Here is a 56795-nt window from a genome sequence, read left to right on the forward strand (position 1 = left end):
GCTCGGAAGGCGGTGCGATCGAGCGGGCTTCGCCGCGTGCCGGGGAGGCGGCGCGGGTCGGGCGGGGACCGCGTGCGGCGCGCAGCGGTGAAACCGTGTTTTTGCCTTAACGGAAGCGCGGAGGCTGCGTTGTTGCGCAAGCGACGTGGTAGGATTTCCCCCGAACTATGATCGAATTACCGCATGCGAGGAGCAACCAGTGCCGGAAAACCAGAACAACGTGCCGAACCCGACTAAAACCGTGATCGACGACGAGCAGTTGAAGCGGATGCTCAATCAAAGCGAGCCGTCCTTTTTCGAGCGAAATCGGTTTCGCATGGTCACGCTTATCCTGATCGCTCTTAACGTGATCGTGTTCGCGGTGGAAACGGTGCTTTCGGGATTCCGCGTGAACGTGTCGACATCGGTGCTCGTGCAGATGGGCGCCATGTACGCGCCGTGGATGCAGTCGGCGGCCGACTTGTACCGGTTCGTGACGCCGATGTTTTTGCACATGGACCTCATGCACCTGGGATTCAACATGGTTGCACTCTATAGCGTGGGCGAAGTGCTCGAACGCGTGCTGGGCAAGGGGAACTTCCTGGCGCTGTACTTCATTGCCGGCATCACGGGCAACGCGGTGTCCTACGCTGCCGACGTGTTCCTAGGCGGCGGCTCGACGGTGAGCGCCGGCGCTTCCACCAGCGTGTTTGGTTTGTTTGTGGCCGTAGCCTTGCTGGGTTTGCTGCACAAGGGGAATCGTTCTATGTTCGCGCAGTACAGCAAGGGCATGCTGGGCATCATCGCCGTGAACGTTGCGTACACGTTCTTGGTGCCGGGCATCTCCGTGAGCGGGCACTTGGGCGGCGCGCTGGGCGGTCTGGTGGCTATGTTCATGGTGCCGTCGAAAAGCCTGCGCGTATCCAACGTCGCGCGGGTGGCCGTGGGGGTTCTGTGGGTAGCTTCGCTGGTTTGGCTGCTGGCATCGCAGGGGCTGCTTTCCCTGTAGGGCGCGCACTGGCTTTCAGGAGGTTTTCTCGACGTTTGCCAGTGCCCGGTTTTCAGCTTGCTGTCACGCTATGCCAGGAACAGCTTGCGAACCTCGTCCATCAGCTGTTTTCGCATGAACACGAGCAGCCCCAGCAAAAACACGCTTGCTGCGAGCGCGCTCGAAAGCGCGGGGATCTCCCAGGTGGTAAGCCCCAGCGCGATGAGCGCAAGGGGGACCAGCCCCAGCACCACGTCGAAGAGCAGGTACTTCGCGTACCTGGCCACGAACGTGTCTTTGAACACGCCCACGAGTACCGTGTCGAACACCAGTGCCACCAGGCATATCCCCGGTATGACGAACGTGGTGACCAGGGTGTTTCCCGTGACCAGAAACCATGCTGCCGCAATGCCCAGCAAAATGAGGAAGTAGCGCACGACCACGCGCAAAAAGTCCGGCGAATGCGCAAGGATGTTGCGTACGAACAGGTAGTTCACCACCAGCGCTAAGCACACCGAAACCACGATGTCGCCCGGAAGCGACAGCATTCGCCCCAAAAACACCATCACCAAAAGGCATGCTCCGCTCACAAAAGCCAAGACGCCGAGGGCCATGGCTCCCGACTTGCGCACTTCGTTTCGCGGAAATGCCGACGGCGTTGCCGTTCCGGCAAGCTCGGCTTGGCACAAAGGACAGCGATCGAGGTCGCCGGTGAATTCGACGCGGCACTTCTCGCAACGTTTCACGCTTGTTCCCTTTCTCCTTCAGATGCACCGTCGTCGGCGCCCTCTTCGTGCGCGGGAACCTGGCCGCCCCATCGTTTGACCGAGGTTTCCAGCTTGGTTTCCAGACGATCCTCGGCCACTTCTTCGCTTGTTTTGTTGATGTTGACGTATCCTTCGATGCCTTGGTCCGAGAAGTACCGGCAAAAGTTCTTGATCACGTCGGGGTTCGAGTACGTGGTGGATATGCCGATGCTCAGATCGTCTCCGAACGAGCACACCATGAAGTTGAGCCCGACGGTGGAGGTCAGTACGTTGACGTTGCGGATGAACGGAGCCAGGCGCTCGTCGACGCCGATAGCTCCCAAGCTTGATACGGTTGTCGTGGTTTCGCGTTCGACCATGCGGTCTGCCAGTTCGAGCGCGATATCCTTCACGAACAGCGGGGCGAAGCGCAGGGCCGGATGCTTTTCGAGCGCGATCATGCGATTCATGCGCGGCTTGAGGCTTTCCGCTTCGGTCGCCACCTTGAGCTGGTCCTGCACGCGGGCGGCTACGGCTTCTACGGGTTCGTCCTGGTCGCCGGGCGTGTAGGATACGAAGGCCAGGCCGAAGAAGTTCTTGGTGGTGGCCGATTCGAAGATCCTCCGAAGGTCCACGGGCACGTCGATGCGAATGGCGCGATGGCGGTCGCGGCGCGGCATCTCCGCGCGGATGGCGCACATTACCGCTGCGATCGCAAGCGACGTCAGGCTCACCCCGTGCGAGCGCGCCAGGTCGAGCACGCGCTGCATGGGCAGATGGTATTCCATGAACGTGGGGTCGGCCTTGTCGCGCCATCCGGACAGCCGGTAGATCTTCGGCGCGCGCGTGCCTGCGGCCTTGTCCCGCTCGAAGTACTTGTCGAAGCTGTCCTCGTGCTTTTGGTGATCCGACCCGTCGTATTCGAACGGCACCCCCTCCACGCCGTAGCGTTTTTGAATGTAGACGTGCAGCAGCATCTTGAAGAAGCTCAAGGAGCCGCGCCCGTCGGAGACGATGTGGGAAACTTCCAAGTTGATGCGGTTTCGGTAATGGCTGACGCGGAACAGGACGCTTTTCGCGTCGACGTGCAGGCCGAAGCAGATAGGAAGGCTCTCGCGGCTGATTTCGGGCGGTTTCGGCGCTTGCTCCAGGTAGTGCCAGAACATGCCGCTGCGCAGGCACACGTTGAATCCAGGGAACGTGTCGACCGTTTTGTCGAGCGCGCGCTGCAGCGCCTGCGGGTCGATGTCGTCGATCAGCTCGGCTGCGTAGCGGAACACCGTTTGCGCGGAGCTGCCGGCCTGGGATGAGTAGAACTTGCCTACGTTGTCTAGTCGGTACCAAGTATTCCGAGCCACGCTGGTTTGTCCTCTCGCTTCAGGTCGATGTCGTCAAGGAAGTGCCCGATAATCCGATAGGTGTCTCTAACAGCGCCGACCACCGAGGGATACAGCAGGTATCCGTGCACGGCGTCGAGCACGCGGTAGCACTGCACGCTGTTGCCCTCCAGCTCCAAGCGCGCCGCGTACGCCTCGCCCTCGTCGCGCAGCGGGCAGTACTCAGCTGTGATCACCAGGGTTCGCGGCTGGCTCGAAAGGTCGGGATCGAGCAGCGGCGCGAAGTAGGGGTTGGCGTAATCGGTCGGCGACGAACGGTACAGCTCCATGTACCCGCGTATGTCGCGCCAGGTGAGCAGGTAGTCCTCGCCGTTTTCGCGCACCGAGTCGAACCATGAGGTTCGCGGGTCGTGGTCGTCGTAGGTGACGGGGTAGAGCAGCACCTGCGTAGGCGGGCGAAACGCGCCGCGGTCGCGCGCCATGAGCGATACGACGGCGGCCAGGTTTCCTCCCGCGCTGTCGCCGAGCAGCACGATGCGACGAGGGTCGACGTCGGACAGCAGCTCTCCCGCGAACAGCTGGCGCGTCACTTCGTAGCAGTCTTCGGGGGCCTGCGGGAATCGGTGCTCGGGCGCGCGCCGGTAGTCCACCGACACCACGCGCCGCTCAAGCTTGAGCGCCATGGTGGAGCAAGCGTCGGCGTAGAAGTCCACGTCGCCGTTGACCCAGCCGCCTCCGTGGAAGAACAGGATGGTGCCGCGCCAATCTTCGGATACCTTGAAGCCCGAAGCAAGCGAGAAGTCGATGTCGAGCGGCGTGAAGATGCGCAGGGGTACGCGGTAGCCGTCCGGCATGACGGCGAAGGCGTCGTCGATGCGGCAGCGGGGGTTGGGTATGGCCAGCTTGGCGCTGAGGTCCTCGGCGGCGCGCTGCGCCTTGTAGAACTCTTTGATGTCGGGCCTGATCCGCGTGGCTGCTCGATAGGCTGCCAGGATGGCCTTGTTCATGGGCATGGTTCGTCGTCCTTTCGCGGAGACGGTGCCGCCCGGCGCGGTTGGCGCGGATCGGGCGGCGCGGCGGCGCGCCGCGTCGGTTCGTCTGAGCATCGTAGCACAAGCTTCGCGCGCGGGGCCTTTCGGAGCAAAGCCGACACATCGCTGTGGCGCGTCGCCGCCCGAAATGCGCCCGCCAGTCTTCGTCTGTGCCCGCGCCTGCCCGGCCGAATGCGCGCGGGCGGCCGGGTACGGGCGCGGGCGACGGCGGGCGAGGGGGCGGTTGCGCGGACCGCTCGAAACCTGCGCGTTTCGGGTGACGATGCCGCACTTGCGCGCTGCGGGCGCCGATTCGCCGCGCACTTTGCTATGATGGCGAAAAACGATGATTCGCCGCGCCCGATCGAGGCGTGGCGGCTGCATGAGACGAGGAGCGTGCTATGTACGGGCTCAAAACGGAGGCGAGTTTCGATTCCGCCCATTTCCTGACCGATTACTATGGCAAGTGCGAGAACCTGCACGGCCATCGGTGGCGCACGGTGGTCTACCTGGAAACCGACGAGCTCCAAACCGAAGGGACCATGCGCGACATGGTGCTGGACTTCGGCGTGTTCAAACGCGCGGTACGCGATCTGGCGGAAGAGCTCGACCACACCTTCCTTGTGGAGGAGGGCTCGCTCGGCGAGGCTACGATGGCTGCGCTTGCCGCGGAAGGCTTCAGCTTGACCGTGCTGCCGTTTCGCACTACGGCCGAGAACCTGGCGCGCTACGTTTGCGAACGCTTGACCGAGCAGGGTCTGCCCGTCTCGCAGGTGGACATGTACGAGACTCCGAACAACTGCGCCGTGTACCGCGCACGCTGACGCGATCGCGTGCGGCGGCGCGCGCGATCTTGCCCGGAAGGCCGTTTCATCCAGATGTGAAGAAATTGTATGCCTAGGTTAACTCCCCTTGTCGGCACATATAAGTTCACCTAAGATAACTCGCATCGAACGAGGCGCTGCCTTATCGATTGCGAATCCGCTGACCCGGCGGCAGAGGCTCCTCTCGTCTGGCCGACTGCCGCATCATGCAAGCGGAGGGAAGATCCCCCCTTCTTCCCTCCGCTTTTCTTGTTTTGACTGGATTCGGGCATAGGGGGAGGGGAAGGAGGCGGGTCGTGGAGCGAATGTCCATGTCCGGCGAAGATTATCTGGAGGCTATCGTCGAGTTGAGCGGTCCCGAGCGGGCCGTCGTGCGCTCGGTTGACCTAGCCGACGCGCTATCGGTTTCCAAAGCGTCGGTGAGCAAGGCGGTGATCGTGCTCAAACGTGAAGGCTATGTCGACCAGCAGCCTTACGGCGGCATCACCCTGACCGAGAAGGGGATGGCGTACGGCACCTCCGTGCTCGACCGCCATAAGCTTCTTCTGGCGTTCTTGACAAAGGTCATCGGCATCGATGAGGACGTCGCAGACGAGGAGGCTTGCAAGATGGAGCATGCCATTAGCGACGAGTCCTTCGAGCGTTGGGTCGCCTACGCCGACAGCATTGGCCTGAAGTGCTCCGAAAGGCCGCATTCGTAGCAGCACGGGTCCGCTTCTCTACCGTCCGCAGATTGATAGTGTTACGAAATGCTATTCCGTGTTACGATGCGCGGCGAAACGGTTGCGCATCGTACGGAAGGAGCATGCCATGCTGGACGAAACGTGGTGGACGCGGGCGGCGGCGTTTCACGGGCACACGTGCCCGGGGCTCGCTATAGGATTCAAAGCGTGCGAAGGGGCCATTGCAGAGCTGGGGCTGGATGCAGCGAGGCTTCCCGCCGTTGACGAGGAGATCGTGTGCGTGACCGAGAACGATGCGTGCGGCGTGGATGCCGTGCAGGTTGTTCTGGGCTGCACGTACGGCAAGTCGAACCTGATCCCCCGATTGCGCGGCAAGATGGCGTTCTCGTTCTTCGTGCGCGGCACCGACCGTGCCGTGCGTCTTGTGTTCACGGCTCGATCCGGTGAGAGAAGCCGCGACGAATTTCAATCGTACATCCTGAGCACGCCGTACGACCAACTGTACGACGTGGGGCTGCCCTCGTACGGTCTTCCGGAACCTGCCCGGCTGTTCGCGTCGCAGGAGTGCGCGGCGTGCGGCGAATCGACGGCCGAGTACGGTTTGCGCGTGCAAGAGGGCGCTTTGGTGTGCCGCGACTGTTACGACGCGTATGCGCGGGAGGGAATCTGGTGATTCGGTTCCCGACAGCGGCCGAAGTCGATGCGGGCGTTTCGATTTCGACTTCGGCGGCTTTGGCGTGCGGCTCGGGAAGGGCGGCGCATGCTCAAGCGCGCATCGAGCGACGGAACTGGCTGGTTATCGCCGCGCTTGTCGTCGCGTGCATCGCAGCGTCCTTGTGCGCGCTGGCCAGCGGCGCTTCCGACATGAACCCGCTTGCCAGCGCGCAGGCGCTGTTGGGTATCGGCTCTGCGCAGGATGTCATGACCGTGCGCTCCATTCGCCTTCCGCGCGTGCTGTGCGCCATCGTTTCCGGCGCCGGCCTGGCGTTGGCGGGAGCCGTGCTGCAAAGCGTTCTGGAGAACCCGCTCGCATCCGCATCGACCGTGGGGATTTCCCAGGGAGCCGCCTTCGGCGCCACGCTGGCTCTTCTCGTGGTGGCTCCGGCCGTAGCGGGCGCCGCCACAGGGATCGGCATGGGCGCCGTTGCCCTGTTCGCGTTCGTCGGCGCTTTGGCGTCGAGCGCGGTGGTGCTGCTGTTCTCGCGACTGGGGTCTTCCAGCCCGGAGAGCATCGTGCTGGTGGGCGTTGCGCTTTCGGCTTTGTGGGCGGGCGCGTCGACCATCATCCAGTATTTTTCGGACGACCTTGCCCTAACGAAGGTGATCTTTTGGCAGTTCGGCGATTTGGGCCGCGCGACGTGGTCCCAAATCGGCTTCATGGCTCTGGTGGGCGTTGCGTGCGCGCTGTACTTTTTCGCGAATCGCTGGAACTACAACGCGCTGCAGAACGGCGGCCAGGTTGCGGGCGGTTTGGGCGTGAACGTAGCACGCTGCCGCGTGCTGGGCGTTGTGGCGTCTACGGTCATGGCGGCGGCGATGGTGTCGTTCGTGGGGCTTATCAACTTCATCGGGCTCATCGCCCCTCATATCGCTCGGCGTCTTGTGGGCAACGACTACCGCTTCTTGCTGCCGGCATCGCTTGTCCTGGGGTCGATCATCATGCTGGCCAGCGATCTTGCGGCGCGCATGGTCATATCGCCCGTGGTGCTTCCCATTGGCGCCATCACGTCGTTTTTGGGCGCGCCGCTGTTCCTGTACCTGCTGTACAAGGGGTACAGGCGATGAAGTGCGAGCAGTTGGAGAAGGACGATCCTGCCGTGAGCGCCGAGGAAGCGCGGGCGTTGCTTCGGGAGGTGTTCGACGCTCCCGTTGTCGGGATTGGTGCTGCCGAGCGCCCCGTGCTGTCCGCCGAGGCGGTGGCGTATGCGTACCCTGCTGCCGAAGAGCCGGTGTTTCGCGGCATCGACGTGCAGGCGACCGCGGGGTCGATGCTGGCCATCCTGGGGAACAACGGGGCGGGGAAGTCCACGCTGCTCAACGTTTTGGCGGGCATCGTCCGTCCGAGCGAGGGATCGGTGAGGGTCGATGGCCGCGACGTCGCGTCGCTGAGCCGTCGCGACGTCGCCCGCCGCATCGCCTTGGTCGCGCAGCAGCAGCGCATTCCTCACTTGAGCGTGTACGACCAGGTGCTGCTGGGGCGAAGGCCGCACGTATCGTGGTCGTTGTCCGATCGCGATCGCCGGGTGGTGTCCACCATGATCGAGCGTCTGGGACTTGAGCGATTCGCCGCGCGCTATCTTGACGAGTTGTCCGGAGGCGAGCGCCAGAAGGTGTTCATCGCCCGTGCGCTCGCGCAGGAGCCGAAGGTTTTGCTGCTCGACGAGCCCACGAGCGCGCTCGATCCGAAGAACCAGCTGGAGGTTCTGCGCATCGTGCGCGATGTGACCGTTTCAGAGGGTATCGCTTCGGTGCTGGTGATCCACGACATCAACCTGGCATTGCGGTTCTGCGATCGCTTTTTGCTGGTGCGCGATGGTTGCGTGGTGGCGTACGGCGGCCGGGAGGCGGTGACGGACGAAGCCCTGTCGGCCACGTACGATGTGGGCTTCAAAGTGGACGCCGTGGGCGACGTCCCGGTGGCCGTGCCGCTTGGCTGACGGCGCGGCGCAATGGGCGCTCGCTATCGTTCGCGGTTGCAAGGCGCGCCCGTCTTCATTGTCGATCCAAAAACACGTTTTCGGGGCTGAAAACGTGTTTTTGGATCGACAATTCCCAGAGCTGATTGCGAACGAACGAGGCGACGGGTGCGGCCGTCTTGCTGCGCACTCGCGCAGCAAGACGGCGGACGCTCGACGCCGAGCGTCGAGCGTCCGAACGCCCGGATGCAACGAGGTCGCGTGGCTGCTTCAAGGCTTTGCGGCCATGTCCGGACGCTACAGGCTCGCCAGATCGATCTGCTTGAATTCGCACCCTTCGGCGGCGAGGTCTTTCGAAAGCTTGGCTCCCAAGAAAAACTCCGTGATCTCGTCGAGCTTCTGCGTGGGATCGACGTCGGCGAACTGCGCGGGGTAGACGGTCGCCCCTACTTGGTAGCAGTTAGCCAAGGCCAGCTCGATGTTGGTGGCGTAGAAGCGATAGGCGATGAGCGTGTTCACCTTGCCGTTCCGCACCGCCTTGAGCGCGGAGAAGTAGGAAGGGTTCGCTTCGTAGTCCTCTTTCACGAGCGATAGGTTCCCGCTTTCGACGAACACGTAGTCGGGCTGCGCGCTGGAGATGGCTTCGAGGTCGATGTCGAAAGCGCCGCTCGCGCCGTTCACGTCGGCGACGTTCTTCACGTTGGTTGCCTGGAAAGGCGGGAAGTTCGCCTCCGTTCCCGCGAAGCCGTGGCCGCCGCGGAAGCTGATGCCGGCTGCGTATGCGGTTTTGACTTGGTCGGCGGGAATGCCGGCCGTGCGCTTCTCGAGGTCTGCGCGCGCGTCCTCCATGTAGCGGACGATGTCCGCTGCGCGCTCCTGCTTGCCGACGATGCTTCCGACCAGGTTGACGTTGTCGTAGAACGTCTGGTCGAACACCACGTTGCTCAAAGTCAGGCACACTACGGGGATGCCGGTCCTTTCCTGAAGGGCGTCGGCGGCGTCTTTGTCGATCGAGGCGAACACGACGTCGGGCGCCGCTTGCATGATGGCTTCCTCGTTCGGGGTGGTTCCCTTCGATCCTCCGTCGCCGATGACGGGCAGGCTCTTGAACGTTTCGTGATTGACGTGGCGATAGCTGCAGGTGACGTTGTCCTTCAGCTCGGACTGCTCCACACCGACTACCTTGTCTGCGGCTTGCAAATACGAGACCAGCCGAAGCGAGCTCGATCCGATCCCTATGAGGCGTTGTGCCTCGGCGGGGACTTCGACGCTGCGGCCGAGCATGTCGGTAACCGTGACGGTTTGCGAAGACGTTGGGGAATCTTGCTGTGCGCTCTGGGGCTGTCCGGTGCTGCATCCTCCTAGGCACAGGATGCTGATCGCGATGGTCAGCAGCGCTGCGGCGATCAGATGAAGCCGTTTCGTCGTTTGTAGTTGGGGCATGTCGATTCCTTTCGTTTGGGCCTCCCTCTTGCGCGATGGTAACACGAAGTAAAAATTCGTAACATCAAATTAATACTAAATCGGAATTCGTAACACCAAGAAGAGCGAGCGGTTGCCGTGCGTTGCATCGCGTATGCGCGCGCGACGTTTGCCATGTGCAACTTTCTGTGCCCCAAGGCGCCCGTTTCGCGGTACCATGGTTGCGAGCAAAAGACGAGAGACGGCGGCTCGGCGGGGGATTCGCCGCAGCCGCGCAAGGAGACGCATTGGGCACCCTGAACAACCTGCCCATTGGGAAGACCGCCACAGTGGTGGGGGTTGGCGGCGAAGGATCGCTTCGCCAGCACTTCCTGGACATGGGCATTATTCCGCAAGTCGACATCGCCATGGTGAAGCACGCTCCCATGGGCGATCCCGTGGAGGTTCGCGTTCACGGCTACGAGTTGACGCTGCGCTTGGACGATGCGCAGAAGATCGAGATCGACGATGTGCGTGAAGCCAGCGAGCCCCGCCGCGAGCCGCTTGTGCGGCGCCCCTTGCCCCATCCGGGTTTGGGCGAGGGCGGGAAGTTCCACGATAAGGCCGCCGAAAGCCCGCTGCCCGAGGGAACGCCGCTCACCTTCGCTCTCGTGGGAAATCAAAACTGCGGCAAAACGACCCTGTTCAATCAGCTGACCGGCGCGAACCAGCACGTGGGGAACTTCCCCGGGGTGACGGTCGACCGCAAGGACGGCGTGGTCAAGGGGCATCCCGAAGCGTTGGTAACGGATCTCCCGGGCATCTACTCGATGTCGCCCCATTCGAGCGAAGAGGTGGTCACCCGACGGTTTTTGCTGGAGGATCGTCCGCGCGGCATCATCAACATCGTGGACGCCACCAACATCGAGCGCAACCTGTACCTGACCATGCAGCTGCTCGAGCTGGACATACCCATGGTGCTGGCCCTCAACATGATGGACGAGATGGAGGGCAACGGCGGCACCGTCCTGGTGAACGAGATGGAAGAGCTGCTGGGCATTCCCGTGGTTCCCATTTCGGCGTCCAAGAACGCGGGCATCGAGGAGCTGGTGGAGCATGCGCTGCACGTGGCGCGCTTCCAGGAGCCGCCCGTTCGCCAGGACTTCTGCGCAGCCGACGAGCACGGGGGCGCCGTGCATCGCTGCCTGCACGGCATCATGGCGCTCATCGACGACCACGCCGAGCGGGCGGGCATCCCGCCGCGGTTCGCGGCCAGCAAGCTGGCGGAGGGCGACGCGCTTGTTTTGGAGAAGCTGCATCTGGATCAAAACGAGAAGGACATGCTCGACCATATCGTGGCCCAGATGGAGGCCGAACGCGGTCTCGATCGCGCGGCGGCCATCGCCGACATGCGTTTCTGCTTCATCGGACGCGTGTGCGAGGACACGGTGGTCAGGCCGCATGAGAGCCGCGAGCATGCGCGCAGCGTGCTTGTCGATCGCGTGCTGACCGGCACGTACACGGCCATTCCCGCGTTCGTGGCCATCATGACGCTTGTGTTCTGGCTCACGTTCGACGTGGTGGGCGCATGGCTTTCGGAGGTCTTGGACGCCGGCATCGGGTGGCTTACCGATGCGACCGCCGGCGCGCTGGCCGCGGCCCACGTGAACGAGGGGTTGCAATCGCTTGTCATCGACGGCGTGTTCAACGGCGTGGGGAGCGTGCTCAGCTTCCTGCCCATCATCGTCACGCTGTTCTTCTTCCTGTCGCTTTTGGAGGATTCCGGTTACATGGCGCGCGTGGCGTTCGTCATGGACAAGCTGTTGCGCAAGATCGGCTTGTCGGGTCGCAGCATCGTGCCCATGTTGATCGGCTTCGGGTGCACGGTTCCGGCTGTTATGGCGTCGCGCACGCTGCCGTCCGAGCGGGATCGCAAGATGACCATCCTGCTCACTCCGTATATGAGCTGTTCGGCGAAGCTGCCCATTTACGCGTTCTTCACGGCGGCGTTCTTCCCGACGAGCGGGGCCTTGGTGATGGTGGGCCTGTATTTCGGCGGCATCGCGGTGGGCGTGCTGGTGGCGCTGGCGTTGCGCCGCACGTTGTTCTCGGGCGAGGCGGTGCCGTTCGTCATGGAGCTGCCGAACTACCGCATGCCCAGCGCGCGCAACGTGGGACTGCTTCTGTGGGAGAAGGCGAAGGATTTCCTGGAGCGCGCCTTCACGGTCATCTTCGTGGCGACCATCGTCATCTGGTTTCTGCAGACGTTCGACTTCGGCTTGAACATGGTGGCGAACTCCGAGGACAGCATGCTGGCCGTGGTGGCCGGCTGGATCGCTCCGGCGTTCGCGCCGCTTGGGTTCGGGGACTGGCGGATTTCGACGGCGCTCGTCACCGGCTTCATGGCCAAGGAGAGCGTCGTGTCCACGTTGTCCATCCTGTTCGGCAGCACGGCGAGCCTGGTTGCCGTCATGAGCTCTGCGGCCGCATTGGCTTTGCTGGTGTTCTGCTTGCTGTACACGCCGTGCGTGGCGGCGGTGGCGGCGGTAAAGCGCGAGTTGGGCGGGAAATGGGCGCTCGGCGTGGTGTTCGGCCAGTTGGCGGTGGCATGGGTTGCCGCGTTCGCCGTGCACGGCGTGGGAGCGTTTGCGGCGGACGCCGGCGAGAGCGCGTGGACGCTGGCGGTGGGCGCGCTGGTGGCGGCGCTCGTCGTGCTGGCTTTGGCGCGCATGCGCTCGCGCCGCGCGAGGGGAAGCGGATGCGGGTCGTCGTGCGATGGCTGCGAAGGTTGCGCGCAGGTGCCGGTGCCGCGCGCGGCTGACGGGGACGGCGAATCGTCCGAGCGCGAGCCCGCGCATGGTTGGAAAGACGGGGGGATCGGCCGCTGATGGCTAAGATGGACGGCGCGGCGTCGGGCTGCATTCTTGTGGTGGAGGACGACCCCGATATCAATGCGCTGCTGGGTACCGTCATGACGCGGGCCGGCTATCGCGCGGTGCAGGCGTATTCGGGCACCGAGGCGCGGCTTCATCTGGAGCGCGGGGCGTTCGACCTGGTTTTGCTGGACATGATGCTGCCGGGCATGGACGGCCCGGAGCTGATCGCGTTCATGCGCGGCGATTTGGGGCTGAAGACGCCCGTTGTCGTGGTGTCCGCAAGGGCGGGGCTGTCCGACAAGGTGGACATGCTGGCCCAAGGGGCCGACGACTACCTGGTGAAGCCGTTTCAGCCTGAAGAGCTGGTCGCGCGCGTGCAGGCCGTGCTGCGGCGCGCGGGCGCCGCGTTGCCGGCGGAGCGCGAGGAATCGCGCTCGTTCAAGAACTTGCGCCTCGATGCGGCTACGCGTCGGGTGTTTCTCGGCAACGAGGAGGTAGTGCTGACCGCGCACGAGTTCGATATTCTGCACGTGCTTGTGCAGGCGCCCGACAAGGTGTTCTCGCGCGAGCTGCTGTACGAGCTGGTATGGAAGAGCGGCTACTACGGCGAGGACAACACGGTCAACGTGCACGTGAGCAACATCCGCAAGAAACTTGCCGCCGTCGAGCCGGACGAAGAGTACATCAAAACCGTCTGGGGCATTGGCTTCAAGCTTTCGTGAGCCTTTTCGGGGGTCCGGACGGGGCTGGCGGGATTGACGGGGGCGAACGCCTCGATTTGCCACGGAGGTTTCCAGGTTTTGTCAAAACGGACGAGTTTTGCGGGGATTTTTCGCCTCTTGCAGGCAGGTTGCCAAGGGGAGTTTTTCATCATGCCTTTTCAGAGGCTTGCGCGTTGCATTTATCCTGACTTGAGGACCAATAAAACTCGTTCGTTTTGACAGAACCTCGATGAAGAGGGTGTGGCGCAGCGACGACGGGAAAAGGATGCGGCGGGACGAGTGCGTGGCTCGGCGGGTTCGGGCAGGGGCTGCCGGGTTCGACGGGGGGGGGTGTCGGCGTGCTGCCGAAAACTCGACGCGCGATCGCATCTTTATCCTTTCTTTAACCTTTCTTGAGGACTTATTTCACGTCAGGACGGTAAGGTTCTCTTGTGCGTTGGCGAACTGGGGTCGACAAGGTTCGCCCATTGCGAAACGACGATGAGGAAAGGCAAGCGGAAACCATGGAATCGGTTATCGAGACAAGAGGGCTGACGAAGCGCTACGGCGACGTCCGCGCGCTTGAGGACGTGAGCGTCGCCGTGCGCCGCGGTGAGGTGTTCGGCCTGGTGGGAGACAACGGAGCCGGCAAGACGACCCTGTTCAAGCTGCTGTGCGGCCTTGCGTTTCCCACCGAGGGCGAACTGCGCCTGCTCGGCGCGAGCGCGCCGCGCGACCTCGAGCGGCAGCGGGCGCGCGTCGGGGTCGTCATCGAGCAGCCCGGCTTCTATCCGGCCTTGAGCGTGGGGCAGAACCTGGAATGTTGCCGCATCCGCAGAGGCGTTCCCGGCAGGGATGCGGTTTCGCGCGTGCTCGACACCGTGGGGCTGTCGTACGCGAAGGGCCGCGCGTGCCGCGACCTGTCTATGGGCATGAAGCAGCGGCTGGGCCTGGCCATGGCGTTGCTGGGAGAGCCGGAAGTGCTGATTTTGGACGAGCCGACGAACGGGCTCGATCCTAGCGGCATCGTCGAGATGCGCGTTCTTCTGCAAAGGCTCAATCGGGAAAAGGGCATCACCGTGGTAGTGTCGAGCCATCATCTGGCCGAGCTAGAGCAGATGGCCACGGTCTACGCGTTTTTGAGCAAGGGTCGGCTTTTAGAGCAGGTGGGCGCCGAGGAGCTTCGTGCGCGCTGCGCCGACTGCATCGACATCGCCGTGTCGGACGTCCCGCGCTACGCGGTTCTTTTGGAAACCGAGCTGCACCACGACCGCTACCAGGTGCTTCCTGATTCCACGGTCCGCATTCTCGATCCGCAGCACGGCATCGAGACGTTCAGCGCGCTGGCGAGCGCGCACGGCATGGGCGTTTCCAAGCTGGAACGTCGGAAGATGTCGCTTGAGCAGTACTATCTGGAAATGAAAGAGCAGGGGGCAACATGTTGCTGAACTATATGAAAAGCGAGTGGTACCGCATTGCGCGGAGCAAGGAAGGGTACCTGCTCGTGGGCGTCTTGTGCGCGCTCGTGCTGTTTGCGAACGTGCTTCTGGCCGTCATGGCTGGCACGCCCGATTTTCCGTACGCCACCGCGCGTTTTTCGCTCAGCAACGTGATCGGGTCGTTGGGGGCGTTGTTCCTTATGGCCGGGTTGCTGGTTTGGCTGCTGTTCGGCGACGATCGCAAAAACGGCACGCTCAAAAACGAGATAGCCCAAGGGCTTGCACGGCGCGACCTGTTCGCAGGCAAGTGCCTGGTGTCGATTGCATGGGGCTTGATGGGGCTGGCGGTCATCCTGATCGTGTACGTTGGCAGCGCGGCGCTGCTTCTGGAAGGCCCCGTGTTGGAGCCTGCGACGTACCTGGTCAAAGGCGTGCTCTCGGCTTTGCCGTTCACAGTGGCGTGTGCGGTGCTGGCAGTTGCCGCGTGCATCGTTTCGCCGAAGCCCGCCAATGCGTTTATGATATGGTTGACCGTCGTGTGCCTGATTCCCATGGCGCTCGACGCGGTGGGCCGCATGATCGAGCCGGTGGCCGCGCTTGCCGGCTGGATGCCGTACAACTTCTTCGCGAACGAGGTGCTCATCAACATGAGCGGCGCGGCGGAGTTTCTGTGGGATACGCCGCAAGGTTTGGCGAAGTGCCTGATCTCCGGGTTCGCGGGTATCGTGGCGTTTGCGGCGGCAGGCATGTGGCGCATTGGAAAAACGGAACTGTAGCAAAAGGGGGAGGGCATGCCGAACGGGGCGTTCGCTATCGCGCTGCTGCTCGCGTTGAGCACGGCGGCATGGTTCGGCGTGCGCTGCTTCGCGCTCAAGCGGTCGCTGCGTCGCGCCGATCGCGAGCTGCGCGACATCGTGGAGCACCTGGAGGACAACCGCATCGTGAAGATGCCGTGTCCGGACCGCGACCTGGAAGCCTTCCTGCGCACCGTGAATTGCGCGCTTGACGGCATTCGCCGCCAGTCGGTGCTTTACGCGCGTCGCGAGACCCAGCTGAAAGAGCAGATCGAGCGCATAAGCCACGACCTGCGCACGCCGCTCACTTCGATCCAGGGCTATTTGGCGCTTGTCGATGCGGGGCCTTTGAGCGAAGAGGACCGCGCGGCGCTTGCAACGGTTGAGCGCAAGGCCGAATCGCTGCAGCACCTGATCGCGCAGTTCTACGAACTGTCGCGCGTGCGCGGCGAGGGGTTTTCCCTGGAACTTGCGAAGGTGGACGCGGCAAGGCTGCTACGTGAATCGATTGCGGGGCAGTACCGGTTGCTGGAAGGACGGGGGACGAGCGTGCGCGCGTCCATTCCGGACGGCCCGCTTTTCGCGCGTGCGAACGTCGATGCCGTGGAGCGCGTGTTCGCGAACCTGGTGCACAATGCCGGCAAGTACGCGGCAACTTGCTTTGTCGTGGACGCGGCGTATGAGCGCGAAGGATCGGCTCCGTGCGGCGGCTGGGTGACGGTGTCGTTCGCCAACGATGCCGAAGGCATCGACGAGCGCCAGGTTGCGCGCTTGTTCGAGCCGTTCTACACGGTCGACTCCGCCCGATCCCGGGAAAGCTCCGGATTAGGGCTTTCGATCGCGCGTCACCTGATGGAACGTATGGGCGGTGCGCTCGACGCGCGCGTCGAGGCGCGGGGCGCGTCGACGTGGATCGTGTTCGAGGTCAAGCTGCCTGCTTGCCCGAGCGATTCTCGGTAGGCGCTCGGCGTGGTGCCGTAGATGCGGGCGAACAGCTCCGCCAGCCGTTCAGGGCGATAGCCTACGGCGGAGGCCACGCACGCGACGGACGCATCGCTTGTCGTCAGAAGGTCGGCGGCGCGGGCGCAGCGCTGCCGCTGCCGATATTCGACGATGGTGCAGCCGTATGCCCGCTTGAACACGCGCCTCAGTTTCGTCTGCCCCATGCATGCGATATGCGCCAGCTCCTCGGCGCTGACGGGATCCGTCAGCCTATCGTCCAGACGCTGGCGCGCATGCTCGATCGCGCGCGCGTCTTCGGGCGAGACGGCCCGTTCGTGCTCGGTCTGCCCTGGCGTGGCGAGCGAAGCGGCCGCAAGGTTTCGCGACCTGTCCACCACGAGCGCCACCGCTTCCTCCACTTTGCCTCGGTAGAACAGCCCCGCCGACGCCCCGCGCCCTCGGTATGCCTCGATCTGCCCCAAGAGCAGCGTCATCTCCGGAAAGCTGGCCAGTCCGTCGATGCTCGAGAACGCGTCTTCAGCCGAGAACGCTTCGTCGCGGTACACGGCGCGCAGGTACCGTTCGTAGAACGGGGGCGCAAGCATGATCTCCACGCTGTGGAGCGGTTGGCTTGCTTTGTGCGTGCAGATCCATGTGCGGGTGCGCGACACATGCCCTTCCAGATACGGGGCTTTCACCGTGAGCCCTGTATCCGGGAGGATGTACTCGCCCGATCGAAGGTGGCGCAATGCCACGAACCGAGGGTGCGGGCAGCGTTGCTGCCAGTCGCGATGGAGGGTCATCGAAGTCACCGATACGGCGAAGTCCTTCCCTGCGTGAATCCAGAAGTACCCGGATGCCTGGCTTTCCGGCATGCTGAAGCAACGTCCTTCGCGAGCGGGGATGGCGCGAAGCGCGGCTTCGCTCGGCGAAAGCTCGATCATTCCCAGGCTGTCCGCGCAGGGCAGCACGATGTCGCGCATGATGTCGAAGTCGCAAGCTTCCCGTCGATCCAACGCATTGTCCTTTCGATCCGACGAACGCGATCCTTTCTGCTTGAAATGCGAGGAAGGGATCTATAAGTTAGATAAGGATAACATTTAAGGGGCTCTGACGTTCGTCGGAGCCCCGAATCATCACATGTTTAGGAGAATGCCATGGCTGTTCAAGAGGAGAAGCGCACCGTTATGCTCACGGAATCGCCCGGAAGGCTCATGGTGTCGATGAGCCTTCCGGGCATCGTCGGCATGGTGGTCATAGGCTTGTACACGTTCGTCGACGCCGTGTACGCGGGTCAGCTCATAGGAGTGGATGCCATGGGCGCCGTTTCGGTGGCCTATCCCTTCACCTTCATCAACTCGGGGTTGGCCACGATGCTCGGGATGGGGTCGGCGTCGGTGCTTTCGCGAGCTATCGGCGCGCGCAACCAGCGCGTCATCGATCAAGTGATGGGGAACCTGACGGTCGCCGTCGTAGTCGCGTCGCTCGTTGTCGCGGTGCTCGGCATCGCCTTCGCCCGTCCTCTCTTGATGCTGACGGGAGCCGAAGGGCAGATGCTCGACATGGCGGTGGTTTATCTGCGAATCTTGTTTGCGGGCAGCCTGTTCGTGAACTTCGCGCAAAGCTCGAACATGATCATGCGTGGGGAAGGCGAGCTTGTTCGGGCCATGGGCATCATGGGCGGCGGCGCCGTGCTCAACATGATCTTGGCTCCCCTGTTCATCCTTGCTCTGCGCGATCAAGGCCTTGGAATCGAAGGCGCGGGCATCGCCACCGTTTTGTCCCAGTTCGTTCTGGCGGGCGTCATGCTGTGGTGGTTTCTCAAGCGTGAGAAAACGGCGCGCATGACGAAGTTGGCCATCGTCCCTGAAATCATGTCGGAGGTTTTGAAGGTAGGCGTTTCGGGTATGCTCATGCAGGTGCTCACGTTGGTGCAGTCGGCCATCGTGTATCGATCGGCCGCCGAGTGGGGAGGGTCGGAATGGCTCGTTCTCTTCGGGGCCGCGATGCGCGTCCAGGCGTTCGCGTTCATTCCGTTGTGGGGCATGAGCAACGGATTCCAGCCGGTTGCCGGCACGAATTTCGGTGCGGAGCGATACGATCGCGTGCGCAAGGCGACTGCTGCGTTCTGCCTGGGCGCGACGGTGCTGGCCCTGGTGTTCTACGTGCCCGTTATGCTGGCTCCCGATGCGGCTCTTTCCCTGTTCATAACCGATCCCGCCATCGTGGCTGCGGGCGCGGCGGACTTTCGCGTGTACTTTAGCACGTACGTGGTCATGGGGGTCATGGTCATGGGCATCACGCTGTTCCAGGCCGTCGGGCAGGGGGGAAAGGCGGCTATTCTGGCTTTGGCGCGCCCCGTTCTCTTGTTCGTGCCCCTTGTGCTGATCGTTCCGCGTTTGTTCGGCCTAGGGGTCCACGGCGTCTGGCTTGCCTGTGCGCTCACCGACGTCGTATTGACCGTAGCGGCCGCAATCACCATGGTTGCAGTGCTGCGCCGTATGGGAGGGCGAGCTGACGCCGCGCGTTCGGCTGAAGCTTGCGGTGCGCCGGTCGAGCGGGAAGAGCCTGCGAGAGCCTAGGATGCGCGGACGCGTCCTTGGGGTGCCGGCTTACCGCAAGGACGCGTTCACTGCGGCGATGGCGCCGTCGGAAACCGCGGTGGCTACCTGACGCACTTGCTTTGCTCGGATGTCGCCGGCGGCGTACACGCCGGGCAAAGCCGTTTCCATGCGCTCGTTCGTGGGGATGTATCCGTCTTGCAGGGCAAGCTCCCCTGCGTACAGCTGGCTGTTGGGCGTGCAGCCGGCGTACACGAACACGCCGCACCCCGGATCTTCGAGCGTGCGCACGCTTCCGTCCGCGAGGGAGAGGACGTCGAGCGCCTCCACGCGGCCGTTGCCATGTAGCGCGGTCACCGCCGAGGCGGGGAGCACTTCGATGTTCGGCGTTGCGGCGACCTTGCGCTGGAACTCGTCTATGCACGCCAATCGGCTTTCGACGCATATGATGCGCACTCGTTGCGCGAAGCGCGCCAGGAACAGCGCCTCTTTCACTGCGCCGTCCGCGCCCCCGATGACGTAGGTGCTCCTCCCTCGGTATTCGGCGCCGTCGCGCGCAACGTTGAGTCCGTATCCCTTGCCTGTCAATTCCGCCTCGCCGGGCACGCCGAGGGCGCGGGGCGTGCCCCCGTTTGCCAAAATGATGCGCGGCGCCCGATAAACGGCTCTATCGGTTGCCGCTTCTTTGACGTCTTCGGCGAGCGACGTGCGAAGCACTTGCTCGTGGACGATCTCGATTCCTGCCGCGCGCGCTTGGTCCTCGAGCCGGCGGGCGAACGACGCCCCTGTCTCGTCTTCGGAAACCCCGGCATAGTGAGTGACCGTGGACACGGTGCCGATGATGCCGCCCACGGGACCTTGCTCCAGCACGAGCGTCTTGAGACCGCGGCTGACCGCGTAGATGCCGGCGCTCGCGCCCGCCGGTCCTGCCCCTATGATGAGAACGTCGTAATCGTTCATGGTGAAACCTCCTTCACGTGACGTTGCATTCATTGTAGGCGTACGTCTTTTCGATGGTCCTGCGCCGTTTCTTATCCATCCATCACGATGCGTTATGGATGTCGGGCGAACGAGGACCGGGTCTCCGGCATCGAGCCGGGCGCTTGGCTGCGCGCCGCTTCGCGCCCGCCTAGGGGTTTTCGCTTCGCGCGGCGTCGCGCGTCCCGGTCGCGCCCTGAAAACCGGCCCGCGAGCGCGCTTCATGTGCGAAATGCGCGTCGAAGCCGCTATTATGGGCTTGTTGAGAAACCCGACTGCCGACGGCATCCGTCGCTCTATCAGGAGGAAGGTCCTTATGAACCTGGTTTGCTTGGATTTGGAAGGCGTGCTGGTCCCGGAAATCTGGATCGCGTTCGCAAGGGAGACCGGCATTCCGGAGCTCGAGCGCACCACGCGCGACGAGCCCGATTACGACAAGCTCATGGCGTACCGTCTGGATATCCTGCGCGAGCACGGCTTGGGCCTCAAGGAAATACAGGAAACCATCGCGCGCATAGATCCGCTCCCGGGCGCCAAAGAATTCCTGGACGAGCTGCGCGCCACGACGCAGGCTATCATCATCAGCGACACGTTCACGCAGTTCGCGATGCCCCTCATGGCGAAGCTGGGCTGGCCTACGTTGTTCTGCAACGAGCTCGAGGTTGCCGAAAGCGGCGAGATCACCGGTTTCCGCATGCGTTGCGAGCAGTCGAAGCTGACCACGGTGCGGGCGCTTCAATCGTGCGGGTTCGATACTATCGCAGCAGGCGACAGCTTCAACGATCTGGGCATGATCAAGGCCGGCAAGGCGGGATTCCTGTTCAAGAGCCCCGACTCCATCAAGGCCGACAACCCTGAGCTGCCGGCCTTCGACGAATACGACGACCTGCTGGCGGCTATCAAGGAAGCGTTGGGCTAGCGTCGCGATCTTCGAGCGGGCCGTGCGTCGCTTTCGATGCGCGGCCCGCTTTCCATGAGAGCAGCGTGGCCGAGTTCGCAATGACCATGATCGAGCCTGCGTTGTGCACGAGCGCGCCTACGACGGGATCGAGCACGCCCGTCATGGCCAGGGCGATAGCGATGAAGTTGAGGGCCATCGAGAAGGTCATGTTCAGCTTGATGGTGGTCATCATGCGGCGAGAGATCGCAAGCAAGTGGGGAAGGGCTGCGATGTCGTCGTGCACAAGCGCTATGTCGGCAGCGTCTACAGCGATGTCGCTGCCCGTTCCTCCCATGGCAATGCCCACGGTTGCGCGTTTGAGCGCGGGCGCGTCGTTGATGCCGTCGCCCACCATGCACACGGCATCGCCCGCTGCTTCAAGGCGCTCGATAGCGGCGGTTTTGCTTTCGGGCAGGCAGTTGGCGCTCACGTTTTCGATGCCGACCTGCGCTGCTATGCGCCTCGCCGCTCGGTCGTGGTCTCCCGTCAGAAGGATGGGCTCGATGCCGAGCGTCTTGATGCCCTCGATGGTTTTGCGCGCCGTGTCCCGTACGGTGTCGGACAGGGCGACGAATCCCGCTGCGCGCCCGTTCACGGCGGCGAGCACCAAGGTGCATCCTTGGTCGGCGTGCGGTAGGGAGGACGCCTCGATTTCTTCGATGTCAAGAACTCCCTGTTCCAGCAAAAGCCTCCGGTTGCCGGCAAGCACATCGTTTTCTTGAACGAAGGCTCGAACGCCGCGCCCGGGAATCATCTCGAAGGTTGCGGGCGACACGGGGTCGGCTGCGTTCTCTTTGGCTGTCGCGCGCTCGCGCCACCCGCGTACCACCGCCTTGCCCAGGGGATGCTCGCTCATGCTTTCCGCTGAAGCAACCAAGGAGTACAAGCGATCGCCCCCGCTTACGGCGGTTACCCGAGGACTTCCGTGAGTGAGCGTTCCCGTTTTGTCGAATGCCACTTTGCGCACCGTTGCCAGGCGTTCGAGCGCATCGCCTTCGCGCACGAGGATCCCGTGCTTGGTCACGTTGCCGATGGCCGCCATGATGGCGGTCGGCGTAGCCAGAACCAGAGCGCAAGGGCAGAATACGACTAGAATAGTGACCGCTCGGATGATTTCGCCGGTGGCCATCCAGGTGCCGCCCGCGGCCACCAACGCCACGACGACGATCCACGTAGCCCAGCGGTCGGCCAGCCGAACGATCTTCGCTTTGCCCGCGTCGGCGGATTCCACCAGGCTGATCATGCGGGCGAGCGAGCTGTTCTCGCCAACGCGTTCGGCGCGCATCTCGAACGCCCCGAACTGGTTCACCGTACCGCTTTTCACCTGGTCGCCCGGTGCTTTGTCCACAGGAAGCGGCTCGCCGGTCATCACCGATTCGTCGATGGAGGTGCAGCCGTTGATCACGGTGCCGTCGACTGCTACCGTTTCTCCTGGAAGCACGCGCACGACGTCTCCAGCCTGCACGTCTTGGGCGGGGACGGTGCGCACGTCCTCTCCGTGCACGATGTGCGCCGTTCGTGGGGATAGTTCGACCAGGCCCTCGATGCCGGCCCGTGCTTTCGCTACCGTCAGCTCTTCCAAAAGCGCGCCAAGCTGCATGATGAGGGCGACTTCCCCTGCGGCGAAGTTCTCGCCGATGGCCACCGCGGCGATGAGAGCCATGGAAACGAGGACGTCCGCTTTGACGTCGAATTCGGTGACCAGCCCTATGAGCGCGCCGATCACGATGGGTGCGCCGCATAGCACGATGGCGATCCACGCCGGATCGAAGGGGAGCAGGTCGGGGGCGAAGAAGCTGACGGCAAGGGCCAGGGCCGAGACCGCTAGCAGGACGACGTCTTTGCGGACGCCGCCGGCGTCCATTATCTCTTCGATTCTCTCCAATGCCGGTATGCGCACCGCGACCATCTCCTTATACCTTTATACCTATAGGGGTATAAGTATAATAGCGCGTCGATAAAAATTATCCAAGGAAAACTTTTATAGCATGGAGTATGTTTCGCTGTCGTATGAGAAGCGGCAGGGACCTTGCGGGGCGTGCGGCGGCCGCTTTCGGGCTGGTAAGTTCCGCCCTACGGCCGAACCCCGGTTTCAGCTGCACGGTAAGGCGAAACGCGGCGGACGGAGGCAACGGGAGTGCGTTGAAGCGACTCGCGCGGTTTTTCACGCGCATAAAACGCCGAACGTTGCGAGCAGGTCGTGTTCGCAACGTTCGGCGTTGAGGCTCGGCGGTTCTTGTGCGCCGTCACTTCATGTTCGAAAAGCGTTCCACCGCTTTCGTGAAGCTTTCTATGGTCTTGTCGGCGTCGCCGTGCTCGATGCCGTCGCGTACGCAATGCTGGATGTGCCCCTCAAGAACCACCTGCCCACACTTGTGAAGTGCCGATTTTGCGGCGTTGATCTGCGAAAGCACGTCTTCGCAAGGCACGTCTTGGTCCACCATGCGGTCGATGGCCTGCACCTGCCCGATAATTTTCTTCAGCCTGCGATGCAGGTTGTCGGCGTCCATGCACTGCTTCATGACGTTCCTTTCGATGGTGCCGCATACCCCGTGGTTTGCGGCGCATGCTCGTATTGTACTGGAAAAGCGCAGGCTGCGCGTTCGGGCGCGACGCGGTAGCTCTTCTCGAACCGCAGGAAGAACGCTACCAGCAAACCGGCCGCCATAAGCGAGAACGGCACTCCTGCAAGGCTCGGCCACGCGTATCCGGCTCCTGCGTTGAGCACGGCCTGCCCGATCATCGCCCCGAACGCGTTGCCCAGGTTGTACGCCACCTGCACGCACGCCGACCCGATCATCTCGCCGCCGCCGCGCCCGACGTTCACCATGAGCAGCTGTTGGGGGCTGGATACGAAGAACATGCCGAACGCGCACGCGAACATGAGCGCGGCGGACGACGGCTGCGTTCCCGAGAACAGGAAGATAAGCGCGAGCGTCGCGCAGCCCACGGTCTGCCCGATTGCCGACGTCTTTCCCGGCGTGGTTCGATCCGATACGCGCCCGCCCGCCAGCGACCCGATCACCATGCCCAGGCCCGCCAGCACCAAAAGCGCGGGAACCTGGAATGCGGGAAACCCTCCTACGTCGGTCAGCCAGGGCGAGACGTAGCTCCACCAGCAGAACACGCCCGTGTTTCCCAGCAGCACCGCGCCGATGACCAGCCAGGGGCCGGGTTTTTTCAGGAAGCGGAACTGGCCGGCAAGGCCCGCGTCGGGAATGGGATCCATGCGCGGGACGAAGCGCAGCACGAGCAGCAGCGACCCGACGGCCCAAACCGCGACGAAAAGAAACGCCGCGCGCCATGACAGCATGCCCGCCAAAAGCGTGCCGCCGGGCACGCCGAGCATGTTCGCCATCGTCTGACCGAGCACCATGATGGAGACGGCCTGGCCCTCGCGCCCCGGGTCGGCCAGCTTTTTGGCCGCGATGGTGGCGGTGCCGAAGAACGCGCCGTGGGGAAGTCCCGAAACGAAACGGGCCGCTGTGAGCGCTTCTGCACTGGGAGCTGCCGCCGCCGCAGCGTTGCCGACTACCATCAGCGCCACGAACAGGAGCAAAAGCCTTTTCGGGGGCACGCGCCTCCCGAACACCAGAAACAGCGTCCCTGCGCATACGCCCAAGGCGTACGAGGATATGAAGCTTCCGGCGTCCGGAACGCTGACGCCCAGGCCGACCGCAGCGATGGGGAGGATGCCCATCATGACGAACTCGGAGAATCCCAAGGCGAACGATCCGGTGGCAAGAGCTATGAGGCTTCGTTTCATAGGTCGGTGCGGTCCTTTCGAGATCGAGCCGACCCAGTATGCCACCGCTGCTGCGGGCAGCGCGGCGATTTTACCAGGATTGAACGCGGGTTCACAAAATGCGCGGACGTCGGGCGGGCGGTTGCAGCCTGTGCGGTTGCAGCAGCTTCGGCCGCGCACGAGGGCTAGGGCTGCGACCGCCGCAGCCGTCCGCCCGACGATTCGAATCCCTATTCGCCCAGCACGTTGCCCACGCGCACGCATTCGGCGCTGGCTTCGTCGTCGGGGTAGTCCTTGGCGATGACGGAATCTGCCACGATCAGACCGGCTTCCTCGGCGCGATGCTCCCAAAGCTCCATCCATTCGCCGTCGTTCCAATCGTACGAGCCGAACAGCACCACCGTGCGGCCGGCCAGCTTAGGCTCCACTTCCTCGTACATGGGAAGAAACTCGCCGTCCTCCAGCTCCTCGTCGCCCATGGCGGGGCATCCCAGGGCGAAGGCGTCGTAATCGGCCACGTGAGATGCGTGGAAGTCGGACGCTTGGAAGATGTCCGCCGTGCTTCCCTTCGCGCGTACGCCCTGCGCTATAAGGTCGGCCATGGCCTCGGTGTTTCCCGTTCCGCTCCAGAAAACGATTGCGATCTTGCTCATGTCATGCTCCTATCGGGTTGGTGTTCCTTCGCTGGTCGAGCGACGCGGGTGCGCTGCCGAAGCAAGCTGCGCGCCCGCGTCGCCCGACGTCTGCGTCAGGGTTCGGCACGTGGTTCTAGCCGGCGGCGCGAAACGCCTCTGCGGCGGGGAAGTCCTCGTCAAGCGAAGCGAGGCATTCCAGGGGAACCCCCTCGTCGAACAAGCACTCGTACACGGTGGTGCAATTTTTGTAGCAGCAGAAACATGCTTGGGCGTCGCGTTCCTGCGCGTACACCTTCCAGCAGCCGCTGCACAGGAAATTCTCGCCGTGGTTCTCGATGAACCCCACCACGTCTTCGTAGGGGTAGCCTAAAAAGAACCCGATCTCGTGCGGGAACGAGCAGCAGCCGGTCAGCTGGCTATTCAGGTCCGTTCCGCAGATGCGGCGATGCAGGCGCTCTATGCATGTGGAAAGGCAGGAAGGGTCGTAGCCTTCCTTGCGCAGGTATGCCGCTACGTTCTCCTGCTGGATGCTCAGCTTGAGGAGATGGGGTCGATACACGTACACAAGGGGGCCGGCCGGTCGTCGCGCCAGCACCTCGATGCGCACGCCGCACGGCGCCAACTTGACGCGCGCGGTGCGAAGCGCCTTCGAGAAGCTGTCCTGGTACTCGTGCGGGTCCACCGGGTTCGGTCCGTTCCCGCGAATTCCCGGCACCGATTCGTCGCGGCAGGTGAACAGGTTAGCTGGCTTGAGCGCTGCCAGCGCGGGGGTGCAATGGTGGATGAGCTTTCGCTCGAAGTCCAACCGGTAGTGCATGTCGTCCATAGTATCCGTTCTGCTCGAGAAAGTTAGGTTAGGGTAACTTATAACGAACGAAGCGATACGCGTCAAGGGATGCGCGCGAAAAAAGCTGCAAGATGCACTCGATTGCGTTGCGGCGGAGGAGCCGTGCGCCGGCGACGCGGTGCGAAAGGGATTTTTCGGCGCCAGCGTCGTTTCGCATGTCCGCTCGCGGCAGGGAAGGAACCGGTCGCAGGCGGGTATCGGGCATGCCGGTTGACCTTGTAATTGTTGCAACCCCCAGGATGGACCCACGCCCGAAAGCGATGAATGCCCGTTTCGGTTTTCATCCGCTTCGTTTCCGTTATGAATCCGTCCAGGCAAAAGCAGCGAAGAAGAAGGAGGCAGAACCATGAAGGCAACCAATAAGAAGACAGCAGCGAAGAATGCTTCGGTCCGCTCGGCGGCGTCGGCATCGTATCCTGGCGCAGACGAGCTTGTGGCTCGGATCGGTCAGCTCCATGGGCAAGAGCTCCGCTGCGCCGTGCGAGGGCTTGATGAAGCCGAGCTTCTGGCGTTCGCGGCGTCCGATCGGGTCAGTCGTGCCGTACGCATTGCTGCCATGGCCGCGCTCGACGACGTCGACCTTTTGATCTCGCTTGCATGCGCTGACGTGGCGACGTTCGTCCGGCGCGATGCGCTGCGGCGCATCGAGGAAGTGCTCGACGGCGGTCCCGTTGCGCCCGAGAAGATCGAGCGGCTGCTGCCGTGTCTCGCCGACCGGGACGTGATCGCGTTCGCCGTGGCCCTCATGGACGAGAGCGGCTTCGACTGGTGCGCCCGTTGCGATCGCAGCATCGGCTACGTGCTGTGCGCGGCCATGAGCGACTGTCGATCCATCAACGAGTCCGTTCTGCTGGAGGACGCGTTCGCCCAGCTGGCGCATTGTCGCCCCGACTTGCGCGCCGACCTGCAGGCGTGCACCCCGGAAAGCTTCATCCCCCGTACCGTGTACACCCCCATGATCGCGAGCGGCGCGCTGCTCGTCGACAACGTGGCGTAATCGACGAAAGACAAGATAGGAGCCCGCTATGAGGAAGACGAACACGCGCAACGCATTTATCAGGCAGATGCTCGAGAACGAGCGCCTTATCGAGGCGTCTCCGGAATTCAGCTACAAAGCCCTGGTCAAGAGCCGTCAGGACTATGACGAGATGTATCGCCGTTCCATTGAAGAGCCGGAGGCGTTCTGGGGCCAGATGGCGTCCGAGAACCTTGACTGGTACCGCGGCTGGGATGCGGTGGAGGAGTACGACTTTCACGCAGACGAGCCTTTCGTCCGCTACTTTCGCGGCGGTCAGATCAACGTGTCGTACAACTGCCTGGACCGCCATCTGGAGGGCCCGCGCCGCAACAAGGCCGCGCTCATCTGGCAGGGCGAGCCTTCGGAGGAAGTGGACGTCTACACCTACCAGCGCCTCCACCGCGAGGTTTGCAAGGCGGCCAACATGCTGTCCAGCTTGGGCGTGAAGCGCGGCGACCGCGTGGTGCTGTACCTGCCCATGGTGCCGCAGCTGGTCATCTCCATGCTGGCGTGCGCCCGTATCGGCGCCGTGCATTGCGTGGTGTTCAGCGGGCTTTCCGCCGAGGCGCTCAAGGATCGCATCGAGGATTCGGGCGCCACCGTGGTGGTCACTGCGAACTACGGGTACCGTTCCGGCAAGATCCTGCACCTCAAGGACATCTGCGACAAGGCTGTGGAGGCGTGCCCGCGGGTCAAGCACTGCGTGGTGGTGCGCCGCATCGAGAAGCGCACGGAGATGGTGGCCGACCGCGACGTATGGTGGGATGACATCATGGCCGGCGAGGCCCCGTCGTTCGAGCCCGAGCGCATGGAGTCGAACGACCCGCTGTTCATCTTGTACACAAGCGGCAGCACGGCGAAGCCCAAGGGCATCGTCCACGGCAGCGGCGGGTACCTTCTGTACGCGACGCTCACCACGAAGTACTCGTTCGATCTGAAGGAGAACGACATCTTCTGGTGCACCGCCGATGCGGGCTGGATCACGGGCCACTCCTACCTGGTGTACGGGCCTTTGGCCAACGGCGCCACGGCGCTCATGTTCGAGGGCGTGCCCAACTACCCCAAGCCCGACCGGTACTGGGAAGTGGTCGAGAAGTTCGGCGTGAACGTCCTGTACACGGCTCCGACCGCTATTCGCTCCATGATGAAGGACGGCGAGCGTTGGGTGAACGAGCACGACATCAGCAGCCTGCGCTTGCTGGGGTCCGTGGGCGAGCCTATCACCTCGAAGGCATGGTTGTGGTACTACTCGGCCATCGGCCAGGGCCGATGCCCCATAGCCGACACCTGGTGGCAGACCGAGACGGGCGGCGTCATGATCACCACGCTGCCCGGCGCCGTGGACATGAAGCCCGGATCCGCCGCGCTGCCGTTCTTCGGCATCGTGCCGAAGGTGGTGGGCGCCGACGGCGAGGAAACCGCGGCGGGAGAATCGGGAAGCCTTATGATCTCGCGCCCGTGGCCCGGCATGATGCTGGGCGTGCACGGAAACCGCGACACGTTCAAGAACGTGTACTTCCCGGTGCCGGGCGCGTATCTGACCGGCGACGGCGCGTATCGCGACGAGGACGGGTACTTCTGGATCACGGGCCGTATCGACGACGTCATCAACGTGTCGGGCCACCGCATCGGCTCGGCCGAGATCGAAAGCGCGCTGGTGTCATGCTTGCAGGTTGCCGAGGCGGCGGTGGTCGGCTATCCCCACCCGGTCAAAGGCGAGGGCATCTACGCTTACGTGACGCTCAAGGAGGGATCGATCATCAACGACGATCTGCGCGACGAACTGCGCAATCAGGTGCGCGAGGTCATCGGACCCATCGCCACGCCCGATGTGATCCATTTCGCGAAGGCGCTGCCCAAGACCCGCAGCGGCAAGATCATGCGCCGCATCTTGCGCAAGATCGCCGCCAAGGAGACGGACAACCTGGGCGAGATATCGACGCTTTCCGAGCCGTCCGTGGTGGCGCAGCTCATCAAGGAAACCGGACGCATGAGCGCCTAGCCGGTTGAGGGAATGGAGGAAGGGCCGCATCGAGAAGGGTGCGGCCCTTCTTGCGCGCTGCGTCCGGTTGCGGCGCGGCCTTGCGCCCAGATCTTGAGCCGCCCCTTGGTTCGAAGCTGCCCTGCGGGCGGGATCCTCGCCGATCGGGAGGGTGCCGTTCGTTTCGCTCGCATGTCGCGCATGCGCACGGCGCTACTCTTCTATCAACGTGGATATGTGCAGCAGGTAGTCTTCGGGGGAATCCGAGGTCAAATACGAGTTCACGTCCATTTCGAAGATGGGTCCCGCTTGGGTGAACCCTTCCTCTTCGATATAGGCCAGCAGGTCGGCGTAGGATTGCGCGACCGTATGCGGGCCTCCTTGATGCAGGATGACCGCATACGTCCCCTTGGGTTTGCGCAGGATGCGCCCTTCCAGATTCTCCGGGTTCTTCGGCGGATCGATCCAGGTGATCAGCTTGGTGTAGCGAAACGCTTCAGCGTGCTCGGCGTCCGGGACGTCCACGATCCTTCCCAGGGGAAACGTGGCAACGCTCGCGGCGGTTCTGCAGAACCGCGCGTGCTCGCTGATGGCTTGCGCGTACGTGCGCTCCGTGTGCGAGCACGCGATATCGGTGGTGATGAAGCAAAGCTCGTCCCAGTTGGCAAGCGAGGGCTTGCTTTTGGGGAAGCGAAGCGCGCGCTGGGTGATGTAGCGCATCTTCTCCATCATGCCGATGCGCGCGTTCAGCACGTCGCGCTGGCGCTGCAGGCAGTCGATGCGCTCTTGAATGCTTCCCAAGAACAGCTCGGTGGTGCGATGGTCCAGGTAGTCGCGGATCTCCTTCGTCGACATGCCGGCGTCCATGAAGAAACGGATGGCGTCGTAGAGGTACAGCTGCTCAAGCGAGTAGTACCGATAGCCGTTGTCGGCTATGATCTTGGGTTTTAGCAGGTCGATGCGGTCGTAGTGGATCAGCAGCTCCCTGCTGATGTTGCACATGCGAGAGAATTCTCCCGACGAGAGCAGCATGGGCTGCCTCCTTTCGCGGGCGCGGCGCGGCGCCGGACGATCCTTGGTGCGGTACGGCGCGAGCGACCCGGCTCGAATCCGACCGTTGGTAAAAGGAAATACTAGCACGCGCGCGTACGCAAGCGGTTGCGGAAACGGGCAGCGAGGAGAACGCGCCCGCAAGCGACCGTCAATCTTGCGTAAAAAGAGCCGGTACCTGTCAGAAAGTTCTTGATTTCCGACAGGTACCGGATTATTATATGCTCCTGCATTATGAAAGGTACCTGTCAAACCTTCTGGGGGAGCGCGATATGGACGAGAATTCGAAGTGCTCCAATCACGGGAGCGAAGACATCGAGACGACGGCGAATCGGATCGTCGACGAGCCTGCGCTCGACGTTAACGTGCTGATCTACGAAAAGCTCGTCGCGCTTCAACACCTGCTTATACGAAGACGGTTTGCGGTCGAAGGCGGAAGCCCTTTGGCCGATCCGACGCGCGGGCAGGGCAGGATCTTGGCGCTCCTGAAGGTGAAAGACGGTGTGAGCACCAAAGACATGTCCAACGTGCTTGACATCAGGACTTCGTCGCTCAACGAGCTTCTGGGAAAGCTCGAAGGCAAGGGCTACGTTTCCCGCGAGCAGTCGGAAGAGGACGGGCGCGTGATGGTGGTCAAGCTCACGGACAAGGGCCGGGCCGTCAAGCAGCCTTCCGCCAAAGAGGGTCCTGCGGATATGTTCGACTGCCTCGAGGAGTTCGAGAAAGAGCTGTTCGGCTCGTATCTCGATCGCGTCGTGACTGTGCTTGAAGACGAGATAGACGAATGCGAAGAAGGCGGTTTGGAAGCGGTTCGCCGTCAGCGTGAAGAGGCGTTTCGAAGGTTGTTCGGCGAGGATGACCGATTCGATGCGGAAGAGGGGCTTCCTCACTTTGCGGCGTTCGGGGCATTGGCTCATTTTGAAGGATTCGATTCGTTCGGCGGCAAACGGCGCGATGGTCGCGACGGCACCCGGCGCGGCGGTAGGCGAGGAGGCAGCATACATGAGGGAGTATAATAAGACGAGCGTCCCGGATTCGAGGAGGAGCGTTGCGGTGGGCGCGTCCTCCGTTGCTCCGGCGAACGTGATCGATCCGTTTGCCGAAGGCGTCTTCTCCGGCGGCTTTTCCGAGGAGATGCGGGCTATGGCGTTCGGGCTGGTCTTGCAGCTTGGCGAGGACGATTCGGACCTGCGCGCCGCGAACGAAGACGGTGAGATCGTTGGGTCTGCGGCTACGTTTCGCCTCGCGCACCAAGAAGATATAGCCACCATCTGCGATTTCCGCTGCGCGCAGTCGGTCGAGTACTGGGGGCTCGCCCCGTCGGGCGATGCGTGCAGGCTGTTCCATGCCGAGACCGAGGCGTTCCTGCGCCGTACGCTCAACACCAGCGTGTTCTTCGCGCTGGTGGAGCAGGGCGGCGAGGTGGTGTCGATGTCCGGCCTGGAAGCCGCCGACCGCATCCCCACCATCAGCGCCCACGGCGGCGCTCAGCGCAGCGCTACCGTGGTTGCATGCTATACGCCGCCGCAGCATCGCGGCAGGGGGTTCATGCGCCGCATGCTGTCGGCGTGGACGTCCATGGCTCCTATGCTGGGCATCGACACCATCTATATGGAAACGCACAACGATTCCATGCGGCACCTGGCGCAATCGGCTGGTTACGAGCATGTGTCCGACAAGTACCGTCTGACCCTGCCCGTGGGCGAGCCGCTTGGCGCCGACGCCGATTCTCAAGTGCGGTTGGTCGCCGCCTGCTAGCTTGGCGGGGATTGCGTTTCGCTAGCTCAGCGCTATCGTAGCGGACGTGCTGACGGGGGCTCGGGGTGACTCCGATGCCGCAGCGTACGCCGCCGTTGCCTGTGCGGGGTCCCGCCCTGCGTCGACGGCGTCCATGAGTGCTTTCCAGTTCTCGGGATCGGGCGTGACCAGCCACAGCTGCGTCTCTTCGTCGATGCCACCAGCGTACGGACCGCTGGTGGCGTGCACGGTGATCTGCGATCCGTCGACAAGCTCGTCGGCCCATAGCGACTGCGTTTCGAGCGACACGTTCGTGGCGACGAAGCCTTGCAGGGCTCCAAGCAAGGTCTTGGTTTGCGAAGGGTCGGCGAACGCCAGCTGGATGAGGTTCACCATCATCTGCCGGTCGACAACCTGGCGCATCATGTCCTGCTCCAGATTGTAGTCGCCGTAGCTTGTGCGGGTGCGCGAAAGCGCCATCGCGCGCCATGGCGTCAGGGTCTGCTCGCCTTCGGCGAACCGCTCGTTGGGATAGTCCTTCGTGTAGAAGCTGTAGTCCAGGGCGTACGGCAGGCTCACGTTCAGGCCGCCGAAGTGCTCCACGATGCCCTGCAGCCCCTCGAATCCGATCGCAACGTACTGCGTCACGTCCACGCCCGCGACGCTCGAGACCGCGGCGCACTGGGCTTCGGGGCCTTGGTCGCAGTACACCTGGTTGAGCTTCGATACGCCGCCGTCCGGCGCTACGTACTTGGTGTCGCGCGGCACGGTGACCAGCGATATCTGGTTGCGCTCGAAATCCAGGCGCATGAGCATCATGAGGTCTGCGCGCCCCGGGGTGTAGGCGCCCCAGGAGTCGTCGCCTATGACGAGCACGTACTGGGCGTCGGGATGCTCCGGTTGGGTAAACGGCGCATCGCGCACCGCTTGCGCGTCAAGCGCGTCGGTTGCGGTCTTGCTGTCGGATTGTTGCGCGGCGGAGCACGAACAGAGCAGCGTCGCCAAAAGCGTTCCCGCCAGCACGAGGATCGCCTTCCCGATAAGGCTCGTCTTTCCCGTTTTCGTCATGTCCACCATCCTTTTGATGCTGCCGCATCGTCGTGTCCGTGCGCTCCATGGTAGCGCACGGCGGGTCTTGCGGGAAAGCGCTCTCTGGTTGAGCGGGAAAAACCGTCCCAATCGAGCCGCGCCGCCATCTGAGGGAAGCCGTTGGGGCGCTTAAATCGCTCGCTCGCGGGGCGGAAACGTGCAATTTCGCAAGAAATCCTTTTCCCAGGTGGTTCTTGCGGCAAAACATGACCAGACGAAGGTTGTTTGCCGCTATAATTATGCACCTGGATCGCCGTGCTGGTAGGGAGAGACCGCAGGTGACGGCGTCCGAGTTCCCGCGAGCGAGATCGGTTGGCGGGAACCCCTGTCAATATTTGATCGACAATGGAGGAATCGAATGGCATCTACCGACGCACCCGCGCGCTCTGCGTGGTCGGGCAAATGGGCGTTCATCCTGGCTGCGGCCGCTTCGGCCGTGGGCTTGGGAAACATGTGGCGCTTCCCGTATCTGGCCGCCCAGTACGGAGGCGGCACCTTTTTGATCACGTACCTGGTTCTGGTGTTCACGTTCGGCGTATCGCTGCTGCTGCTTGAGACGGCGCTTGGCCGCAAGACCGGCCAGTCCGCCATCGGCGCGTTCAAGAGCTTCGGCAAGAAGTACGCGTTCATCGGCGTTTTGGCATCGGTGGTGCCGTTCATCATCACGCCGTATTACTGCATCATCGGCGGCTGGGTGACGAAGTACGCCGCTGCGTACCTGATCAACGGCCCCGAGGCGCTTGCCGATGGCGGCGACTTCTTCACTGGCTTCATCACCAGCAACACCGAGAGCTTCCTGTGGATGCTGCTGTTCATGGCCGTCGTGTTCATCGTGGTGTCCCTGGGCGTGAAGGGCGGTATCGAGAAGGCGAACCTGGTTATGATGCCGGCGCTTATCATCATGGCCGTGGGCATTTCTATCTACACGCTCACCATGCCCGGCGCTCTTGAAGGCGCTCTGTACTACCTGGTGCCCGACTTCAGCAAGTTCTCTCCCGAACTGGTCATCGGCGCGCTCGGTCAGATGTTCTACAGCTTGTCGCTTGCCATGGGCATCATGATCACCTACGGCTCTTATCTGGACAAGAAGTCCAGCCTGACCTCGAGCGTCACGCGCATCGGCGGCTTTGACATCGGCGTGTCGTTCCTGGCCGGTCTCATGATCGTGCCCGCCGCGTTCGTGGCCATGGGCTCGGGCGAGGCTGTTGCGGAGAACTCCGGCCCGTCGCTTATGTTCGTTATCCTGCCCACCGTGTTCGCGGATATGGGCGGCGCTGCCACCATCATGGGCTTTTTGTTCTTCCTGCTGGTGCTGTTTGCCGCGCTGACCAGCGCCATTTCACTTACCGAAACCTGCGTCTCCATCGTGCAGGACGGTGCCGGCTGGTCGCGCAAGAAGGCGCTCATCACCGTTATCAGCGTGGTGGTCGCAGCGGGAATCTTCGTCAACCTGGGATACAACGGGTTGTCGTTCATCGAGCCGATGGGTCCGGGATCGAGCCTGCTCGACTTCTTCGACTTTATCTCCAACTCGGTGATCATGCCCATCGTGGCACTGCTCACCTGCGTCTTCGTCGGTTGGATCATCAAGCCGAAGACCATTATCGACGAAGTGGAGCTGACCGGTCCGTTCAAGATCAAGAATGCTTGGACGTTCATGATCAAGTACGTCGCGCCGGTGCTGGTGGTCGTCATCCTGGTGGCGTTCGTTGCTCAAACGTTCGGGCTGATCAAGTTCTAGCGTCGCCTTGCGTTCGCTTGTCGCATGCTCTCGAAGCGCCCCGCATCGTCGGGGCGCTTCGTGCGTCGGGGCATGGCGCGCACGCCTCGCGCGACATGCCCCGCGTCGCGCCGGCGGGCATCGTCGATCCGAAAACGTGTTTTCGGATCGACGATGCGGCTCGCCTTACTGCGCGCAGCCCGAAAGGTAGCGGTCCATGAACGCGGAGCCCGCTTGGCCGAGCCAAGGGTACACCGCGCCGCGCCCCGATTCCGCGCAGGCCTTGAACAGGTCGGGGATCCAGCAGGCCACATGCGGCTCGAAATCCGAGAGCGCCTGCTTCCAGCGCCGGGCCTCCTCGCGGTCGTCCCGGCCGAGCGCGTCGGCCAGGCGGGAGTGCAGGTACGCCATGAACTCCAGTTCGATGGCCGCGTGGTCCCCCGGTTCGCGAGAGCGGTCGTCGGCTAGAGCGAGGCCCGCCGCGCGATAGCAGCTTTCCGCGTGCAGGGCGGCTTCGTTGAGGAAGGGGGTGGAGGGGGCGTCCGCATGATCGCGCAGGTCCCGGAACCTCATTTCGCTGACGGGCACGAGAGGGTGCTTGGGATGGGTGAACAGCGCGGTGTAGTCTCGCCTGAGCGCCGTTCTCGTCTCGCGGGCCGTGAGGCTCCCCTGGCGGATCCGGCCCTCGTGCTCGAAGCGCGCGCTCGAGGGGTCGATGCCCGCGTCCTCGAAGATGGAGCGCATGTCCTCGAACACGGTCCCGTCGAGGACGCCTTGCGCCAGCTCGTCGGTGGGGTTGACGAAGAACATCGACGCCAATCTGAAGAAGTCCGCGCATCCCAGAAGGCGCGTAAGATCCGGTTGCTTCGGGTTGTCGCTCGCAAGCGCGTTGTTCATGAAGAATGCTCCTTTGCTCGTACGATGAAAAAGCGGGAAGACCCGGGAAACGAGGTCTTCCCGCCAGAGGAGGGGTTCGTTCGGGTGCGGAGCCTCTATATCGGGAGGAGTCCGCACCCGATGGATGGGTTCGGGGTTACTTCCCCAGCTTGAGCTTGGAGATGCCCAACGTGAGGGCGAGCAGCCCGATGCCGATGATGCCGAGCGCCACGCCCCACTCGATCATCGCGGGGAAGTACGCGCCTGCCGGAGCCCCCGGTGCGGCGGCGGGGCCCGCGAATCCGATCAACGGGTTGTGCAGCTGCGCTTGCAGCATGTTGTACTTCACCAGAAAGATGGATGCGAAGGCCAGGGCGGCTCCTGCGACGTGCAGGGTCTGGGACTTCTGAAGCAGCAGTGCGATGCCGGCTACGGAACACGCTGCCTCGATCCAGAAGAAGGGCGCTCCCGGTCCGCTTGTCAGCCAGGCGGCAACGGCGGCCTCTTCGCCCACGGCGATGTACAGGCCGCTGAACGCCTCGGTCAGCGAGAAGGCGAGCTCGGCGACAAGGAACAGGGCGACGGCGCGCGAGAAGCCGCGGGCCACCTTCGCGCTCATGGGCAGATAGCCGCTGCGGTCGAGCATGGCGTACACGATGACGAGCACCGATCCGCCGGCAACGACGGCCGCGATGAAGAACGAGAGCATCAGGCCGGGGTTGTTCCAGGTGGGACGTGCTACCTGGAGCGCGAATGCCAGCGAGGTCACCGTTACCAGCAGGGCGGCGACGAACGCGGCGAACGCCAAGGGGCGCACGGAGCTTTCGGCCAACTTGCCTTCGGCCGCTTTGACGAGCGCGACGGTGAACGCGCAGCCCAGCGCCACGTAGGCAATCAGGATGACGGTGTCCCAGAACAAGGGGGACATGATCTGGAAGCTGGTCAGGATGGAGAACGCGCGAAGCGGGTTTCCCGTATCCACCAAGATGAACAGGCCCGCGCACAGGCACCCGCATGCCACGGCGACGAAGGAAGCCACGCGAGCATAGGGGCGGTAAGCTTCCAGGCCGGAGAACGCGAACGGCGCCGAGGCGAACAGCAGGCACCCCGCGGCAACGCCGGTGAACAGCAGGAAGCCTACGATGTAGAGGCCCCAGGTGATGTCGTTGCCCAGGTTGGCCACGTGCAGGCCCTGCGTTGCCTGAAAGATGAAGCAGGCGGTTCCCGCAAGGGCGAACGCAGCGAATATCCCCAGCAAGACGGCGGTCGAGGAGCGTTTGATCGTGGTCGATTCAGTCATTGAGGCACTCCTTTACGCCAAGTAGTACACGGAAGGCTCCGTGCCCTTGTCTTCCAGCAAGCGAACGGTGGGACGTCCCGCGATCGCGCGCGACACGTCGCTGTCGGGATCGTCCAGATCGCCCCAGTACCGCGCTCGTCCGGGGCAGTGCTCCATGCAGGCGGGCTCTTCGCCGCGCGCAAGGCGGTTGGCGCAGAAGGTGCACTTCTCCACTACGCCGGCAACGTGCTTGGGGGCGTCGAAGTCGCCCAAGGGGAAATCGACGGCGTAGGCCGGCTCTTCCCAGTTGAACGTGCGGGCGCTGTAGGGGCAGGCGCCCATGCACATGCGGCAGCCGATGCACTTGTCGACGTCCTGCACCACGATACCGGTCTTCTCGTCGCGCCACGTTGCTCCTACCGGGCAGACCTTGGCGCAGGCCGGGTTCGCGCAGTGCTGGCACCCGATGGGGTAGTGCGCCATGGTCACCTGGGGATACGTTCCTTTTGCGGTGTCGGGGTAGTCGCCTCCGTCGGTGAGCACGCGGTTCCACCACATTTTGTTGGGCAGGTTGTTGTTCGACTTGCAGGCTACCGCGCATTCCGTGCAGCCGAAGCACAGCTGCAGATCGATTGCCATTCCGTAATGCATGCAGGTTCCTCCTTTCTAGACCGTTGCCTTCTCGATTTCGATGAGCGTGTCGAAGTAATAGCTGTTCGCCACCACGGGGGTCACGTTGTATCCCAGCAGGTCGCAGTAGAATCCGTCGACGAACTGGTCGAGATCCCAGCCGTGGTCGATCACGACCATGCCGGGGCGGATGCCGTTGTTGAACCGCACGCGCAACGTGCAGGTGCCTCGATCGTTGAACATGCGGATGTAGTCGCCGTCGGCTATGCCGCGCGCTTCGCAGTCCACGGGGTTGACGGCAACGTAGGGCTCGTCTTCGAACTCGAGCAGCCAGGGCACGCGGGTGTACTGCGTATGGACCTTGTACTTGCTTCGCTCGGACGTGAACACCAGCGGGTACTTCTCTGCCAGGGGATTTTCCTTCCAGGCTTCCATGGGCGGCTCCCAGTAGGGCAGGCGCTCTTTCATGAAGTCGATCTTCTGACCGTAGTCGGTGTCGAGCGGAATGGATTCCTGGTAGAACTGCAGGCGGCCCGTCGGCGTGCCGTACGTGCCCTCCTGGCCCATGACGCGATCATCGGGCTCGAAGGTCAGAACGGAGCCCTCCTTCTTCACGCGATCCCAGGTGAGATCGATCTTCTTCGCCGTGGGGTTGTCGAATACGGCGTTCATGAGCTCGTCGATGTCCTTGAAGTCGTACTCCTGCAAATCCATCTTCTCGAACAGCATCTTGAAGATGTCGAAGTCGCTCTTCGACTCGTACAGGGGCTCTGCGGACTTCGCGTTATGGAACACGTAGCGCGTGTCGTCGCCCGAAGCGGTTTCCGTTTCGAAGTAATGGCAGGCCGGCAAGACGATGTCGGCGTAGTTCGTGGTGCTGGTGGAAACCACGTCGGCCACTACCAAAAGCTCGACGTCTTCCAGGAACTTGCGCCAGCGCACGCCTCCCACCTGGGTGCCGAACAGGTTGTGGTCCCAGATGTAGAGGGTCTTGATGTTGATGTCCTTGTCGCCGTATTTCTTGGATTCCATGCAGTTGAGCAGGGCGGGCGAGTAGAACACCTGGCTGCCGGGCGCTCCCTTGGGATTCGCGAGGCCGTAGGGCATCCAGCCGATGGAGATCTCTCCGCGGAACATGCCCTTCGCCGTGTTGCCGGGGTGACCGTATTGGCCGGCGATCATGCACATGGAGAGGATGGACGAGAACGTTGCCATGCCGTTGGTGACATGGTCGAGGCCAAGGCCTATGTTGACGGAGTTGTGGCCGTCTTGAACCATGTGGGCAAGCTCCCTGATGGTTTCGACGGGAACGTCGCAGATTTCGGAAGCCTTCTCGGGAGTCCATTCGGATACGCGCTCAAGCAGCAGGTCGTACGCCGTTTTCACCTCGATGCCTTCGATGGAGAAGGCGCCGCGGATCACCGGGTCGGCAACTTCGCCCAGCGCGCCCAAGGTTCCGTCTTCGGCGCGCACGACGCACTTGTCCTCGGGCGTGCCGACCGTGGCCTTGCCGATATCGCTCAGGCGGAGGTACTTGCCGTCGGCCTCTTTGACCAGGCAGGGCGCTACGGTGTCCGACTTCAGGAAGTCCTCTTTGGCAAGGCCTTCGTTTACCAGGACATTTGCCATAGCCAAGGCGAGGGCGCCGTCGGTGCCGGGGTGGATGGGGACGAACAGATCGGCCTTCGAGGCTGCGATGGTGAACGTCGGATCGATGACGATCATCTTGGCGCCATGCTCGACCTTTGCGCGCAGGAAGTAATGGAACGTCTGGCTGTCGCCTTCGGAGGGGTTGAAGCCCCAGATGAATATGTGCTTGGCGTTCTTGAGGTCGTTGCGACCGCCGCCGCCGACGCCCTTGAACGCGCCCACGATAGGAGGAAACGATGCGTAGAACACGCGGTCCTGGGCGGCGTCGAGCAGCGTTGCGCCCATGGCGGAGCACAGGCGCTTTCCCTGCTGGGAGTCGGGGGTGATGTTGCCGGAGCCGCACAGGAAGCCGTTGGCCCGAGGGCCGTACTTCTCGTTGACCTCTTTCCATTTGTCGGAAATGGTGGTGATGGCTTCGTCCCAGCTGATCTGCTCCCATTTGCCCTCGCCGCGCTCGCCTACGCGCTTCATGGGGTATTTGAGGCGGTCCTCGGCGTAGACGCGCAGCGCATGGGTCAGCCCCTTGTTGCAGACGCGGGTCACGTCGGGATCGCTTTGCTTTCTACGGGATGTTTTGACGATCTTTCCGTCGCGGACGTGCACGTTCATCTGGCAGCCGGCGCCGCAGCCTCCTCGGCAGGTGCCGGGCTTGACGATGTCCTCGCTTGCGCCGGCCTTCTTCTCGTCCGCAAAGGCCAATTCGCTTTCGCATAGGCTCGACCCCAGGCCGGCCGCGACGGCTGCCGCGGCAGAGCCCTTCAGAAAGCTCCTTCTCCCTATGGCAGCGCTCAGGATGGTTCCTTCGGCATGCTTCATGCGTATGCTTCTCCTTCTTTCTTGAAGTAGCGGTTCTTGTGGCGGGATGCGCTTGACGCGTGCCGTGACGCATGGAGATGCGCAAAGCTTCGCGCGTGAGCTTTGCGGACGCTTCCCCTCAAGTCGCCCCGTGCCTTGTCCCCCGTTAACGGGCGTGAGTATCTTAACGAGGATGCGCGCCGGGCGAGCGTTCGCCTTTTTTATGCGCCTATTCGATTTGCCCTTGCATGCGGCTCCGGATTCGCGGTCGCGCCATTCGCGTCCGAAGTGCTTTACCTGCGATGAAGTGCGGCAAGATGTTGCCCAGAAGGGAAACACTCGGTATTATCGGAAGATACGCTCGAATCAAGATGAGCAGGGGGGAGGCGCCGTGAAGCTTGAGCATATCAGGGAGTTCGTCACGTTGGCTCGGTGCGGCAGCTTTCAAGAAGCCGCAGATGAGCTGTACGTTGCTCGTCCAACGTTGAGCAATCATATGAGGGGGCTCGAGCAGGAGCTGGGATTCGCTTTGTTCGACCGCTCGGAAAGCAACGAGCTGACCGATGCGGGCGCAGCGTTTCTCGATGGTATGGCGCGGGCGCTGGATACGATCGATTCGGGTTTGGAACGATGCCGCGCGCTCGCAGACTTGCGCGAAGAGCAGGACCAGGTGGTGAACATATCGCTTCGTTGCTCGGTTTTCGAGCTGCGCGCCATGTTGGAGAAGCACTGCCCCTGCCGCTACGCCTTTGCAAGCTACGACAACAAAAGGCCGATGCTGTACCCGTTCGCGCAAGAGGCCGCCGATGTCATGGTCATGTACGATCTCGACCTGCTGCCCGCTTTGCGCATGGAGGTCGAGAGCATGGGTTTGCTCTACGAGCGGTACGGGCACGAGCCGTGCGCCGTGGCCATGAGGGAGGACCACCCGCTGGCGAGCGGGCCTCTGACGCGCGATCGCTTGCGCGGCGTCGAGATCGCGCAGCTTGACGTGATCGAGTCGGAAAGCTGGAAGCGCATCATCGTCCATATGCTGGGCGACGACATGGACTTGAGATTTCGCTTGATCCCCATGGGCAACCTGCTGAACTTCTGGACCGTCGATCTCGAAGATTCGATTTTCATTTCGATGAAGTCGATGCTCGCGCAGTATTTCGCTCGGCGGGAAGGCTATGTGATCAGGGATTTGGTTGACGATGCCCCTTTGTTGATGCCGCGGAGCCTGGTGCATCGACCAGTGTCCGAACGGCCTTGCATAGCGCCTGTCCTGGACACGTTTCGCGATCATCTTGCAAGGGGAGAGCGGTGATGGGGACGGGAGCGCTTGCGGTGCGTCGTCGAGGGTTGGAGCGGAGGTGCTTCGGTGAAGATTGAGCTTTTGAGGGGATTCGTGACGCTTGCTCATCACGGCAGCTTTCGGGCGGCGTCCGAGAAGCTGTTCGTTTCCCAGCCCACGCTGAGCAACCATATCAAGGCGCTCGAGCAGGAGCTGGGCTTCGAGCTGTTCGATCGCTCGCGCGATAACGAGCTGACCGACGAAGGGGCGCTTCTTCTGGATGCGGCCCAGTCGGCTTTGCTGATCATCGACTCGACGCTTGAGGAGTGCCGGGAGATGGCCGGCGCATGACGGCGCGCTGAATCGCATTGCTGGGCATCGTCGATCCGAAAACACGTTTTTGGGTCCAAAAACGTGTTTTCGGATCGACGATGGCTCACGTGCAGCGACCTGCACGAGGTGGTGGGTCGTCAGCCTGCACGGGCGCACGCCAACGAACATCGTCGCCCCAAACGGACGTTTTGACGGCGAAAAGCGTCCGTTTGGGGCGACGATGCGGTCAGGCGCGCGAAGCTGCATGCGCTGATAGGTTGCGTGGGGTCTGTACGCGCATGCGCACGGACCCCTTTCATTTGCTATCATGGTTCGATACGTTTCAAACGCTTGAGAAGGATATTTCATGTCATTGTCCATCGGTATCGTCGGCTTGCCGAACGTCGGCAAGTCTACGCTGTTCACGGCCCTCACCAACAAAGGCGGTCTTGCGGCCAACTATCCCTTCGCCACCATCGAGCCCAACGTGGGCGTGGTGCCCGTGCCCGACACGCGTCTGGACGCGCTGGCCAACATCGACCACCCCACGCGCATCGTGCCCGCTACCATCGAGTTCGTGGACATCGCGGGCCTGGTGGCCGGCGCCAGCCAAGGCGAGGGCCTTGGCAACCAGTTCCTTGCGAACATCCGCGAAACGGACGCCATCTGCGAGGTCGTGCGCTTCTTCGGCGACCCCGACGTGGTGCACGTTGCGGGCAAGGTGGATCCGCACAGCGACGTGGATACCATCAAGACCGAGCTCATGCTGGCCGACATGGCCACCATCGAGAAAGCGCTGCCGCGTCTGGAGAAGGAAGCGAAGCGCGACAAGGACGGCGCCAAGAAGGTCGAAGTGGCCAAGAAGGTGCTCGCGGGCCTGGACGAGGGGCATCGCGCGCGCACGCTGGGCCTCGACGAGGACGAGCGTGCCGCTATCTACGACCTGCACTTGCTGACCATGAAGCCCATGCTCTACATTGCCAACGTGGACGAGGACCAGCTGGACGCCGAACTGCCCGAGATCGACGGGTGCCGCCCCGTGCCGATCAGCGCGAAGGTGGAGGCGGATCTGGCCGAGCTTGATCCGGAGGAGGCGAAGGAGTACCTGGAAGCCATGGGCCTTGAGGAAAGCGGCCTGGCCCGCTTGGTGCGCGAGGCGTACAAGCTGCTGGGCCTGCAGTCGTACTTCACCACGGGCGTGCAGGAAACGCGCGCCTGGACCATCCCCATCGGCGCGAAGGCCCCGCAGGCTGCCGGCGTCATCCATACCGACTTCGAGCGCGGCTTCATCAAGGCCGAGACGGCCTCGTACGAGGACTACGTGGGCCTGGGCGGCGAAAAGGGCTGTCGCGACGCCGGCAAGCTCCGCCAAGAAGGCAAGGAGTACGTGGTGCAAGACGGCGACGTCATGCACTTCAAGTTCAACGTGTAAGCAGCGCGATGATGCGATAAGCTGCATAACGCCTGACGAAAGGCTGTTATGCAGCTTTTTTATTGGGGGAACGTGCGGAGGACGAACATGCAGACGAGCGAGAAATTGGCGCCATTGGGCTTCGGGTTCATGCGGCTGCCGGAAACAGAACTGCCGGATGGGTCGAAGGAGATCGACATCGAGCAGGTCAAGGAGATGGTCGACCTGTTCATGGATGCCGGTTTCACGTATTTCGACACGGCGCGCGGCTATCATGGCGGAAGGTCGGAGGCGGCGTTGCGCGCGGCGCTCGTGGATCGCTATCCGCGCGAATCGTTCCAAATCGCGACGAAGCTACCGGCGTGGCTGGCGAAGGACGCCGATCACGCGCGCGCCATGTTCGACAAATCCCTGCGCGAAACCGGTGCGGGCTACTTCGACTACTTTCTGCTGCACAACCTGGGGGAGGACCGCACCGCTCAGTTCGACGAGTATGGATTGTGGGACTTTCTCGCGCAGAAGAAGGAAGAAGGGTTGATCCGCAATCTGGGTTTTTCCATTCATGACAAGGCCGACGTGCTCGAAGAGGTGCTGGCCGCTCATCCGAACATGGATTTCGTGCAGGTGCAGATCAACTACGCCGATTGGGAAAGCCCGACCATCGAATCGCGCAAGTGCTACGAGGTTGCGCGCGCCCACGGCTTGCCCGTGGTGGTGATGGAGCCCATCAAGGGCGGATCGCTTGTGAAGCTTCCCGATGCGGCGGCGAGCCTGCTGAGCGCGGCGCAGCCTGACGCGTCCCTGGCCTCGTGGGCATTGCGCTTCGCCGCGTCGCTGCCGGGCGTGGTTTCCGTTCTGTCCGGCATGTCCACTCCCGATCAGGTGCGGGAGAACGTGCGGATCGTGCGCGACGCCCAGCCGATGGCCAGCGAGGAGCGCGCGCTGCTCGATCGGGTGCGGGCTATCTTGGACGGCATCCCCACGGTGCCCTGCACGGATTGCCGGTACTGCTTGAAAAACTGCCCGCAGGACGTGCGCATCCCGGCGGCGCTCGCGTCGCTCAACATCCTGGCGCTTTACCATGACGAGTTCCGCGCTCAGGAAAACTACGATTGGAACGTGTCCGACGGCCTTGCGTCGTCGTGTATCGCGTGCGGCGCGTGCGAGGACGTGTGCCCACAGCATATCCCCATCGTCGAGGAGCTGGCGCGCGCGGCAGAGCTGTTCGAGCGTTAAAGGGGGAGCATGGCCGCGCACGAAAACGCATACGAAAACGAAAGCGCCCGCCGCGACGGACTCGTTGCCGTCGGGCCCGGGCAGCAGGCGGGCATCGAGCCTTTGGGGGATTTTCTCGCGCGCACGCCGCGCTTTGCCGTGGCGTTTTCGGGCGGGTGCGATTCATCGTATTTGCTTGCCGCCGCATTGCGGGCCGGGTGCCAGGTGAAGGCGTACGGCGTGCGCACGGCGTTTCAGCCTGCGTTCGAGATCGAGGACGCCCTGCGCTTGGCAGGCCAGATCGGAGTCGATTTCGAGTTGATAGACGCCGACGTTCTGTTGCGCGCCGACATCTGCGAGAATGCGCCCGATCGCTGCTATCGATGCAAGACGTTCATCTTCTCGACCATTCTGGAGCGCATGGCGCGCGACGGGTACGAGGTGCTGGCCGACGGTACGAACACCACCGACGATCCGGCGAACCGCCCCGGCTTCCGGGCGCTTGCGGAGCTGGGCGTGATCTCGCCTCTGCGTCGCGGCGGGTTGTCGAAAGACGACGTGCGCGCCGCCTCGCGGGAGCTTGGCCTGTTCACCGCCGACAAGCCGAGCTTTTCATGCCTGGCCGTGCACGTGCCGAAGGGCGAGGCCTTGACGATGGATTCCCTGCTGCGGGCTGCCGAGGCGTCGGGCGCCGTCCGAATCATGGCCGACCGCCGCTCAAGGGCGAGCATGGAATGCATTTTGGAGACCGAGCGCTTGACCTTGCGAAAAATGAGCGAAGGCGATTTGGACGCGCTTCGCACCATCTTGCAGGACCCCGATGTCATGTATGCCTACGAAGGCCCCTTCGATGAGACCGGTGTGCGGGAGTGGCTCGATCGGCAGACGGCGCGCTATCGTACCGATGGTTTCGGGCTTTGGGCCGTGGTGCTCAAGGAGACGAATCGCATGATCGGACAGTGCGGGGTCACGTTGCAGGAATATCGAGACACCCAGGTCATGGAGGTGGGCTACCTGTTCATGAAGGCGTTCTGGCATCGGGGGTACGCGACCGAGGCAGCCGTCGCTTGTCGCGACTACGCCTTCGACGTCTTGGGCGCTCGCGAGGTGTATTCTTTGATTCGCGACACGAATGAGCCGTCGCAGGCGGTTGCTCGCCGAAACGGCATGACCCCGCGTGCAACGGTGGTGAAGCACTACCGCGGGGTGCGCATGCCCCATGTGGCGTTTTCCATCACGAGGGAAGAGCGCGATGCTTTGGCCGATCGCCGCGCTTCTCGGTAGCTGCGGCGCTTTCTCCGGCGTTGCCCCAGGCGTATACTGAACGGGCAGATTCAAGCAGACGAGGATGCGGCGCATGCGCGCCGTGGGAGGCGGCGCGCTATGGCATACGTGTTCACGCACGCAACGGTGCTCGACGGTACGGGGGGCATGGCGCCCTTGCCGAACATGACGGTGGTCGTGGACGACGCCGGGTGCATCGACAAGGTGGGACCTGCGTCCAGCACGGTGCCGCCTGCGGGCGCGGAGGAAATCGACCTGGCCGGCGCGTACCTTATGCCCGGGCTGATCAACGCTCATGTGCACCTGTGCGGGTCGGGCAAGCCGCTGAGCGCGGGCGGCGCGGGCCGCCTCATAGACGGCGTGGTGGGCAACCCGGTGGGCAGGTGGGCGCTTCGCCGTGTCCTGCGAAGCCATGCGCAGCAGCAGCTGGCAAGCGGCGTGACCACGGTGCGCTCGGTGGGCGATCCGGGGTTCGCCGACGTGGAGGTGCGCGACGCCATCAACGCAGGCGCGTTCCCGGGGCCGCGGCTGCTTGCGTCCGGCGTGGGCGTTACCGTGCCGGGCGGTCACGGCGCAGGCTTGTTCGCCCACGTGGCGGGCACGCCCGAGCAGGCGCGCGAGATCGTTCGCACGTGCTTCGCGCACGCGTGCGACCACGTGAAGCTGTTCATCACGGGCGGCGTGTTCGACGCGGAGGTCGAAGGGGAGCCGGGCGTGCTGCGCATGCCGCCCGACATCGCCCGCGCGGCCGTGGACGAGGCGCACAAGCTGGGCATGCGCACCGCCGCGCACATCGAGAGCGCCGAAGGCGTGCGCGTGGGCCTGGAGGCGGGGGTGGACACCATCGAGCACGGCGCCGAGCTGGATGACGAGCTGATCGCCCTGTTCAAGCGCAACGGCGCTGGACGCGCCTCTTCGCTTACCTGCACCGTATCTCCGGCGCTGCCGTTCGTGAAGCTCTCGCCCGAAAAGACGAAATCGACCGAGGTCCAAAAGGTGAACGGCCGCATCGTCTACGAGGGTATCGTGCGCGCCGCCCAGCAGGCATTGGAGGCCGGCATCCCCGTGGGTTTGGGGACCGATTCGTCGTGCCCGTACATCACGCACTACGACATGTGGCGCGAGGTGGTGTACTTCGAGCGCATCGTAGGCGCTTCGCGGCAGACGGCGTTGCACGTTGCCACGCTGGGAAACGCGCGCATTCTGGGCCTGGGCGACGAGACCGGCTCGATCGAGCCCGGCAAGTCGGCCGACCTCATCGTGCTCGATTGCAATCCTCTTGAAAACCTGGAGGCGCTGCGGGACGTGCGCATGGTCATGGTTCGCGGCGCGCTCGACCGCTATCCGCGCGTCAAGCGCCTTTCGCAGCTGGATGCGGAACTGGACGGCTTTCTGCCGAAGGCGCAGGCGTAGCTTTTCGCACGCCGCCCGGTATGCGCGCGACGGCGTGCGCGGCTTTGCTCAGACGGCGCTGGCTACATAGAAGGATTCGTCTCCGTCGTAGCGCACGGCGTAGGGGTGGGCGCCGTCGCCGTAGGCGAACACCGTGCAGCCCACGCGTTCCTGCGAATCGGTCCAGGCGCTGGCAACCTCGATCTGATCGCCGACCAGCGCAGGGTCTGCGGCCAGGGGAAGGCCGTCTTCGCCGGAGGCTATGCGCAGCTGCAATCCGTCGGACAGGACGACGTTCAGGTGGGGAGCGGCGTTCGCTGCAGGTCCGGCGCCGGTTTCGGGGGTCGGGACCGCATCGGCGCTGCGGGCGGCTTCGGCGCTCGACATGCTCGTTGTGCCGCCCTCGTTCGGCGCGGCGGCCTGCATGCCTTGCTGAGCCGTGCCGCTTACGCCCAGGGCGATCCCGCCGATTCCCACGGCAAGCACCAGGCAGGCCGCCGCGGGAACCGACACGTTCCAGACGCGCCTTGCCTTGCGGTACGATTCGGTGTTCGCTCCGTTTTTACCGAGCACCACCGTTGCGGGGACGAACGCTCGGTTCGATGCGTCGCAGTCTTCCAGGTGGGAATGGGGTTCCTCGTCTTCGCATTCGTCCTCGCCTTCGTTCTCGTTCGAGGGCGTTTCGCAGGTCGGGGCAATGGCTTTGAGCATGCGCTCCTCGACTTCGGCGCTCGGGGTCATCCTGTCGAACGCACGGAACAGAGCATCTCCCAACGCGGCGTCTGGCTCGTCGACCGACTCTTCGAGACGCTCGTCATCGTTCATGCTGCTCACCTCCCAGTAGGGTCTTGAGCAGCGCGCGGGCTTCGCTCAAGTGGCTGCGCACCGTGGATGCCGGCGTGCCGGTGATCTCGGCGATCTCGGCAGTGCGGTATCCTTCGTAATAATGCAGGTACACGCAGGTCTTGTACTTTTCCGGCAAATCGAGCACCACGCGAAGCGTTTCGTCGCTTTCGGCATGGGCACGGTCGTCCGGCATGTCTTCGGGAAGCTCTGCCGAGCGCTTTCGCGCCGCGCTTTTCAATAGGTCGCGGCAATGGTTCTGGGCGCACACGATGAGCCAAGCTTTCTCGTGCTCGTCGTCGTTGAACGTGCGGGGCTTATCGAGCAGCTTGAGGAACACGGTTTGCGTCGCGTCTTCGGCGTCGGCGGAGCTGCCCAGGTACGAATAGCACAGGCGGTAGACCGTCTTCGCATGGCGGTGAAACACCGCGGCTATGTCGAGCTCGTTCGTCAGGGCTGCTTCCTCTCTGAATCTAACACGACAGGAACAAGGATTATGTCGGGATGGGATGCGATGCATCCAGTATAGCGGCAACCGTGCGGTTTTCGGCGATCGCCGGGATTTCCGTCCTGCAGGGCGGCAGAACCTGTAGAAACGATTTCGAGAGCCGTCCGGAAGGGGGTCCTTGCGGTAAGATTCCCGAAGGGCCGCATTCCTCGACGCTCCCGTTGCAGCCGTGCGCCCGTTCGCTTGCCGTTCAAGGAGGATGTTCCGAACATGATGAATGCAGCCGCCGCGCAAGCGGCGCTCAAAAGCCATTTTGGGTACGAGTCGTTTCGGCCGGGGCAGCAGGGCGTCGTGGACGCCATCTTGCTTGGGCGCGACGCGCTCGCGGTCATGCCGACGGGTGCGGGAAAATCGGTATGCTACCAGGTGCCGGGCATCGTGTTGGGCGGATTGACCCTGGTGGTAAGCCCGCTCGTGTCGCTCATGGGCGATCAGGTGCGCGCCCTTATCGAGGCGGGCGTTCGGGGCGCGTACCTCAACTCCACGCTCACGCCGGGCCAGCAGGCAACCGTGCTGCGCCGCGCGCTCGAAGGAGCGTACCAGATCATGTACGTTGCGCCCGAGCGCTTGTCCGACCCTCGTTTCATCGAGTTCGCGCGCGAGGCCCGTATCCCGCTCGTTGCGGTGGACGAAGCCCACTGCGTGTCGCAGTGGGGGCAGGATTTCCGTCCGTCGTATCTGGCCGTAGGCGATTTCATCGCCCAGCTGCCGCAGCGGCCCGTCGTAGCGGCGTTCACGGCTACGGCTACGGCGCGCGTTCGCGGCGACATCGCGCGGCTGCTCGACCTGCGCGATCCGTACGAGGCGGTGACCGGGTTCGATCGGCCGAACCTTTCGTTTGGCGTGGAGCGTTTGGAGCCGAAGCGAAAGCTTGCGCGCATCGCCGCGTACGTGCTCGATCATCCCTTGGACGGCGGCATCGTGTACTGCTCCACGCGCAAGGACGTGGACAAGGTGCACGCGGCCCTTCTCGAAACCGGCGTACGCGCCGTTCGCTATCACGCGGGGATGCCCGCGGCGGCCCGCGCCGAAAGCCAGCGCGCGTTCATCGTCGACGACGCGCCCGTGATGGTGGCCACCAACGCTTTCGGCATGGGCATCGACAAATCGAACGTGCGCTACGTCATTCACCACAACATGCCCGGCAGCATCGAGGCGTACTACCAGGAGGCCGGCCGCGCCGGTCGCGACGGGGAGCCTTCCGAATGCCTGCTGTTTTGGAGCGACGGCGACGTGTCCACATGCCGCTTTTTCATAGAGCAGGAATCGGGAAACGAGGAGCTTGCCCCGGAGGAATCGGAAGCTGTGCGCGCCAGCCGCCGCCGCTTGCTCGAGGCCATGTGCGGGTACTGCCATACCACCGACTGCCTGCGCGCGTACATCTTGCGCTACTTCGGGGAGCAATCATCGCAGGTCGTTAGCAACGTCAGCGAAGAGGGTCCTGGTGCTGAAGATTGCGGGGAAAGCCCGATGAAGCGGCCTTCGGGCCGTGAGGAGGGCTTGGAGCCGCAAGATTCAGCGCCAGGACCTTCCGTAGCGTCGGGCTCTTCCGACTGCCGGCAGGCAGTCGGAACCTGCTGCTCGAATTGCGCCGGCGCCTTCGAAGCCGTGGACGTGACCGCCACCGCGCGGGCCGTCATGCGCTGCGTGCAGGAGCTGCGCGGGCGTTTCGGCAAGGGCATGGTCGTCGACGTTCTGCGCGGATCGAAGGTGGCGAAAGTGCTTGAGATGCACTTGGACGAGGCTGCTAGCTACGGTACCGTGGACGCGTCGGTTGCGCAGGTCAAGGAGATCATCGAACTGTTGGCGGCGGGAGGGTACCTGTCCATCACCGAGGGCTCCTATCCCACGGTCGGCTTGGGGCCGCGAGCGCGCGAAGCGGCGGAGGACGGCTTCTCGCTGACCATGAAGCGCGTGTCCCGCAAGCCCGAGCGAAGCCGGGAACGAAGCGCGGGCGGCCGTGCGTTCGGGTCGTCGGGCTCGTCCGCGCTCGGCGAGGTCGATTCGAGCTTGTTCGAACGTTTGCGCGCGCTGCGCAAGCGCTTGGCCGACGAAGCCGGCAAGCCTCCGTACATCGTGTTCTCCGATGCCGCGCTGCGCGACATGTGCGTCAAGAAGCCTGCGAACGACGAGGAGTTCCTTGAGGTCAGCGGCGTGGGCGCCACGAAGCTTGCCCGCTACGGCCAGGCGTTTCTGGCCGAGATAGCCGCTTGGGAGCGCGGAGAAGAGTAGGCTCTTTTCGGGCGGGGAGGAAAGCGGCTTGACGTTGCTCGGTCGGGCTCGCTTGCCAAGATGCGCGCGCCGCCGATCGGGCGCGTTCTCAGCGAAACAGGGTCATATTTCTACGAATTAGGAAGCACGTTCGGCAAGCTCGCGCTTTTATAATGAAGACGAGGTCTGCCCTGTCCGATTCGTTGAAACGAGACCGCCATGCGATACGCGTCCGCCCCGTTTTTGAATGTTGCGCACGACCCGCTTTCTTCAGGGGAGGTGAAGCGGCTTGCGAAACGGCGCTCGTTCGCGGCGCTTGCGGCGTTTTTCGCGGCATGGTGCTTGACGCTCGCGCTCGCCCTGCTTCCGTCGCCTGCGTATGCGGAAAACGTCGGCGCTGACCAGGATTCGGGAGCGTCTCCGCGCATCGAGGGGTCGTTCGATGCCCAGTCCTACGCTTCGGGGGAGCGCGCTCGGGTTACGTTCAAGGCGGAGAACTCCACGCATGCTACATGGTCCGACGTTCGCCTGGAAGCCAGCCTGCCCGGCAACGTGCGCTTGGCGGATGCGTCTGCCTCCCTTGCGGCCTCGAAGCAGAGCGTTGCTCCGGGAGAATCGATCGACCTGTCGTTCGACGTGGTGTTTCGTTCGATGACGGGCACGCGCCTGGTATCGACGGGCGATAACGCCGCTGCCTCGCTTGCTCTGGCGGCGTGCGTGGCCGCGTTCGCGGTGCTGGCGTGCGCGACGTTCTCTTGCAAGGGCGGACGACGTTCCCGGGCTCGCGGCGGCATGTCGATTCTGATCGTCGTCGCCTTGGCGGCGGGGCTCGCGCCGCAGGTGCCCGGCATCGCGCATGCCGACGAAGCGTCTTCGCTTCAGGTGAGCGGATCCGCGGTATGCGCATCCCCGCAAACGACGATTCCCGCTACGCTGACCGTCGGGTCGGCTGCGGTTCCCGCCAGCGCGAAGATAGCGACGGTGCAGGTTGCCGACGGCGAGGCCGTTCCCGCCGGCGCGCGCTTCGCGCAAGTGGACGTGGTTTCCGACGCGCCGTTCGCCGAAGCGCTTTCCGTCAGCGCGCTTTCCTTGTCCGGCGCGTTCGAGGGATCGTCGGTTTCTGCCGTGACCCTGACCGGCCCTAACTCGGCTACCGTGCGTATCGACGGCGATCCCGGCTCCCCTGGGACCGATGGCGTCATCTCTTTCTCCCGCGAAGCGTTCGCGGACGCATCCTCGGTGTCTGCGGCGTACGTGTCGGTTGAAAGCCCGCGCGTTACCTTGGACGTGGCATCCGCTTCGTATAAACGCGAGGTGTTCGGAATCCCCCTGTTCGTGGAAAACGGGAAGCTTGATTCCGGTGCAGCGAAGGACATGATCCGGTTCGACGACGACCGCATACGGGTCGAAGGCTTCTCGGCTGATGCGGCCGACGCGCATAAGGGCTTGCTCGAGATCTCCGTGCAGGCCGGCTCGCCGGAAGAGCAGTTCGAGGTTCTGACGGCGGCGCTCGATGCTTTCGAGCCGGCCGCGTTTCGCATGGACCCCCGCCTGTTGGTGGGCGAGCCCGACCTGGCTCGCGCGTATGCGCCGGCCGACGATCGACTGGTTGGTGCGGCCGATGCCGTCGACGCCGTGCCGTACGGCACCGTGGACGTGACGGGCGTGGCTATTGGCGACGTCGGTCCGGCTGAAGTGGCTGCAACCGTGCAGCTGGGTGCCGTCGGCGGCTCGCTGGCCCTGTCGGATGCAAGCCAGATTCTGCTCCCCGAAGGCCTGGGGCTGTCCGTGGAAAGCAAGCTGGGAAGCGACTGGTTCTCGCTGAAGATGTCCATCGACGCGGAAACGGCCCAAGGGTGGCTGAACGGCTATCGCGAGCTTCTGTCCCCGCAGGTCGAAGGGCAGCCGGCCGAAGCTGATCCCGCTGCGCCGATCGATCCTGCGGCCGCGCCCGACCTTGCTGCGCCGGTCGATCCTGCGGTCGAAGCCGAGGCTCGCCAGCTGTTCATGGACGACGTGGAATCCGTTTTGGCCTCCCTGCAATTCGAGCTTGCCGAGGGCGTCGTGCTCAACAAGCTCGGCATAGCGCAGGGGCCCCATACGGTGTCGTGCGTCCCCGTCGCGGCGGAAGGCGAGGTCGGGTCTGCCGCGGGCGATGCCAAAACGGCGTTCGAAACGCTCGAGGCCATCGCGAACGCCATCGGAAGCTTCTGCCAGCAGGACAAGGCGTCCATCGGCAACGGCATAGCGTCTTTGCTGGGCATGATCGCCAACTTGATCGACGGCAACCCCGGCCCCAGCTTGCAGGACATCTACGACGAGTTGCAGCTGATGAAGGGACAGCTTACGCGCTTGGAGACAAGCGTGGATACTCTTGCCGTGAAGCTGAACGCCGTGGACAAGCGCGCGGGCTACTTGTCGAAATGGCACGTGGTGAAGGGTCATCTGGACTCCTTGAAAAGCTACGAAGATCTCTATTCCAGGCTGATGGACAAGCTTGAGAAGTCTGATGCCGGCGCGACCTACGACGACCTGAGCGCAGCGAACAAGAAAACGCTCAAGTCGTTTGCGAATGCGGTCGACAAGAAGGATCGCCTGATGAGCACGACGGTCGTGGCCGAAACGCTGGCTTTGGGCAGCATGCTCGAGGGCTTGGGCTCCGATGCGGTGGGCGAGTACAACTCGTGGATCGAGACGTACTACAACTGGGACCCCGAGACGTTCGTTTCGAAATCGGAGTACATGGAAAGCCTGTTCACGGCCTATGTGTACGGCTACGGCGTGTCCATGGCCTACTTGAACACCATGGACGCCATCGACGACGACGACTTTTTCGGTCCCGGTGAAGGAAGCATATACCAGGACTCCATCAAGCAGCTGAAGAGCCAGGCGGACACGGTGGTCAAGAAGCTGTACGGCACCGTGGCTTACGACACCTTCAACAAAAAGACGTACCTGAGGGAGAAATCAGCGTATCGTCTGGCTACGGAGCCGCGGTCCGACGGACGCATTCGCTGCTTGCTCAACGACACCGCCTACGGAACCGATCTGCTGATGAAGACCATCTACCAGGGTGCGCCTTCCAACTTCTCCGACAGCGTCGAGAAAGACGACATCCACCTGTACAAGCATTCGGGCAGCATCACGCTCGCCCAGTGGCAGCAGATGTGGAAGAACCTGCCGCAGGCGCGCGGTGCTCGGAACTTCGAGAAGGTCCAGAGCGTTTACGACGAGCTGCGTGCTCTTGGGTTCGACGACGGCACTCGATTGATTCGCGGGGACTACCAGTACGGGGAATTCGGAGAATGGCATAGTGCGGAAACCACCTGGTACTGGTCGCAGTACAAACCTTATCTGGTTGCCGTAAGCGACGCTGCCTATAACAAGGTTTACGACCAAGCCGGCGCGGAGCATAATCGTACGACCACGCTCGATGCCTTCAACCTGATGACGGGCAGGGTGGAGACCCATCAGGCAAGCTGGCATCATGAGGTGTACCTGGTGTTCCCGGTTTGGTGGGGCTACCGTCATCATCTGTACCCCATCGTCGCCGTTCCGTAAGCGCAGCGGCAACGCGGTTCGCTTTCGGCGCTCGATCGGCCGTGTCGGTCGAGCGTCGACTGTTGCCGCCCCGTCATGCATCCGCCATGTTGCGGCGATGTTCGCGCGCTATGATGAGCGAAACCCTCGACTGAAGGAGTTCGCCATGGTCAACGTCGTCAAGAGCGCGAGCATGGGCTCGGGCGAGCACGGATGGTTGCACAGCAGGTTCCATTTCTCGTTTGCCGAGTACTACAATCCCGACAACATGCGGTTCGGGGCGCTGCGCGTGCTCAACGACGACGTGTTCGACGCATACGGCGGCTTCGACACCCATCCTCACGACAACATGGAGATACTGAGCTACGTGGTGCAAGGCGAGCTCACGCACCGCGACAGTTTGGGCAACGGGAACCGTTTGGGTCGTGGCGACGTGCAGTACATGAGCGCCGGCACGGGAATCCTGCACAGCGAGTTCAACAAGACCGAGCATTCGTTGCGGTTCCTGCAGATATGGATTACGCCCGATGAGCAGAACCTCGATCCCGATTACGGGGATCGTCGCTTCGCCTGGGAGGATCGCGTGGGCACGTGGCTCCTTGTGGCGTCGGGGTCGCAGGACGGCCCCATTCGAGTGCATCAGGACGTGCGCATCTCGGTTTCCGCGATAGGCGAGGGCGAGGAGCTGCGCTACGACCTCGAGCCCGGTCGCCAGGCGTACCTCGTGCAGATCGAAGGCGAGGGCACGGTGAACGGATTCGCGCTTGAAGAGGGCGATGCCGCCGAGATCACCGCGGAGCGCGAGGTGGTCGTGCGGGCCGTCGAGCCGGCGCATTACATTCTGCTCGATCTTGCAGCCGAGTAAAGCCGTCTGCTTGCTGTACGGAGGAGGCCCGCAGCGGTTGCCTCGGGCCTCCTCCATGTTGCGCGCAGGGGTTTTAGAAGGTCGGAGCCGTAGGCGCTTCGGGCGCTTCGGGGAAGGATGACGGGCTCGGGGCGCTGCTTTCGCTGCCGCTCGCGCCGCCGCCGGAGAACGTGAGCGTCACGTCGCCGCTCATCGTGCGGGCGCTCACGCGGCGCGAAGCCGTGGCGCTGCCCGCCGGAGCATGCACGCTGCCGCTCGTCGACGAGGCTTCGATGGCGTACTCGCGATCCGATCCGACGAACGAGGCGCTCACGCTGCCGCTCGAGGCATCGAACGTTGCGTCGACGGCAGATACGCCCGTTGCCAGGATGTCGCCGCTGCCTATCTGCGCGTTGAGGGCGAGGGTGTTCACGCCCCGCAGCAGGTGGCTGCCGCTCGTTGTGTCGAGCTTCACGATCTCGGACGCTTCGATGTCGGAGAGCTCCACGTCGCCGCTCATCGTGGTGGCGTTCAGCTGCGAGCACCGAACGTTCGATGCTCGCACGTTGCCGCTGGCCGTGCTCGTCGTGATGTCGTTGGCGGCGAGGCGGGCGAGCCTGACGTCGCCGCTCGCGGTCTTCGCCGTGACGGAATCCAGGCCGGTCAGGTCGGTCATATCCAGGTTGCCCCCCATAAGGTCGATGTCGAGCGTGCCGGCGTAGCCGCGCGGGATCTTTACGACGGTGGTGTGGTCCTCGAACGATCCGACCATCATGATGCCGAGGTACGATTCCCGCGTGCCCTCGATGACGACGGTGCCGCCGCTGTCCGCCACGTCGAAGCGCTTCCGCTCGTTCGTCCAGTACGTCACCTCGATGGCGTCGCCGTCGGTTGCCTCGATGCGCACGTTTTCACCCGCGTCGCGCAGGACGATGGCGGTATGGGGACTTTCCGCTTCAGGGCGGAACGTCTTCGTGGCGGGAGTCCAGCTGCGTGATTCGGTCGAGAGGTTCTCGGGATTGAACCCGGCCGCCGCGAACGCACCGAAGGAGATGACGCAGCCGCTGACGACGAGGGCCGTTGCCACGATAAGCAACGTCTTCTTACCTTTGGACATGGGTTGCTCCTTCCGGTGCGGTCGGGTTGGCGTCGTTGTTCTGCAGCTTGATGAACAGGCCCTTTACCCAGCGGGCGAACGTGTGGGTGAGCCTGATGAGGCCCTTGCTGGCAGCGAGGACGCCGAACCAGGAGAACAGCCCTATGCCGGCGCCGGCAAGCCCGCAGCCGAAGATCCAGGCGCCCGAGATCGGGTATCCGGTGGTCGCGCACCAAGCGAGGCTGAATGCGCCGATGGGCGCGCACAGCAGCAGTGCGATCACGGCGGCCCATAGCGCCACGACGACGCTCCAAATGGCCAGGTAGATGGAGAGCACTGCGATAGCGAACGCCAACGCCAGCGTCACCCAGATGGGGGAGAGCACGGCCAGCAGCACGATATTGAGCGTGCGGCTGCCGGTGTTCGCTTTCGCGATGGCCTTCGGGATGGGCGGCGTTTCGGCGATGATCTGCGCTGCGATCGCATCGACGGGGCCGAGCGCGGCTACGGCTTCGTGCTCGGTCATGCCGTCTTCGATCCTGTCCTCGATGGCCTCCGTGTAAAAGTTGATCGACTGCTCCACTTCGTATGATGGCAGTTTGCCCAATGCCCGTCGCAGCTCGCGTGCGAATTCTGATTTGTTCATCGGTTTGCACCTCGTTTTACATAGTCGTAGACGTTCATGACGTCATCCCATTCGTCCAGGAAGGTGTTCAAGTAGGCAGCGCCCTCTGGCGTGATTCGATAGTACTTGCGCAAGCGCCCATTGTGCTCGACTGCGTACACGGTCAGATATCCCGCTGCTTCCAATCGTTTGAGCAGGGGATACAGCGTCGATTCCGTGAGGTGCAGGCTTTCGGGAACGTCTTTGACTATTTGGTACCCGTAGGAATCTTGCTGGTTGATCGACGCGAGCACGCAGACGTCGAGGAATCCTCGCTTCAGTTGTGCATCC

The 56795-nt window shown here is 63.3% G+C and carries 49 protein-coding genes (1 of these 49 running past the window's edge); 27 read left to right on the plus strand and 22 right to left on the minus strand.

All coding sequences use genetic code 11. The annotated features are described in order from the left end of the window. Nucleotides 1–199 precede the first annotated feature (199 nt). Complete coding sequence (locus tag DMP08_RS03965) at nt 200–988, plus strand: rhomboid family intramembrane serine protease (protein WP_244596787.1); 789 nt, start codon at nt 200–202, stop codon at nt 986–988. A gap of 68 nt (nt 989–1056) precedes the next feature. Here the strand turns inward: DMP08_RS03965 and DMP08_RS03970 are convergent, their stop codons facing one another. The 3 genes from DMP08_RS03970 to DMP08_RS03980 are packed head-to-tail and all read right to left on the minus strand — an operon-like array spanning nt 1057 to nt 4063. After that, nucleotides 1057–1713, minus strand: a complete 657-nt coding sequence (locus DMP08_RS03970) for a DUF6320 domain-containing protein (RefSeq protein WP_123191686.1) — start codon at nt 1711–1713, stop codon at nt 1057–1059. Beyond that, nucleotides 1710–3071, minus strand: a complete 1362-nt coding sequence (locus DMP08_RS03975; protein WP_123191687.1) for a phthiocerol/phthiodiolone dimycocerosyl transferase family protein — start codon at nt 3069–3071, stop codon at nt 1710–1712. Before DMP08_RS03975 ends, DMP08_RS03970 begins: the two co-directional genes overlap by 4 nt. Next, the gene (locus tag DMP08_RS03980) at nt 3044–4063 is read right to left on the minus strand and encodes an alpha/beta hydrolase (protein ID WP_123191688.1); all 1020 of its coding nucleotides are present in this window, start codon (nt 4061–4063) and stop codon (nt 3044–3046) included. Before DMP08_RS03980 ends, DMP08_RS03975 begins: the two co-directional genes overlap by 28 nt. 419 nt (nt 4064–4482) lie before the next feature. On the opposite strand from DMP08_RS03980, the gene DMP08_RS03985 reads away from it, so the two are divergent. The 5 genes from DMP08_RS03985 (at nt 4483) to DMP08_RS04005 (ending at nt 8245) form a co-directional block, all read left to right on the plus strand. Then, nucleotides 4483–4905: a 6-pyruvoyl trahydropterin synthase family protein gene (locus DMP08_RS03985; RefSeq protein WP_123191689.1), complete on the plus strand. Its 423-nt coding sequence runs from the start codon at nt 4483–4485 to the stop codon at nt 4903–4905. A gap of 305 nt (nt 4906–5210) precedes the next feature. After that, nucleotides 5211–5606: a metal-dependent transcriptional regulator gene (locus tag DMP08_RS03990; protein WP_181792559.1), complete on the plus strand. Its 396-nt coding sequence runs from the start codon at nt 5211–5213 to the stop codon at nt 5604–5606. A 109-nt stretch (nt 5607–5715) separates the two neighbouring features. After that, nucleotides 5716–6261 carry an FmdE family protein gene (locus DMP08_RS03995; RefSeq protein ID WP_123191690.1) on the plus strand — a complete coding sequence of 182 codons (546 nt, stop codon included), beginning with the start codon at nt 5716–5718 and terminating at the stop codon, nt 6259–6261. Continuing rightward, nucleotides 6258–7373, plus strand: coding sequence for a FecCD family ABC transporter permease (locus DMP08_RS04000; RefSeq protein WP_244596788.1), 1116 nt, complete (start codon nt 6258–6260; stop codon nt 7371–7373). Before DMP08_RS03995 ends, DMP08_RS04000 begins: the two co-directional genes overlap by 4 nt. Next, complete coding sequence (locus tag DMP08_RS04005; RefSeq protein ID WP_123191691.1) at nt 7370–8245, plus strand: ABC transporter ATP-binding protein; 876 nt, start codon at nt 7370–7372, stop codon at nt 8243–8245. The genes DMP08_RS04000 and DMP08_RS04005 overlap by 4 nt, the downstream gene beginning before the upstream one ends. Nucleotides 8246–8521: 276 nt before the next feature. On the opposite strand, the gene DMP08_RS04010 is transcribed toward DMP08_RS04005, so the two are convergent. Next, the gene (locus DMP08_RS04010) at nt 8522–9667 is read right to left on the minus strand and encodes an iron ABC transporter substrate-binding protein (protein ID WP_123191692.1); all 1146 of its coding nucleotides are present in this window, start codon (nt 9665–9667) and stop codon (nt 8522–8524) included. A 266-nt stretch (nt 9668–9933) separates the two neighbouring features. On the opposite strand from DMP08_RS04010, the gene feoB reads away from it, so the two are divergent. From feoB to DMP08_RS04035, 5 genes are all read left to right on the plus strand, one after another. Further along, nucleotides 9934–12513 (plus strand): ferrous iron transport protein B, encoded by a 2580-nt coding sequence (gene feoB, locus DMP08_RS04015; protein ID WP_123191693.1) that lies wholly within the window; start codon nt 9934–9936, stop codon nt 12511–12513. Continuing rightward, entirely contained in the window at nt 12513–13223 is a 711-nt protein-coding gene (locus DMP08_RS04020; protein WP_244596789.1) for a response regulator transcription factor, read from the plus strand. The genes feoB and DMP08_RS04020 overlap by 1 nt, the downstream gene beginning before the upstream one ends. Nucleotides 13224–13726: 503 nt before the next feature. Next, the gene (locus tag DMP08_RS04025; RefSeq protein WP_123191788.1) at nt 13727–14650 is read left to right on the plus strand and encodes an ABC transporter ATP-binding protein; all 924 of its coding nucleotides are present in this window, start codon (nt 13727–13729) and stop codon (nt 14648–14650) included. Then, a complete protein-coding gene (locus DMP08_RS04030; RefSeq protein WP_123191694.1) occupies nt 14641–15417 on the plus strand; it encodes an ABC transporter permease in 777 nt (258 codons plus the stop codon). Before DMP08_RS04025 ends, DMP08_RS04030 begins: the two co-directional genes overlap by 10 nt. 15 nt (nt 15418–15432) lie before the next feature. Further along, nucleotides 15433–16395 (plus strand): sensor histidine kinase, encoded by a 963-nt coding sequence (locus tag DMP08_RS04035; RefSeq protein WP_123191695.1) that lies wholly within the window; start codon nt 15433–15435, stop codon nt 16393–16395. On the opposite strand, the gene DMP08_RS04040 is transcribed toward DMP08_RS04035, so the two are convergent. Then, nucleotides 16281–17393 carry a helix-turn-helix domain-containing protein gene (locus DMP08_RS04040; protein ID WP_244596790.1) on the minus strand — a complete coding sequence of 371 codons (1113 nt, stop codon included), beginning with the start codon at nt 17391–17393 and terminating at the stop codon, nt 16281–16283. The genes DMP08_RS04035 and DMP08_RS04040 overlap by 115 nt on opposite strands. Nucleotides 17394–17534: 141 nt before the next feature. On the opposite strand from DMP08_RS04040, the gene DMP08_RS04045 reads away from it, so the two are divergent. Continuing rightward, entirely contained in the window at nt 17535–18959 is a 1425-nt protein-coding gene (locus tag DMP08_RS04045; protein WP_123191696.1) for an MATE family efflux transporter, read from the plus strand. 30 nt (nt 18960–18989) lie between these two features. Here DMP08_RS04045 and DMP08_RS04050 read toward each other — a convergent pair whose 3' ends face one another. Continuing rightward, nucleotides 18990–19898, minus strand: a complete 909-nt coding sequence (locus tag DMP08_RS04050; protein WP_123191697.1) for an NAD(P)/FAD-dependent oxidoreductase — start codon at nt 19896–19898, stop codon at nt 18990–18992. A 241-nt stretch (nt 19899–20139) separates the two neighbouring features. Between DMP08_RS04050 and thrH the strand changes: the two genes are divergently transcribed. Then, nucleotides 20140–20835: a bifunctional phosphoserine phosphatase/homoserine phosphotransferase ThrH gene (thrH, locus tag DMP08_RS04055; RefSeq protein WP_244596791.1), complete on the plus strand. Its 696-nt coding sequence runs from the start codon at nt 20140–20142 to the stop codon at nt 20833–20835. Here thrH and DMP08_RS04060 read toward each other — a convergent pair. The 5 genes from DMP08_RS04060 to DMP08_RS04080 all read right to left on the minus strand — a co-directional run bounded on the left by DMP08_RS04060 (nt 20816) and on the right by DMP08_RS04080 (nt 26062). Further along, a complete protein-coding gene (locus tag DMP08_RS04060; RefSeq protein WP_123191699.1) occupies nt 20816–22765 on the minus strand; it encodes a heavy metal translocating P-type ATPase in 1950 nt (649 codons plus the stop codon). The two genes, thrH and DMP08_RS04060, sit on opposite strands and share 20 nt — an antisense overlap. 337 nt (nt 22766–23102) lie before the next feature. Then, the gene (locus tag DMP08_RS04065) at nt 23103–23378 is read right to left on the minus strand and encodes a metal-sensing transcriptional repressor (RefSeq protein ID WP_114566838.1); all 276 of its coding nucleotides are present in this window, start codon (nt 23376–23378) and stop codon (nt 23103–23105) included. Further along, nucleotides 23375–24622, minus strand: a complete 1248-nt coding sequence (locus tag DMP08_RS04070; RefSeq protein ID WP_123191700.1) for an MFS transporter — start codon at nt 24620–24622, stop codon at nt 23375–23377. The genes DMP08_RS04065 and DMP08_RS04070 overlap by 4 nt, the downstream gene beginning before the upstream one ends. Before the next feature lie 209 nt (nt 24623–24831). Next, complete coding sequence (locus tag DMP08_RS04075) at nt 24832–25254, minus strand: flavodoxin (RefSeq protein ID WP_114566840.1); 423 nt, start codon at nt 25252–25254, stop codon at nt 24832–24834. 115 nt (nt 25255–25369) lie between these two features. After that, the gene (locus DMP08_RS04080) at nt 25370–26062 is read right to left on the minus strand and encodes a DUF3793 family protein (protein WP_123191701.1); all 693 of its coding nucleotides are present in this window, start codon (nt 26060–26062) and stop codon (nt 25370–25372) included. A gap of 367 nt (nt 26063–26429) precedes the next feature. Here DMP08_RS04080 and DMP08_RS04085 point away from each other — a divergent pair, with 367 nt between their 5' ends. Further along, nucleotides 26430–27080, plus strand: a complete 651-nt coding sequence (locus DMP08_RS04085; RefSeq protein ID WP_123191702.1) for a hypothetical protein — start codon at nt 26430–26432, stop codon at nt 27078–27080. Nucleotides 27081–27108: 28 nt separating this feature from the next. Then, nucleotides 27109–29103 carry an acetate--CoA ligase gene (acs, locus tag DMP08_RS04090; RefSeq protein WP_123191703.1) on the plus strand — a complete coding sequence of 665 codons (1995 nt, stop codon included), beginning with the start codon at nt 27109–27111 and terminating at the stop codon, nt 29101–29103. Nucleotides 29104–29295: 192 nt separating this feature from the next. Here acs and DMP08_RS04095 read toward each other — a convergent pair whose 3' ends face one another. Further along, on the minus strand, nt 29296–30114 hold the full coding sequence (locus DMP08_RS04095) for a MerR family transcriptional regulator (RefSeq protein WP_123191704.1): 819 nt from the start codon (nt 30112–30114) through the stop codon (nt 29296–29298). Between the two features lie 290 nt (nt 30115–30404). On the opposite strand from DMP08_RS04095, the gene DMP08_RS04100 reads away from it, so the two are divergent. After that, nucleotides 30405–31148 carry a MarR family transcriptional regulator gene (locus DMP08_RS04100; RefSeq protein WP_161555411.1) on the plus strand — a complete coding sequence of 248 codons (744 nt, stop codon included), beginning with the start codon at nt 30405–30407 and terminating at the stop codon, nt 31146–31148. After that, nucleotides 31135–31890: a GNAT family N-acetyltransferase gene (locus DMP08_RS04105; protein ID WP_148042323.1), complete on the plus strand. Its 756-nt coding sequence runs from the start codon at nt 31135–31137 to the stop codon at nt 31888–31890. Before DMP08_RS04100 ends, DMP08_RS04105 begins: the two co-directional genes overlap by 14 nt. Nucleotides 31891–31911: 21 nt before the next feature. Here the strand turns inward: DMP08_RS04105 and DMP08_RS04110 are convergent, their stop codons facing one another. Further along, nucleotides 31912–32937 carry an LCP family protein gene (locus DMP08_RS04110; RefSeq protein WP_244596792.1) on the minus strand — a complete coding sequence of 342 codons (1026 nt, stop codon included), beginning with the start codon at nt 32935–32937 and terminating at the stop codon, nt 31912–31914. Between the two features lie 379 nt (nt 32938–33316). Between DMP08_RS04110 and DMP08_RS04115 the strand changes: the two genes are divergently transcribed. Then, nucleotides 33317–34699: a sodium-dependent transporter gene (locus DMP08_RS04115; RefSeq protein ID WP_123191708.1), complete on the plus strand. Its 1383-nt coding sequence runs from the start codon at nt 33317–33319 to the stop codon at nt 34697–34699. A gap of 165 nt (nt 34700–34864) precedes the next feature. Here DMP08_RS04115 and DMP08_RS04120 read toward each other — a convergent pair whose 3' ends face one another. The 4 genes from DMP08_RS04120 to DMP08_RS04135 all read right to left on the minus strand — a co-directional run bounded on the left by DMP08_RS04120 (nt 34865) and on the right by DMP08_RS04135 (nt 39929). Next, nucleotides 34865–35575 (minus strand): TorD/DmsD family molecular chaperone, encoded by a 711-nt coding sequence (locus DMP08_RS04120; protein WP_123191709.1) that lies wholly within the window; start codon nt 35573–35575, stop codon nt 34865–34867. A 136-nt stretch (nt 35576–35711) separates the two neighbouring features. Then, nucleotides 35712–36854, minus strand: a complete 1143-nt coding sequence (gene nrfD, locus DMP08_RS04125; RefSeq protein ID WP_123191710.1) for an NrfD/PsrC family molybdoenzyme membrane anchor subunit — start codon at nt 36852–36854, stop codon at nt 35712–35714. A gap of 12 nt (nt 36855–36866) precedes the next feature. Continuing rightward, nucleotides 36867–37484, minus strand: coding sequence for a 4Fe-4S dicluster domain-containing protein (locus DMP08_RS04130; protein ID WP_123191711.1), 618 nt, complete (start codon nt 37482–37484; stop codon nt 36867–36869). A gap of 15 nt (nt 37485–37499) precedes the next feature. Continuing rightward, on the minus strand, nt 37500–39929 hold the full coding sequence (locus DMP08_RS04135) for a molybdopterin-containing oxidoreductase family protein (RefSeq protein WP_123191712.1): 2430 nt from the start codon (nt 39927–39929) through the stop codon (nt 37500–37502). A gap of 370 nt (nt 39930–40299) precedes the next feature. Here DMP08_RS04135 and DMP08_RS04140 point away from each other — a divergent pair, with 370 nt between their 5' ends. From DMP08_RS04140 to DMP08_RS04170, 6 genes are all read left to right on the plus strand, one after another. Beyond that, nucleotides 40300–41217, plus strand: a complete 918-nt coding sequence (locus tag DMP08_RS04140; RefSeq protein ID WP_161555412.1) for a LysR family transcriptional regulator — start codon at nt 40300–40302, stop codon at nt 41215–41217. A 54-nt stretch (nt 41218–41271) separates the two neighbouring features. Beyond that, nucleotides 41272–41535, plus strand: coding sequence for a LysR family transcriptional regulator (locus tag DMP08_RS04145; RefSeq protein WP_161555413.1), 264 nt, complete (start codon nt 41272–41274; stop codon nt 41533–41535). 328 nt (nt 41536–41863) lie between these two features. Further along, complete coding sequence (ychF, locus tag DMP08_RS04150; protein ID WP_123191715.1) at nt 41864–42928, plus strand: redox-regulated ATPase YchF; 1065 nt, start codon at nt 41864–41866, stop codon at nt 42926–42928. An 87-nt stretch (nt 42929–43015) separates the two neighbouring features. Then, nucleotides 43016–44143: an aldo/keto reductase gene (locus DMP08_RS04155; protein ID WP_123191790.1), complete on the plus strand. Its 1128-nt coding sequence runs from the start codon at nt 43016–43018 to the stop codon at nt 44141–44143. 9 nt (nt 44144–44152) lie between these two features. Then, complete coding sequence (gene larE / locus DMP08_RS12600) at nt 44153–45406, plus strand: ATP-dependent sacrificial sulfur transferase LarE (protein WP_244596793.1); 1254 nt, start codon at nt 44153–44155, stop codon at nt 45404–45406. A 99-nt stretch (nt 45407–45505) separates the two neighbouring features. After that, nucleotides 45506–46819 (plus strand): amidohydrolase family protein, encoded by a 1314-nt coding sequence (locus tag DMP08_RS04170; protein ID WP_123191716.1) that lies wholly within the window; start codon nt 45506–45508, stop codon nt 46817–46819. 48 nt (nt 46820–46867) lie between these two features. Here DMP08_RS04170 and DMP08_RS04175 read toward each other — a convergent pair whose 3' ends face one another. Together DMP08_RS04175 and DMP08_RS04180 are read right to left on the minus strand one after the other, a co-directional pair. Next, nucleotides 46868–47623, minus strand: a complete 756-nt coding sequence (locus DMP08_RS04175) for a DUF1918 domain-containing protein (RefSeq protein ID WP_123191717.1) — start codon at nt 47621–47623, stop codon at nt 46868–46870. Continuing rightward, nucleotides 47613–48068 (minus strand): RNA polymerase sigma factor, encoded by a 456-nt coding sequence (locus DMP08_RS04180; RefSeq protein WP_244596794.1) that lies wholly within the window; start codon nt 48066–48068, stop codon nt 47613–47615. Before DMP08_RS04180 ends, DMP08_RS04175 begins: the two co-directional genes overlap by 11 nt. Nucleotides 48069–48359: 291 nt before the next feature. Here DMP08_RS04180 and DMP08_RS04185 point away from each other — a divergent pair, with 291 nt between their 5' ends. From DMP08_RS04185 to DMP08_RS04195, 3 genes are all read left to right on the plus strand, one after another. After that, entirely contained in the window at nt 48360–50381 is a 2022-nt protein-coding gene (locus DMP08_RS04185) for a RecQ family ATP-dependent DNA helicase (protein ID WP_123191719.1), read from the plus strand. 198 nt (nt 50382–50579) lie between these two features. Further along, the gene (locus tag DMP08_RS04190) at nt 50580–53921 is read left to right on the plus strand and encodes a translocation/assembly module TamB domain-containing protein (protein ID WP_123191720.1); all 3342 of its coding nucleotides are present in this window, start codon (nt 50580–50582) and stop codon (nt 53919–53921) included. Nucleotides 53922–54066: 145 nt separating this feature from the next. Beyond that, nucleotides 54067–54765 carry a pirin family protein gene (locus tag DMP08_RS04195; RefSeq protein WP_123191721.1) on the plus strand — a complete coding sequence of 233 codons (699 nt, stop codon included), beginning with the start codon at nt 54067–54069 and terminating at the stop codon, nt 54763–54765. A 73-nt stretch (nt 54766–54838) separates the two neighbouring features. On the opposite strand, the gene DMP08_RS04200 is transcribed toward DMP08_RS04195, so the two are convergent. The 3 genes in view from DMP08_RS04200 to DMP08_RS04210 are tightly spaced (each overlapping or abutting the next) and all read right to left on the minus strand, a layout consistent with a single transcriptional unit that may run on beyond the window. Beyond that, nucleotides 54839–55861: a DUF4097 domain-containing protein gene (locus DMP08_RS04200; protein ID WP_123191722.1), complete on the minus strand. Its 1023-nt coding sequence runs from the start codon at nt 55859–55861 to the stop codon at nt 54839–54841. Further along, entirely contained in the window at nt 55848–56486 is a 639-nt protein-coding gene (locus DMP08_RS04205) for a DUF1700 domain-containing protein (protein WP_123191723.1), read from the minus strand. Before DMP08_RS04205 ends, DMP08_RS04200 begins: the two co-directional genes overlap by 14 nt. Then, nucleotides 56483–56795, minus strand: the 3' portion of a protein-coding gene (locus tag DMP08_RS04210; protein WP_123191724.1) for a PadR family transcriptional regulator. It continues 2 nt past the right edge of the window; the window shows 313 of its 315 coding nt (coding positions 3–315); the start codon is cut by the window's right edge — 1 of its three bases falls inside, at nt 56795; it ends in the stop codon at nt 56483–56485. The genes DMP08_RS04205 and DMP08_RS04210 overlap by 4 nt, the downstream gene beginning before the upstream one ends.

This window comes from Paraeggerthella hongkongensis (assembly GCF_003726035.1).
GTDB lineage: Bacteria > Actinomycetota > Coriobacteriia > Coriobacteriales > Eggerthellaceae > Paraeggerthella > Paraeggerthella hongkongensis.

Excerpts from the sequence above, each read along its gene's own strand:
- DMP08_RS03980 (WP_123191688.1), bottom strand. The coding sequence starts at position 4,063 with ATGCCCATGAACAAGGCCATCCTGGCAGCCTATCGAGCAGCCACGCGG.
- DMP08_RS03985 (WP_123191689.1), top strand. The coding sequence starts at position 4,483 with ATGTACGGGCTCAAAACGGAGGCGAGTTTCGATTCCGCCCATTTCCTG.
- DMP08_RS03990 (WP_181792559.1), top strand. The coding sequence starts at position 5,211 with ATGTCCATGTCCGGCGAAGATTATCTGGAGGCTATCGTCGAGTTGAGC.
- DMP08_RS03995 (WP_123191690.1), top strand. The coding sequence starts at position 5,716 with ATGCTGGACGAAACGTGGTGGACGCGGGCGGCGGCGTTTCACGGGCAC.
- DMP08_RS04005 (WP_123191691.1), top strand. The coding sequence starts at position 7,370 with ATGAAGTGCGAGCAGTTGGAGAAGGACGATCCTGCCGTGAGCGCCGAG.
- DMP08_RS04010 (WP_123191692.1), bottom strand. The coding sequence starts at position 9,667 with ATGCCCCAACTACAAACGACGAAACGGCTTCATCTGATCGCCGCAGCG.
- DMP08_RS04020 (WP_244596789.1), top strand. The coding sequence starts at position 12,513 with ATGGCTAAGATGGACGGCGCGGCGTCGGGCTGCATTCTTGTGGTGGAG.
- DMP08_RS04025 (WP_123191788.1), top strand. The coding sequence starts at position 13,727 with ATGGAATCGGTTATCGAGACAAGAGGGCTGACGAAGCGCTACGGCGAC.
- DMP08_RS04030 (WP_123191694.1), top strand. The coding sequence starts at position 14,641 with ATGTTGCTGAACTATATGAAAAGCGAGTGGTACCGCATTGCGCGGAGC.
- DMP08_RS04035 (WP_123191695.1), top strand. The coding sequence starts at position 15,433 with ATGCCGAACGGGGCGTTCGCTATCGCGCTGCTGCTCGCGTTGAGCACG.
- DMP08_RS04045 (WP_123191696.1), top strand. The coding sequence starts at position 17,535 with ATGGCTGTTCAAGAGGAGAAGCGCACCGTTATGCTCACGGAATCGCCC.
- DMP08_RS04050 (WP_123191697.1), bottom strand. The coding sequence starts at position 19,898 with ATGAACGATTACGACGTTCTCATCATAGGGGCAGGACCGGCGGGCGCG.
- thrH (WP_244596791.1), top strand. The coding sequence starts at position 20,140 with ATGTGCGAAATGCGCGTCGAAGCCGCTATTATGGGCTTGTTGAGAAAC.
- DMP08_RS04060 (WP_123191699.1), bottom strand. The coding sequence starts at position 22,765 with ATGGTCGCGGTGCGCATACCGGCATTGGAGAGAATCGAAGAGATAATG.
- DMP08_RS04065 (WP_114566838.1), bottom strand. The coding sequence starts at position 23,378 with ATGAAGCAGTGCATGGACGCCGACAACCTGCATCGCAGGCTGAAGAAA.
- DMP08_RS04070 (WP_123191700.1), bottom strand. The coding sequence starts at position 24,622 with ATGAAACGAAGCCTCATAGCTCTTGCCACCGGATCGTTCGCCTTGGGA.
- DMP08_RS04075 (WP_114566840.1), bottom strand. The coding sequence starts at position 25,254 with ATGAGCAAGATCGCAATCGTTTTCTGGAGCGGAACGGGAAACACCGAG.
- DMP08_RS04080 (WP_123191701.1), bottom strand. The coding sequence starts at position 26,062 with ATGGACGACATGCACTACCGGTTGGACTTCGAGCGAAAGCTCATCCAC.
- DMP08_RS04085 (WP_123191702.1), top strand. The coding sequence starts at position 26,430 with ATGAAGGCAACCAATAAGAAGACAGCAGCGAAGAATGCTTCGGTCCGC.
- acs (WP_123191703.1), top strand. The coding sequence starts at position 27,109 with ATGAGGAAGACGAACACGCGCAACGCATTTATCAGGCAGATGCTCGAG.
- DMP08_RS04095 (WP_123191704.1), bottom strand. The coding sequence starts at position 30,114 with ATGCTGCTCTCGTCGGGAGAATTCTCTCGCATGTGCAACATCAGCAGG.
- DMP08_RS04100 (WP_161555411.1), top strand. The coding sequence starts at position 30,405 with ATGGACGAGAATTCGAAGTGCTCCAATCACGGGAGCGAAGACATCGAG.
- DMP08_RS04105 (WP_148042323.1), top strand. The coding sequence starts at position 31,135 with ATGAGGGAGTATAATAAGACGAGCGTCCCGGATTCGAGGAGGAGCGTT.
- DMP08_RS04110 (WP_244596792.1), bottom strand. The coding sequence starts at position 32,937 with ATGACGAAAACGGGAAAGACGAGCCTTATCGGGAAGGCGATCCTCGTG.
- DMP08_RS04115 (WP_123191708.1), top strand. The coding sequence starts at position 33,317 with ATGGCATCTACCGACGCACCCGCGCGCTCTGCGTGGTCGGGCAAATGG.
- DMP08_RS04120 (WP_123191709.1), bottom strand. The coding sequence starts at position 35,575 with ATGAACAACGCGCTTGCGAGCGACAACCCGAAGCAACCGGATCTTACG.
- nrfD (WP_123191710.1), bottom strand. The coding sequence starts at position 36,854 with ATGACTGAATCGACCACGATCAAACGCTCCTCGACCGCCGTCTTGCTG.
- DMP08_RS04130 (WP_123191711.1), bottom strand. The coding sequence starts at position 37,484 with ATGCATTACGGAATGGCAATCGATCTGCAGCTGTGCTTCGGCTGCACG.
- DMP08_RS04135 (WP_123191712.1), bottom strand. The coding sequence starts at position 39,929 with ATGAAGCATGCCGAAGGAACCATCCTGAGCGCTGCCATAGGGAGAAGG.
- ychF (WP_123191715.1), top strand. The coding sequence starts at position 41,864 with ATGTCATTGTCCATCGGTATCGTCGGCTTGCCGAACGTCGGCAAGTCT.
- DMP08_RS04155 (WP_123191790.1), top strand. The coding sequence starts at position 43,016 with ATGCAGACGAGCGAGAAATTGGCGCCATTGGGCTTCGGGTTCATGCGG.
- larE (WP_244596793.1), top strand. The coding sequence starts at position 44,153 with ATGGCCGCGCACGAAAACGCATACGAAAACGAAAGCGCCCGCCGCGAC.
- DMP08_RS04170 (WP_123191716.1), top strand. The coding sequence starts at position 45,506 with ATGGCATACGTGTTCACGCACGCAACGGTGCTCGACGGTACGGGGGGC.
- DMP08_RS04175 (WP_123191717.1), bottom strand. The coding sequence starts at position 47,623 with ATGAACGATGACGAGCGTCTCGAAGAGTCGGTCGACGAGCCAGACGCC.
- DMP08_RS04185 (WP_123191719.1), top strand. The coding sequence starts at position 48,360 with ATGATGAATGCAGCCGCCGCGCAAGCGGCGCTCAAAAGCCATTTTGGG.
- DMP08_RS04190 (WP_123191720.1), top strand. The coding sequence starts at position 50,580 with ATGCGATACGCGTCCGCCCCGTTTTTGAATGTTGCGCACGACCCGCTT.
- DMP08_RS04195 (WP_123191721.1), top strand. The coding sequence starts at position 54,067 with ATGGTCAACGTCGTCAAGAGCGCGAGCATGGGCTCGGGCGAGCACGGA.
- DMP08_RS04200 (WP_123191722.1), bottom strand. The coding sequence starts at position 55,861 with ATGTCCAAAGGTAAGAAGACGTTGCTTATCGTGGCAACGGCCCTCGTC.
- DMP08_RS04205 (WP_123191723.1), bottom strand. The coding sequence starts at position 56,486 with ATGAACAAATCAGAATTCGCACGCGAGCTGCGACGGGCATTGGGCAAA.